Raw genomic sequence first — 57,671 nt, 5'->3', positions numbered from 1 at the left:
TCGTCGGAGACTGGCCGGCCGACCTCGGTGAGCGACCGGCGCTGTGGATTCCGGCCAGCTCGGTGTCAGCGGCGCGGCTGGTGGCCACCGCCGGGCAGCAAACCATCAGCGACAGCCGCTCGCTGGTCACCTCGCCGGTGCTGCTGGCTGTCCGACCCGAACTCCAACGTGCACTGGGCAACCAGAACTGGTCGACGCTGCCCGACTTGCAGACCAAACCCGACGCGTTGGCCGGCGTGAAACTGCCGGCTTGGGGCTCATTGCGACTGGCTCTGCCGATCGGCGGCAACAGCGACGCGGCGTATCTGGCGGCCGAGGCGGTGGCGGCCGCAGCCGCGCCAGCCGGCGCGCCGCCCACCGCGGGCGTCGGTGCCGTACGCACCCTGGTCGGCGGTCAGCCCAAACTCGCCGACAACTCGCTGACCGAGGCGATGAACTCGCTGCTCAAGCCCGGCGATCCGGCGACGGCCCCGGTGCATGCGGTGGTCACCACGGAGCAGCAATTGTTTCAGCGTGGGCAGTCGCTTTCCGACGCGGCCAGTGTGCTGGGTTCGTGGCTGCCGCCCGGACCGGCCGCCGTCGCCGACTATCCGACGGTGTTGCTGAGCGGTTCATGGTTGTCCCAGGAGCAGATGGCAGCAGCCAGTGCGTTCGCCCGGTTCATGCACAAACCCGACCAGCTGACCGAGTTGGCCAAGGCTGGCTTTCGCGCCGAGGGCGCCAAACCGCCGAGCAGCGACGTCACCAGTTTCACGGCGCTGCCGTCGACGCTGTCGGTGGGTGACGACGCGATGCGGGCCACCCTGGCCGGTGCGCTGACCACCCCGTCGAACGGACCGGCGGCCATCATCATGCTCGACCAGTCGATGGTCACCGACGAGGGTGGCAAATCGCGGCTGGCCAATGTTGTTGCCGCGCTGAACGACCGGATTCGGGGGCTGCCGCCGGCCTCGGTGGTCGGTTTGTGGACGTTCGACGGCAAGGAAGGCCGCGCCGAAGTGTCGCCGGGCCCGCTCGGCGACTCGGTGGACGGTCAGCCTCGGTCGGCAGCGCTGACGACGACCCTGGACAAGCAATATTCGTCGGCCGGTGGTGCCGTGTCGTTCACCACGCTGCGGTTGGTCTACCAGGCGGCGCAGGCGAATTTCCAGGATGGGCATACCAATTCGGTTTTGGTGATCACGGCCGGACCGCACACCGACCAAACGCTTGACGGCGCGGGTCTGCAGGACTTCATCCGGGCAAGCAGCGATCCGGCCAAGCCGGTTGCGGTCAACGTCATCGACTTCGGCGGCGACCCGGACCGGTCGACGTGGGAAGCCGTCGCGCAACTGTCCGGTGGCAGCTATCGCAATCTGGCGACCTCGGCATCGCCCGAATTGGCCAGCGCGGTCAGCACGTTACTGGGCTGAAATCGCTGTCGGTCAGGCGAATGCCTCCACCGGCGGGCAGGAGCAGACCAGGTTGCGGTCGCCGTAGGCGCCGTCGATGCGACGTACCGGCGGCCACACCTTGGGCCGGAATGCCTTGCCGAGCGGATAGGCGGCCTCTTCGCGGGTGTAGGGGTGATCCCACTCGGCCACCAGCAGGCATTCGGCGGTGTGCGGTGCGCCGCGCAGCGGGTTGTCGTCCACCGGCCACTCCCCTGCGCCGACCCGGTCGATCTCTGCGCGGATGGCGATCATCGCCTCGCAGAATGCATCCACCTCGGCCAGGCTTTCGCTTTCGGTGGGCTCGACCATCAGCGTGCCGGCCACCGGGAAACTCATGGTGGGTGCATGAAAACCATAGTCCGCCAAGCGTTTTGCGACATCGTCGACGGTGACGCCAGTGGCCTTGGTCAGCGGTCGCAAATCAAGGATGCATTCGTGGGCGACCATGCCGTTCTCGCCGGTGTAGAGCACCGGGTAGTACTCGTCGAGCCGGCGGGCGATGTAGTTGGCCGAGGCAGTCGCGGTGAGCGACGCCGCGCGCAGCCCCGCCGCGCCCATCATCCGGATATAGGCCCAGGTGATCGGCAGGATGGACGCCGACCCATAGGGCGCCGACGACACCGGCGGGCCTGGCGGTAGTTCCGGCGCCAGCGGATGGCCCGGCAGGAAGGGCGCCAGGTGTGAGCGGGCCACTACCGGTCCGACGCCGGGACCGCCGCCGCCGTGCGGGATGCAGAACGTCTTGTGCAGGTTCAGGTGGCTGACGTCGCCGCCGAATTGGCCGGGCCGCGCCAACCCCACCAGCGCGTTGAGGTTGGCGCCGTCGACGTACACCTGCCCGCCGGCGTCGTGCACAACCGCGCAGATGTCGGCGATGTCGTGCTCGTACACCCCGTGGGTGGACGGGTAGGTGATCATCAGCGTGGAGAGCCGCTCGGCGTGCTCGCTGACTTTGGCGCGCAGGTCGTCGAGGTCGACGTCACCGTTGGGCCGGCAGGCCACCACCGCCACCCGCAGTCCGGCCAGCGCGGCCGACGCGGCGTTGGTGCCGTGCGCGCTGGACGGAATCAGGCAGATGTCGCGGTGCGGTTCTCCGCGGCTGGCGTGGTAGGCGTGGATCGCCAACAGGCCCGCGTATTCGCCCTGCGAACCGGCGTTGGGTTGCAGCGAAGCTGCGTCGTAGCCGGTGAGCTGCACCAGCCAGGTCTCCAACTGGTCGATGAGTTGACGGATTCCGGCGGTGTCGGCGGGCGGGGCGAACGGATGCAGGCGCGCGAATTCCGGCCAGGTGATCGGCTCCATCTCGGCGGCGGCGTTGAGTTTCATCGTGCAGGAACCCAGCGGAATCATGCTGCGGTCCAAGGCCACATCCTTATCCGCCAGCGCGCGCAGATATCGCATCATCGACGTCTCGGTGCGGTACCGGGTGAAGGCCGGATGCGTCAAGAACTCCGAGGTGCGGGTCACGATGCCGGCGCAGACCGGCTCGGCGGCCTCGACGCCGAAGGCCTCGAGCACCGCGGCCACGTGGTCATCGGTGGTGACTTCGTCGCAGGACACCGAGACGTGGTCGTCGTCGACGCGCCACACGTTGATGCCGTTGGCCTTCGCCGCGGTGATCACATCGTCGGCGCGGCCTGGAACCCGCGCCAGCACGGTGTCGAAGTACTTGTCGTGCACCAACGCATCGCCCAGTGCGGCGGCGATCTTTTCGGCGTGGCCGTGCACGCGGCGGGCGATCCCGGTCAGCCCATCGGCGCCGTGGTAGCTGGCATACATCGCGGCCATCACCGCCAGCAGCACCTGGGCGGTGCAGATGTTGCTGGTCGCTTTGTCGCGGCGGATGTGTTGTTCGCGGGTCTGCAGCGCCAAGCGGTAGGCCGGCGCTCCGTCGGCGTCTTTCGACACGCCGACCAGTCGGCCGGGCAGCTGACGGGCATGCTGGCCATGCACGGCCAGATATCCGGCATGCGGGCCGCCGAAACCCATTGGCACACCGAAGCGTTGACTGCTGCCGAAGGCGACGTCGGCGCCGATATCGCCGGGCGGAGTGATCAGGGTCAAGGCCAGTAGGTCAGCGCCGACGGCGACCAGCGCGCCGCGCTCGTGCGCCTCGGTGATCAGCGCGGCCCAGTCGGTGACCCGGCCGCTGGCGCCCGGTAACTGGGCGATCACTCCGAAGAACTCACCTTCGGGCAACCCGTCGCGCAGGTCGGCCGTGACGATCTCGATGCCCAGCGGTTGGGCGCGGGTGGCCAGCACGGCGGCGGTCTGGCCGAACAGGTCGATGTCGACTGCCAACCGGTTGACGTTGCCTTTTGCCGCTCGGTGCATCAGCGTCATTGCCTCGGCGGCCGCGGTGCCTTCGTCGAGCATCGAGGCGTTGGCCAGTTCCAGGCCGGTCAGATCGGCGACCATGGTCTGGAAATTCAGCAGCGCCTCCAGCCGGCCCTGGCTGATCTCCGGCTGATAGGGCGTGTACGCGGTGTACCAGGCCGGGTTCTCCATGATGTTGCGCAGCAGCACCGGCGGGGTGTGCGTGTCGTAGTAGCCCTGGCCGATCATCGACACCGCGACGGTGTTGGCGTCGGCCATCGTGCGCAGCTCGGCCAACGCTTCGGCCTCGGTGGCCGGGGGCGGTAGCCGGTGCAGGCCCGGGGCGGCACCGGAGTCGGTGAGCGCGTCGAGAATGTCGGTCGGCACCGCTTTGGTGGCCAGCTCGTCGAGTGACCCGACGCCGATGACGTCGAGCATCGTGGCGATCGCCGCGCTGTCGGGACCGATGTGCCGGTCGGCGAAACGCGGATTCGTGTAGTCGGACACTCGGGACTCCTGACATGGGCAGAGGACGGTGTTCCTCTCCCTCTGTCGCTACCCGCATCGGGCGCCTGAGAGATTCAGCGCTGCCTGCTGGCGGCGCCTTTCCCCATCGGCGGGTGATCACCCGCTACGGGTCTTCACCGCTTTCCAGAGGCATCGTTGTCTCGCGCGGTCCGGGTGCCTGAGAGGTTGACGGAGAGGTATTGCTCCTTCGGCGTCCGTGGCTGGCCGTCACGGAACTCTCCCGCATGAGGGGCGATGCGGGGCCCAGTTTACCGGGGCGGTCACGCCCGGCGCGAGGGTGCGCAAACCCGGCTTTCGGCGCGGCGTGTCGACCGGGGACACGCACGGTCGCGAAGAAGGGGGGTGTTAGCCGATTTTGCGGTCGCGGTGTTTGCGCCGGGACGCCAACTCGTCCTCCGGCGCGGCGATGGACTCGCCGCCGTCGGCGCGCTCGCCGGGGAAGTCGGCGATAGCGCCGGTCAGCTCACGCATCGCACCGGACACGGCGATGCCGAACACGCCCTGGCCGCCCTGCAACAGGTCGACGACCTCTTCGGCCGACGTGCACTCGTAGACGGTGGTGCCGTCGGAGAACAGCGTGATGTTGGCCAGATCTTGGACACCACGCTGACGCAGATGGTCCACCGCGACGCGGATGTTGTGCAGCGAGATTCCGGTGTCGAGCAGTCGTTTGACGATCTTGAGAACCAGGATGTCCTTGAACGAGTAGAGCCGCTGGCTGCCGGATCCGGCCGCGCTGCGAATCGAGGGCACCACCAGCGAGGTGCGGGCCCAGTAGTCCAGCTGGCGGTAGGTGATGCCGGCGATCTGGCAGGCGCTCGGGCCGCGATAGCCCACTAGCTCGTCGGGCACCGAGTCATCGGGAAACAGGCCGCCTTGCACTGGTTCGCTCGGCGCGTCGGGATGCGTTGTGGCGTCGTCTCCGATCGTGAGGCCAGACCCGAGGTCCAACTGGTCCTGACGCGGTTGATCGCCCACGATGCTTCCTCTCGCCGATCGCGCTCGTTCGGTGGCTGCCTGGCAGCCGCGTTTGCTCAGGCCGAGTGCTTGTGAGCATACGCGTTTGGACGCGCTGTCGTCTTCGCCCTCGACATCAAAGTATGGCCGCCGCGACAGTCGCTCCCCGCTATCCACCGGGCGTGTCGACGTCGAACTCCCAGATGAGACGCATCCGTGATGTTGATGCGGCCGGCAACGGCCAGCGGCTAAGTCGCCTTGAAATCGTCGGGCGACACGCTGTCCAAAAATTCCTTGAACTTCTCCACCTCGTCCTCACGGACAGCAGTGGCGGGCTCGTCGTCGTTCTCGTCCGGTATCAGCAGACCCGCCTCGGCGAGCACCGCCTCCTCGACGTAGATCGGCACCCCGACCCGCAGCGCGATGGCCACCGAGTCGGACGGCCGCGCCGACACGGTGATGTTGCGGTCGAAAATCAGGTCGGCGTAAAAGGTGCCCTCCTGCAGGTCCACGATCCGCACTTCTTTGAGTGAATGCCCAAGCGCAGCAATCAGATCCCGGATCAGATCGTGAGTCAGTGGACGTGGCGGCTCGACACCCTGCTGCTCCAGGGCAATCGCGGCAGCTTCGGACTGGCCTATCCAGATCGGCAGGTAGCGGTCACCGCTGGCCTCCCGCAGCAACAGCACTGGCTGGTTCTGCGGCTGCTCGACGCGAATGCCGACGACGCGAACTTCACCCATCTGTGACTGCCCTCCGCAACCTACCGCCGTGTCCGACTCAGACCTGGCTCGACGCCGCGGTGGAAGACCAAGCCGCCGAACACAAGCTGTCGTGGAAAGTCTAGTCCTTCAGCGGTGCAGAACGTCGCGCACGGCCGACTTGATCAACGAGGTGTGCAAGGTGATCGCCAGGGCGGCGACCTCGCGCGCCAGGTCGTCGGCACGGTCCCGGGCGCCGGCCTTGCCGGCTTTCACCAGGGGGCCGGCGATCTGCGCGATCAGATCGGATTGGCGGTCTGCCGCCGAGCGGAACGCCCGCAAGTGACGAGGTTCGACACCGTAGTCGGAAAGCGCCCGGGCGCATTGCAGAATCACGACGGCGTGCTCATCGAAGAACCCGCCGGGGCCGGTCGTGACCACTCCCGCCTTGAGCAGCGCCGTCAACAGCTCCTCGTCCACGGCGGAGCGCTGCAGCAGGTCTTCCCTGCTCAGCCGAACGCTGGTCGGCCCGACCGCCGCCGGGTCTGCTCCGGTACCGGCCGCCCCGTTGCCGGCCACCGGCACCAATCGCGGTACGCCATAAGGCGATCCGGAGAGCGGCAACTCACCGTCCGGCTGAGCGTCCAGCTGCGCCTTGATCACCTTCAGCGGTAGATAGTGATCGCGCTGCGCGGTCAGGATGAAGCGCAACCGCGCGCAGTCGTAGGCGGTGAACCTGCGATACCCCGAGGCGGCCCGCTGCGGCGTGACCAGGCCCTCGGCCTCCAGGAAGCGAATCTTGGAGATCGTCACATCCGGAAAGTCCGGCCGGAGCAGATCCAGGACCGCCCCGATCGACATCCCGGCCAGGGCGGGGGTATCGGGTGCGGTCACTAGCTTCCCGGACTCCCGTCGTCGTCACCGGCCTTGGGGCCGGTCAAAAACACCAGGCGAAACTTGCCGATCTGGACTTCGTCGCCGTTTGCCAGCACGGCCGAGTCCACTGGTTCGCGGTTGACGTAGGTGCCGTTGAGGCTGCCGACGTCGACGACGTGGAACTCGTCGCTTTCCAACCGGAACTCGGCGTGCCGCCGGCTCACCGTGACGTCGTCGAGGAAGATGTCGCTGTCGGGATGCCGGCCCGCCGAAGTCGTTGCCTGGTCGAGCAGGAAGCGGGACCCGGCGTTGGGTCCGCGTTTGACGACCAGCAAGGCCGAGCCGACCGGCAGTCCTTCGACGCCGGAAACCGCGCTCTCGCCGCCCGCTTGTGCGGGAGCGTCCAGTTCATTGAGGAAGTCGGCGCGGAAGACCGATGTCGTCTCCACGGTGACTTCGTCAGAAGTCTGGTCGTTGTCCTTTTCCGTCACCCGCTGCTCCTCACTGGCCGCTGTGGCGTTGTCTGATCGGGCCCGTTCGACCGGTTTCCCGCCGGCATGACGGTCGATGTGTCGACCGTACCGCGCACGGGTCCGCAATGTGCCCACCACCGCCGGATCGGCGGCTGAGTCGGACGATAACAAGGCCTCATTCGGTCAGTGAGCCGCGGTAGGCCTCGGCGTCCAGCAGTTCGGCGAAACCCTGCTCGAGGGCCGCGCCGTCGAGCTCGAGGTCCAACAGCCAGCCGGCGCCGTACGGGTCGGAGTTCACCAGCTGCGGACTGGACTCCAGATCGCCGTTGACCGCAACGACTTTCGCTGAAACAGGCGCGTAGAGATCCGACACCGACTTGGTCGATTCCACCTCGCCGAATGATTCGCCCGCGGCCACATCCGTACCGACGTCGGGTAACTGCACGAACACCACGTCGCCAAGGGCCGACTGCGCGAAGTCGGTGATTCCCACCCGCACGGTGTTATCGCCGGTGCGGCGAATCCACTCGTGTTCGGCGGTGTAGTGCAGGTCGGGCGGGATTTCGCTCACGGTTGTCCTGTTCTTTCTCGGGTGCTCACTTGACAGGCTGAGCGTATTGGCGGGGTTTCGGCTGCCGCAAGGCGGTGACGTCCAGGTGGTCGGCCTGCTGCACCGACATGGTGCCGCCGACCCGTTTGACGCTGTCGACGGCGCCGCCCGGGATATTCATCGCCGCGGCCAGCGTCGGTGGATCACCAATGGCCAGAACGGAATACGGCGGCGTCAGGGTTTTTCCGTCGACGGTCAGCGCACCCGGGGCGCCGATCACCCAAGTGTCGACGCCGACCCGCACAGCCTGCGCAGCGTTGCGGATCTCGATGGCTTCAGCGCCGGCGGCGCGCAATTCGTTGATCACGTCGAGCATCGCTTCCGGAGCGACGCCCGGCCCGGGGTCGTCGATCGTCACTGTCACCCCGGGGCCGGTGGCGCCGACGGTGCCGATCAGGATCGACAACGCGGCCAGTCTGGCCTGCGCGTTTTCGATGGCGGCCTGGTCGCTGCTGCCCGAGGCTTGCAGTGCGCTCAGGGTGCGCTGGAGTTCGGCCACCTCGGTGTTCAGCGTGGCTTCGCGTTGCCGCAGCGAGTCCAGCAGCACGAGCAGATCGGCCGGTCGGGCGGTGTCCAGCGCGTCGCCGGATTCGTTCTGGCGCACCTGGGTGACGATGGCGACACCGAGCAGCAGGCACAGCAGCACCGCCAACGCGCCGAACACCGTACGGCCGCGCCGCAGCATCCCCGTCAGGCCGCGCGGCTGCAGGTTGCCGATCTCAGGGCGGGGACGATGCGGCGGCAGTTCGTGCCGGCCGTGCTGGGCCGCGTCGCCGGATTCGGCGTCGCTGCCCTGAGGTGCTGATTGGTCGCTCATCTCGGTCCGCTACCTATCAGGCTCCGAACAAGCGGCGTCGCAGCGCGGCGGCGTTACCGAAGATGCGGATGCCCAGCACCACGATGATCGCCGTGGATAACTGTGTCCCGACGCCCAATTGGTCGCCGACGTAGACAATCAGCGCGGCCACCAAGACGTTGAACACGAACGACACCACGAACACCTTCGGATCGAAGATTCGCTCCAGATAGGCGCGCAGCCCGCCGAACACGGCGTCCAGCGCGGCGACGACGGCGATCGGCAGATACGGCTGGATCACGTCGGGGACGCTGGGATGAAATACCAAACCCAGCGCGATGCCGACGATCAACGCCGCGATGCCGATCATCGCAGTCTCTCTTCGGTCCCGGAATCGTTCGTAACACGAAATTCTGCCACTAAGACCCAATCTGTTTGGCGAACTTGACATCTCGGACCGCCCCGGCGGGCAGCTTCAGCTCGTCGCGAGCACTCACGTCGACGCCAACGCGGTAGGAGGTCTCCAGCAACCGTAGGCGGTGCAGTCCGGGGCTGCGGCTGAAGACATCCTGCATCGCGCGCGGCGGCCCCACGGCGAGGATCGGGTACGGGCTGGCGATCGGATTGTTGTCAACCAAGATCGCGCCGCCGGCCTGCCGGATGGTCACGTTTGGCCCGATCCGGACGCCGCCGACCGCAATCGCCTCGGCGCCACTCGCCCACAACGAGTTGACCACGAGCTGTAAGTCGCGGTCGAGGATGATCTGCCGGCTGCCGGCCACCCGCTGCTTGGACACGTCGGAGAGATTCGGGCCGACGCCCGGGTCGGTCACCGTCACGCTCAGACCGGGGCCGGTGACCGCGGTGGTGGCGGCGGCCAGGCTGAGCGCGTCGAGGCTGGCCAGTAGGCGGCGGCCCTCGGCGTCGTCGACGAGCGCGCGGTGCTGAACGTCGTCGACTTGTGCCGCCAGCGCATTGCGGCGCGCGGCCAGCCCGTTGGTGGAGGCTTCTTCGGTACGCACGTTGCGCAACAGCACCTGCTGGGCGGCGCTGACACCGGGCGCGACCGATCGGGCTTGGGCGACCGCGGCGGCGAACACCAGCGCCACCAGCAACGCCGCCAACGCTTGCCACAGCCAGTCGGCGGCGCGGGCCCGGCCGCCGGAGCGTTCACGCGCGGCGGCCGCCGCGGCATAGCCAGGGTCCAGATGCTCCGAGAGCAGGGCACGCAGCAGCGACGGCACCGGAATGAGGCGCGGTCGGCCCGCCTCGTGGACGTTGCGACCGGCATTGGGGTCGTAGCCGCCGAGCGTCTGGTCAGCCACTGGCACCTCGAGACTCCACCCGGGGCATTCGGCGCATCACCACCACAATCTGGGCCGCGTACAACACGAACGACCACAGGTACATGTACAGGCCCCAGATCAAAAAGGCCCACCCGCACGCCAGTACGATCCGGCTCCACTGCGCGTCCCACTGGCCCAACAGGATCAGCGGAAAGGCGGACATCAGCGCAAATGTCGCGGCCTTGCCGACGTAAAGCACCGGGAGCGCGGTAAAGCCCCGGCTGCGCAGCAGAGGCAGTTCCAGCGCCAGCAGTACGTCGCGTGCCAATAGCGCGGCGATGATCCACCACGGCACCAGTCCACGCAGCCCGAACGCGATCGGAACCGTCACCATGTAGAGCCGATCGACCGCCGGATCCAGCAGCTCCCCCAACTTGGAGGACTGGTCCAGCAGCCGGGCGATTTTGCCGTCGGCCCAGTCAGACCCGCCGGTGAACATCAGGATGGCCACCGCCCAGGCGTCGGCGTGGGTAGCCAGCAGCAGATAGACGAAGACCGGCAGCAGCGCCAGCCGGATGGCGCTCAGTGCGTTGGGTACCGTCAGCACCCGGTCATGCGCCGGCCCGGGGGTCATGAGGGGTGACCTTAGCTCAGCGGCGATCGCAAGGGCGGCGAAGCCGGACGCCGCGGGTCGCCGCCATCCGACTCAGCGGAATATCCCGGGCAGGCTGAGTGCGGACAGTGTCTCGTCGGCCAACGGGTTGTCGTGGACCATGTAGGTCCAGGTCGAGGTGGGCCGCGCCAACTTCGACAGGTCGATTCCCGGCTCGTCCTCGATGGTCGGCGAGGTCTCCAAGGTCTGCTGGGCGGCTTCGATCGCATCGGCCGCCAGCGACGCGAACGCGTCGACGGCCATCCGGTGAAATTCGTCGAGCGGATTTTGCCGGCCCAGCGCCCGCAAGTGGATGCTCTCGCGGATGTCGGCCAGATACGCCAGATGGTCGGCCCAGCCGCGGTCCAGGTGATAGAGCATGATCAGCCGGCAGATCTTCTCCAAGCGCTCCTCGGAGAGCGTCTCGGACAACTCCTGGTAGCGCTTGGGCGCCAGCTCGGCCAGCTCCTCGCGCGCAGTTGCGGTGGACAGCAACGTGTTTCGGCGCTCGACGATGATGGCGCGCTGCTGGGCGGTCAACTGGTTGTAGCGCCAGGTGTTGGCGTGCACATCCAGCATCCGGCCCTCGGCAACCCGTTGGGCGTGGTCCAGCAAGCCGGCCGCCTTGGAGCTGGTGATGCGCCCGTCGTCGTCGGTATCCATCGGCAGCTTGTTGGACTCGAGGTTGGCGGCGACGACATCGTCCTCCCAGCTGGAGAAGAACACCGACGACCCCGGGTCGCCCTGCCGTCCGGCGCGACCACGCAGCTGATTGTCCAGACGTTGGGTGTTGTGCCGGCCGGTGCCGATCACGTGCAGCCCGCCCAGCTCGACGACCTTTTCGTGGTCGGACTCGTCGGAGCCGCCCAACCGGATGTCGGTGCCGCGCCCGGCCATCTGGGTGGACACCGTGACCGTGCCCAGCTTGCCGGCCTCGGCGATCACCCGGGCTTCCTCCGCGTCGTTTTTCGCGTTGAGCACCACCGCGGGCACGCCGCGACGCAGCAACCGCTCGTGCAGCTCCTCGGATTCGGCCACATCGCGGGTGCCGACCAGCACCGGCTGCCCGGTCTCGTGCACCTCGGTGATGTGCGCGATGACTGCGTCGTTCTTGGCCGCCGCGGTGATATAGACCCGATCAGCTTCGTCTTCGCGGATGTTCGGGGTGTTCGGTGGAATCGGTGAGACCCCGAGCTTGTAGAACTGGCGCAGCTGCTCACCGGCAGCCAGCGCGGTGCCGGTCATGCCGCACACCGTCGGATACCGGTTGATCAGCGCCTGCACGGTGATGGTGTCGAGCACCTCGCCGGTTTCGGTGGTCTCGATGCCCTCCTTGGCTTCCACCGCCGCCTGCAGGCCGTCCGGCCAGCGCTGCAGCTGCGCGATGCGCCCCCGGGAGGCGTTGATCAGGTGTACCGCGTTGTCGCGGACGATGTAGTGCACGTCGCGGTGCAGCAGCACGTGCGCGTGCAGTGCGACGTTGACCTCGGTGAGTGTGGTGCCGACATGTTCCTCGGAGTACAGGTCGATACCGCCGAGCGCCTTTTCGACTTTGCGCGCCCCGGCATCGGTCAAATGCACGTTGCGGCTGTCGGCGTCGGTGTCGAAGTCGTCGCCCGCCCGCAGTTCGCCAACCAGTTGGATGATCTCCACCCGCGGAGTTTCGCGGTGGGTGGTTCCGGCCAGCACCAGCGGTACCAGCGCCTCGTCGACCAGCACCGAGTCGGCCTCGTCGATCAGCGCAACGTCGGGGTTCGGCGACACCAGGTCGTCGACGTCGGTGACCAGCTGGTCGCGCAGCACGTCGAAGCCGATCTCGTTGACCGAGGCGTAGGTGATGTTGCAGGTATAGGCCGCCCGGCGTTGTTCGGCCGTCGATTCGGCGGTGACCCAGCCGACGGTCAAGCCCAGCGCATCGAGCAGCGGACCCATCCATTCGGCGTCGCGGCGAGCCAGGTAGTCGTTGATCGTGACGACGTGAACGTGCCGCCCGGCCAGCGCATATCCGGCTGCGGCGATCGCCCCGGCCAGGGTTTTGCCCTCACCGGTGGCCATTTCGATCACGTCACCGGCCAACATGCGCAGCGCGCCCAGCAACTGCACGTCGAAAGGCCGCAGCCCGGTGGACCGTTCGGCGGCTTCGCGGGCGATCGCCAGAAACTGCGGGATGTCGGCGGAGGCGGCGAGGTCGTCAAGCTTGAGCAGGCCGGCGGCTTTGCGCAGCTGCTCGTCGTCGAGATCGGCGGCCTTCTTGTCGTACTCCGAGGAGGCGGTGACCTCGGCAAGCGATCGGCTCTGGTTCTTTTCCGTGCTGGCACCCAGCAGCCGCCAGAATCGGCTGCTCAGGCGGCTCGGCTGGGCGCTGGTCGTCTTGGGCACAGATCAACGGTACGCGGACGACTCCCGCGCGGCGCGAGCGTGCGTGTTTGTCCGCGACACGCCGGTCGTTGGCGTACAAATGCGCACCTTCGCCGCCGGCGGTTAGGCCAAGTTGGAGCGGCGGGGGTAGGCGACGTCGGGGTCGGTGAGCACGTTGACGACGGCAGGTAGCCCGCAGGCGAACGCCCGCTCCAGTGCGGGCCGCAGCTCGCCGGGCGCCGACACCAGCTCACCGTGCCCGCCCAGCGCACGCACGACCTCGTCGTAGCGGGTTTCCGGGCGCAACTCGGCCACCACCGAATAGCCGTACAGCGCTTCCATCGGATGCTTCTCCAGAGCCCAGATCCCGTTGTTGCCGACGACTGACACCACCTGCACGCCGTGCCGGACCAGGGTGTCCCACTCCATGCCGGAAAACCCGAACGCGCCATCGCCCTGCAGCAGCACTACCTGGCGGTCGGGCCGGGCCAGCTTGGCCGCCAGTGCATAACCTGGACCCGAGCCGAGGCAGCCGAACGGGCCGCTGTCGAGCCAGGCGCCCGGAACATGGCTGTCGATCACCCGGCCCGCATAGGAACCGAAGTCACCGGCGTCGACGACGACAATCGCGTCGCGGTCCAGCAGCGGCGCCAGTTCGGCGTATACCCGCATCGGGTGCAGCGGGGCTCGGTCGTCGGCCAAGTCGGCTTGCTCCCGGCCGCGTGCCGCCGTCTCGGCCGCACGCAAATCGGTGATCCAGTCGTCGTCGCTCGCTGCGCCCTCGCTCAACGCCGACAACGTCGCCGTCAGGTCGCCGTACAGCGCGGCCGCGACGGGTCGGGGATGCTTGCGGTCCGGTGCGGCCCGGTCCGCCACGATCAGCTGCGTCTTCTCGCCGAACACCGCGCCGAAGCCCAACCGGAAATCCATCGGCACACCGACGACCAGGGCAACGTCGGCCTCCCCCAGGGCTTTTGAGCGCGCTCGCGAGAACGCCAGGTCATGGTCGGCCGGTACGGTGCCGCGGGCCATTCCGTTCATCAGCACCGGGATCCGCCGCTGCTCCACCAGCTGCAGCAACGCTTCTTCGGCGTGACCCCACCACACGTTGGTGCCGGCCATGATGACCGGACGCTGCGCTTCGGCCAGCAGGCCGACGGCCCGCTCGAGCGCGTCGCCGTCGGGCGGCGGTGAGGCCGGCAGGTCGGTCAGCGCGCCCGGCCGGGTGTCGTCGGCGGCTTCGGAAAACACGTGATCCATTGGGAAATCGAGGAACGCGACTCCCGACGGCGCCGCGACCGTAGCCCGCAGCGCGTCGTCGATGAGCCCGCATACCGTGTCGGCCGACTGTGCAGTGGCCGCGTACCGGGCCAACGGCGCGACGAACGGGACATGATCGATTTCCTGCAGAGATCCCATGCCCCACCGCAGCGCTGGTGCCCGACCGCCAAGAACCAACAGCGGGGATGCGTTTTGTTGCGCGGCGGCCATTGCGCTCATTCCGTTGGTCACGCCGGGACCTGCGGTCAGCGCGGCGACCCCGGGCTGCCGGGTCACCTTCGACCAGCCTTCGGCGGCAAAGGTCGCGGTCTGCTCGTGGCGGGTGTCGATCAGCCGGATGTCCTCGCTGCGGCAGCCGTCGTATATGGAGAACAGGTGGCCACCTGACAAGGTGAAGATCGTGTCGATCCCGCTGGCTTTCAGCCGGCGCGCGATGAGTCGGCCGGCAGGCAGGGTGGTGGCAGCGTCGATGCTCACCCGGCGAGCCTAGCGGCGAACGCAAGCTCGGCGGAGCCGAGTGCAGCGGGTCGTCGCCAACAGACCTGGCCGCGGCTGCGGTAGCTTCGCCGGGAAAGTTTCGTCAGGCCGGCGTTCGACGGACGCTGGGCAGGGATCCAAGAGACAGGCACACACCGTGGAGCTGTTCAAGCCGTCCATCGACTGGGGGCGTGCCCTGGTCGATTCGTTGTCATGGGTGGGGCTGGCGTGGGTGATCAGCGCGGCGTGCGTGGTCGTCGTGCTTGTGGCGCTGCGGTTTGTCACGCCGTGGGGCCACCAATTCTGGCGGATTACCGGCGGCTATTTCACCGGCCGCCACAGCATCCCCGTGTGGCTGATGCTGGGCATCCTGCTGCTCTCGGTGGTGATTGCCGTGCGGCTCAATGTGTTGTTCAGCTACCAGGCCAATGATCTGAACTCGTCCATACAAACCGCCGTGCAAGGCATGGCCACCCACGACGATGACGTGAAACAGTCTGGGGTGCATGGCTTTTGGATGTCGATCCTGATTTTCAGCATCATGGCGGTGCTACATGTGATGCGGGTGATGCTCGACATCTATCTAACCCAGCGCTTCATGGTCGCGTGGCGGATCTGGCTGACCGACCGGCTCTCCGGTGACTGGCTGAACGGGCGGTCTTACTACCGTGGCCGATTCATTGATGCCACGATCGACAATCCCGACCAGCGTATCCAGCAGGACATCGACGTATTCACGGCCGGGGTGGGAGCCACGCCTAACGTGCCGTCCAACAGCACCGGGAGCACGTTGCTGTTCGGCGGGGTCCAGTCGATGCTGTCGGTCGTTTCCTTTACGGCCATTCTGTGGAACCTGTCCGGCACGCTGACCGTGTTCGGTGTGAGCATGCCCAGGGCCATGTTCTGGATCGTCATCCTCTACGTGTTGGTGGTTAGCGTCATTGCGTTCTGGGTCGGCCGGCCGCTGATCTGGCTCAGTTTCCGCAACGAGCTCACCAACGCCGCCTTCCGCTACGCGCTGGTGCGCGTGCGCGATGCCGCCGAAGCCGTCGGCTTTTATCGCGGCGAGCGGGCCGAGCGCGGGCAGCTGTCCCACCGGTTCCGGCTGATCATCGACAACTACCTGCGATTCGTGAACCGGACGATCGGCTTCACGGGGTGGAATCTGTCGGTGAGCCAGGCCATCGTTCCATTGCCCTGGGTGCTCCAGGCGCCCCGGCTGTTCGCCGGACAGATCAAGTTCGGCGACGTCATCCAGACCGCAACAGCGTTCGGCAGCATTCACGACGGGCTGTCCTTCTTCCGCAACGCCTATGACCAGTTCGCCAGCTACCGGGCGGCGATCATTCGGTTGCACGGCCTGGTCGACGCCGACGAGAAAGCACGTGAGTTGCCTGAGATTCTCACCACACCGAGTGTCGATGCTTCGGTCGACATCGAGGGCGTCGAGGTGCGAACGCCGGACGGCAGCCAGCTCATCGATTCCCTCGACGTGCACCTGTCGGTGGGTGACGCGTTGGTGATCACCGGTCCGTCGGGCAGTGGGAAGACAACTCTGCTGCGCAGTCTTGCGGAGTTGTGGCCTTACGCATCCGGGACTTTGCGACGGCCGGATGGCGCGAACGACACGATGTTTCTGTCCCAGCTGCCGTATGTGCCGCTGGGCGATCTGCGGGCGGTGGTGTCCTACCCCGCCTCGGCAAACGAGATCCCGGACGACGCGCTGCGCGACGTGTTGGTCAAAGTGGTGCTGCCGCACCTGGTGGATCGCCTCGACGAGGACCAGGACTGGGCCAAGGTGCTCTCACCCGGCGAGCAGCAGCGGGTTGCATTCGCGCGCGTTCTGTTGACCAAGCCCAAGGCAGTGTTTCTCGACGAGGCCACGTCGGCGATGGACGAGGGGCTCGAGCTGGCAATGTATCAGTTGTTGCGTCAAGAGTTGCCGGACACCATCGTCGTCAGCGTCAGCCACCGCAGCACGGTTGAGCCGCATCACGATCAGCGCCTGCAACTGCTCGGCGAAGGCCAGTGGCGGCTGGGCCCGGTCGACGAAGAGCCGGCGCGCGTGTAGCGCGGCCCTGCCGCGAGGGTGCGCAAAAACGGGTTTCGACGCGGCGTGTCGACCTGGGACACGCACGCTCGCGCCCCAAAGATTTAGCTCGCCGCGTGCGCTCCGGCGCGGCGGCCGAAGAACGACCCCTCGCCCAACTGGGTGCCGCTGGCATAGCCTTTGCCGTCCTGGGCGATATTGGACGCGCAGGCTCCGGCCGCATACAAGCCGGCCACGACCGTGCCGTCCTCCCGCAGCACCTGGCCGTCGGCTGAGGTCGCCAGCCCGCCGATGGTGAAGCCGGCATACATGGCTTTGCCCAGCGACAGGTCGAACGCGCCCCACGGCCCGTTGTCTTGCGGCGCAAGGAATTCCGGCTGCTTGTGAAAGTCGGGATCTTCGCCGCGGGCGGCGAACTCGTTGTAGCGATCCAGCGTCGCGACCAGATTGCCCTGCGGAATACCCAGCGCCGCTTCCATTTCCGATACCGTCTCCCAGCCGTCGATCAACGGGACCAGGGGCACCTGGGGATGCCGTAGGTGGGCCTCGTCGACGATCAAAAACGCAGCGCTGTCGGGTTGGTCCATGACGAAACCCGATGTGCGCGAATGGTAGGAGTCTTCGGCAACAAACCGCTTGCCGAGCTTGTTGACGATGAGTCCGGTAAGCAGGATCGACGGCGGATACGCCGGAGCGGTGATGAAAATCTGGTCCATGTGCTGAGTGGCGCCACCGGCCGAGACCCCCAACCGGATGCCCAACCCGTCGTCGTAGGTGTTGCCCAGCACGAACGGCTTCTCGGCCAACTTGGGCGTGTAGGTGGCCACCATCTCCGGATTCATCACGAAGCCACCGGCGGCCAGGATCACCGACTTGGCCCGGATGGCACCGGTTTCGGCGAACTGCTTCCACAGCACCCCGGACACCGCGCCCGATTCGTCTACCGCTAACGCCGTGGCGCCGGTTTCGTAACGGATTTGCACACCGAGGTTTTCGGCCCGCTTGAGCAGCAGGTCGATCACCAGCTTGGCGCCTTCGGTGTCGCCGGGCACTGGCACCTTGTGTCCGCGCGGCGCGGGTACGGCCTGATTCTTGAACGGCCAGACCTTTTCGTTGCCGGTGTACATCAAGCCTTCGGTGTTGGGCTGAATCACCGCTTTTTCCGGGTAATAACTGCGCTCGAACTGAAAACCCAAGTCCTCCAGCCAGTTGAAGTGCTCGACACTGCCATCGCAGTAGCAGCGGATCTTGGCGTGGTCGGGCTGACGTGACACCGAGACCAGATACTTGAACATCTCGTCGGCCGAGTCGGGGTGTCCGGTTGCTTGCTGAACCGCGGTTCCGCCGCCGAGGTAGAAGTGTCCGCCGGCCATTGCGGTGGTGCCGCCCGCCGCTGCGGCGCGCTCCAGCACCAGCACCCGGGCACCGGCGGCCGCCGCGCTGACTGCCGCACAGCCGCCGGCGATCCCGAAACCCACCACCACGACGTCGACGTCATCCGACCAGGAGGTCACGTCGTTCGTGTTGACCGTTGCTGGTATCTGCGTGCTCACTGCTGCTCCTGTTTCATGTAGTCAAAGAACTGCCGGATCTCGTCACTGATGTACGCGATCTCCACGAACGGCACTCCGGACTGCGGTGCGGACAGGTACGCGAACCGCATGCCGCCCGGCATCGTGCCCTGTTGAACGACGGACACGCCCTGCGCGTCGGCTTCGGCGATCATCGCGGTAAAGCTTTCCGTGCTGTCGGCCTCGACGCAGATGTGGTGCAGGCCTGGCCCGCACTCCCGCAAAAAGTCACTATAGATATTCGGTCCGCGGACCGGCGCGATCAGCTCCAGCTGCATGTCGCCGAGGTAGCTCAACGAGATGCTGGCGACGAAATCGGCGGGCTCGCCGTGGTAGCTGCAGGTGTCCGGGGCGAAATGCACCTCGGGCATCCGGAACCACTTCTTGACGCCTAATAGGCCGGTGAGAGCTGTTTCGGTGGCGTCCAGGTCGTGGGTCACCCAAGCGATCTGGACCGGCGATTGCACGGGAAAGCTCATCGCTTCGCAGAATAGCCCAGCGTCGCCGCTCGCAAGAAAGATGTTGCCACCGCCCGCGCTGCCACGGCTGGGCAAGCGCGTGTGAACGCGTTCTAATTCTGCTGTTTCAGCAGACCGGCCAGCAGCCGGACCTGGGAGTCGAACACCGCCTCGGGATCGGTGAGCGTGTCCGAGCCGTACTGTCCGAACACTTCAAGGCTGATCGCGCCCACCAGGCCGGCCCAGATCGCGAAGCATTTGGCGACGACGGGATCGTCGCCGGGAAAACCGAACTCGTGCCGGAGACGGTCAAAGTCAGCCGATACAGGTTGCGGTGCAGCGCCATTCCTCAAAACGATGTCGCCGGTCGTTATCCCTGCGGCGACCGCGTCGAACAACGCGCCGACCACCCGGGTACCTGGACCAACCGTTCGCTCGGCCGGGGCGTGATAGCCGGGCACCGGACTGCCGTACAGCAGCGCCCAGCTGGCAGGGTGAGCGATCGCCCATCGGCGGGCGGCGTGCGCGATCGCCAGCACATCGTCGCTCCACACCTCGGGGTCGGCGACGCGGGCGCGGTCGACGGCATCGGCCAACGTGGAATAGGCGTCGACGAGCAGCCGCGTCAGTAGCTCGTCGCGACTGGACACATATCGGTACACCGCCGAGGACACCATGCCCAGGTCACGCGCGATGGCGCGCAGCGACAAACCGGCCGCGCCGTAATCCACCAGATGTCGGCGGCCCAGTTCGAGGATTTGCGCCTCGATACGTTCGCGCGCTTCGCGCCTTTTGCCCATTCGGGCAAGTCTGACACAACAGAGATCACCGCTCTTGCTTTTTCAGACCCGGTACGGCAAAGTCAGCTAAGAGAGCGGTGCTCTCAAAGTAAATCGAGGCAGGAGGACAGGTCATGTCGGTGCGCTACGACGAACCGAACCGGGCGGCCCGCGCCGCCAACGGGCTTATTCGCGGACTGGCTGACCTGGGCGTCAGCATTGCCGGCACCCGTGCCCTACGGGTCCGGGGACGCACAAGCGGAAAACCCCGCAGCGTGGTGGTCAATGTGCTGACCGTCGATGGAGTCGACTATCTGGTGTCGCCGCGCGGCAACACCCAGTGGGTCCGTAACGTGCGCGCCGCGGGCGCACTCGACATCGGGCCGCGCTGGCATCGGCGGCGCGCCCGGGCAACCGAGCTGGCCGACGTCGACAAGCCCGAGCTCCTGCGGCGCTATCTGGACAGGTGGTACTGGGAGGTCAAGGGGCACATGGCCGGGCTCACTCCGGAGTCCGATGAACAGCAGTTACGCGCCGCGGCGCCGGAGATCCCGGTCTTCGCCCTGGCGCGTCACTGACTGGCGAGCTTGGCAAGCGCTGCCGCCGCCGGGTGTCCCTTGACGTCCTCGAGGACCTGCTGCGAGGTGGCCCGCCAGGACACCGCAGTGGGAAAGTCGCCCCAGGTGCTGTTGAAGATCCCGGCGATCCGGGCCGGCCCGGCGGCATTGTTCACATACACCGGCCCGCCGGAGTCGCCCTTCTGGCTGACCACACCATGCGCCATGGTGAACCATCCGTTGTTGACGCTTTCGACCGTCCCGCAGCTCTCGCCGGTGACGACACCGAAATGGCACACCGCGTCACCGGGCTTGATGGCCAATCCCGGATCCGACTCCAGCGGGCGCCCGCTCGGCAGGACATTGTTCGCCATGACGTCGGGGGCCAACACGATCGATTCGTAGTCGGTGATCGGCTGATCGGTGGCGACCGTCGCGCCGTTGGGGGTGTTGTCCCGGAACGTCGCCAGGCTGCCGATGACACGGTTGTCCTTATCGGTCACCGGGCCATCGCCGCGGCAATGACCGGCGGTAAAGGCGACCCGCAGCGCGGGGTCGACGTAGCCCAACGTGCAGAGCTGACCGCCCTGGTGAATCTCCATGCCCGGAAAAACCGGCACAGGGTCGGCGTGGACCACCGTCGACGGCAGCCCGGCCGCCAGCGCTGTGGCAGCGACGGCCGCGGTGAACACGCGGGTGGCTTGGCGGCGCACCATAGACTCCGATCCGTCAGGGCCCGCTTGGTGCTGGCCGCTGGTGAGGTTATCGGCGTAGTGCTGTCAAACGTTAGCGCAGTCGAATCGCCTCTGACGGCGGTATCGTCAACCAGCCTGATATCAGGGAATCGTCAGCACCTGGCCGGGTTGAATCAGGTCGGGATTGGAGATACCGCTGGCGTCGGCGATGACCTGGTATTTGCTGCCGTCGCCGTAGAAGCGCTCCGCGATGGCCCACAGGGTGTCCCCGGCCACGACGGTGTAGGTCTGCGGCTCGGGTTGCGGCGCCGGCGGCGTCGGCTCGGGTTCCGGTGCGGGAACCGGTTCTTCAGGAGCGGTCGTCACCTCCGGTGCGGGCGGCTCATCCGCCGGCGATGGTGTCGGCTGCTCGGCGGTTTCGGTTTTGGTCGACCACGCCGGGCCGTCGGCAGCATAGAGCACCAGATTGCGGTCGTCTTGCAGCACCAGCCGGACGTTCTTCTTGCCCTTGGTGTCGCTGTGCCACACGGGCTTGTCGGCGGTGTAGAGGACAAAGTTGCCATCGCGTTGCACCTCGGCGCGCACGGCGTCCTGGCCGCTGGTACCCGTCGACCACAGTGCCTCGCCGCCAGCCACCAGCACCAAATTGCCGTCGTCTTGCAACGTCAGGGTGTAGGCCCCATTCCGGGAAGTGAGCGACTCCCCTTTGACCAGCTTTTGCCCCTCGGTCAGCGTGTCTCCCACTGCATTTCCCTTCTCGCCGGGCCAGGGCCGGCTCCCGGTCAGGTGAGCGCCGGCGACCCGACATCGCTTGGGCGCGCGGTGCGCGGTGCCCACCCAGGCGGCCCGAACAGGTAGCCCAACCGGTCACGCACCCCTGTCGCGGAGCGCAGATCGCGGACGATCGCCAAATATTCGTGGGCCTGCAACGTCCAGATGTTGTAGGTGTCGACTTGTTTGGTGAGCCCGTAATGCGGACGGAACGTTTCCTGCCGGAACGTGCCGAACAGCCGGTCCCAGATGATCAGGATCCCGCCGTAGTTCTTGTCGAGGTATTCGGGGTCCATGCCGTGGTGCACCCGGTGATGTGACGGCGTGTTGAAGAGGAATTCGATAGGCCGCCACATCGTGTGGATCCGCTCGGTGTGCACCCAGAACTGGTAGATCAGGCTGACCGAAAAGCTGACGAAAACCATCCACGGTGGAATTCCCAACAGCGGCAACGGTATCCACATCAGAATCTCGCCGCTGTTGTTCCACTTCTGGCGCAGGGCGGTCGCGAAATTGAAATACTGGCTGGAGTGGTGGGCCTGGTGGGTGGCCCAGATCAGCCGGACCCGGTGGGCGACGCGGTGATAGCAGTAATACAGCAGATCAACACCGAGGATCGCGATGACCCAGGTGTACCACCGGGTCGCGGGCAGGTGCCATGGCGCCAGGTAGGCATAGATCGCCGCATAGCCCAGCAGAGCCAGGAACTTCCAGCCGGCGGTGGTGGCGACCGAGACGAGCCCCATCGAGATGCTGGCCCACGAATCGCGGGCCAGGTAGGCCCCGGATGCCGGCCGAGCGGACCGCTCGATGTGTTCGAGCTTGCGCGCCGCCGTCCATTCCAGGATCAACAGCAACAGGAAAAACGGGATGGCGAACAACACCGGGTCGCGCATTTGCTCCGGCAGCATGGCCAGGAAATCCGCGATCGCATCCACAGCAGACACCATATGCCTTGCCGCCGGCACCGCGCGGCTGGTCTAACCTGCGCGCAGCGTTCAGACTGTCGCTGATGAAGGCGATCGACCGTACGACGCTCACCCCCGGCCTGGCTCAGCGGCTGCTGCGCTCCACCGGCGTCCGCAACCGGCTGTTTCCCGCCGCGAAGCTCGACCAGTGGGCTGCTCACCCGAGACCGCCGTACGCCGGTCAGCCGTCCAAGCGGGTGCTCAAGCGGATCCGGGTCGAGCGGGTGGACCTCGGCGGCCGCCCGGTGTACGAGGTCAGCCCGCGGCTGGTCGACCAAGACGCGCTGGCCGGTCATCTGTTGTATCTGCACGGGGGCGCCTACGTGCTCGACCTGCTCCCCCATTTCCACTGGCCGGCCATCGCCAAGCTGGCCAACACCTTGCGGCGCACGATAACCGTGCCGATCTACCCGATCGCTCCCGAACACAGCTACCGCGAGGTGTTTCCATTTCTGTTGCAGACCTACCGGCGCCTGCTCGACGGCCGTGAGCCGAATTCAATTGCCTTCATGGGTGATTCGGCCGGCGGCGGGATGGCGTTCGCGCTGTGTCACGCAGTACGCGACGCGGGGCTGGCGCAGCCGAGCGACGCGGTGCTGCTTTCGCCCTGGATGCACGTCGCGCTGCCCGACCCTGGTGTGACCGCCGTAGCCAAGATCGACCCGTTGCTGAATCTGGACGATCTGCGTGCCGCGGGAATCCGCTATGCGGGCGGCGATCCGCTGGACACCTCGTTGGTCAGCCCGAGTGTCGGCCCGCTGACCGGACTCCCGCGGCTGACGGTGTTCACCGGAACCCACGATGTGCTCAACCCGGACGCCCGCGCCTTCCATGAGCGCGCGACGGCGCACGGACTCGACATCGGCTGGTACGAACGGCCGGGCGGGATGCACGTGTGGATGCTGCTGCCCGGTCGGCACGGCGGTGAGGCGCTCACCCAGATCCAGCAGGTGCTGAGCCCTTGAGCGACATCCTCGTCATTGGTTCGGGTTTTGCGGGCTTGTGGGCCGCGCTGGGCGCGGGTCGCCGCCTCGATGAACTAGGCGTGCCCGACGGTGATGTCGGCATTACAGTGTTGAGCCGCGAGCCCTTCCACGATATCCGGGTCCGTAACTACGAGGCGGACCTGAGCGCGTGCCGTATCCCGCTCGCCGACGTGCTCGACCCCGCCGGTATCACCCATCTCGCCGCCGAAGTGACCGCGATCGACACCGATGCACGGGTCGTCACTACCTCGACGGGAACAGCACACCGCTACGACGGACTGGTGTTGGCCTCGGGTAGTCAGGTCGTCAAGCCCGGTATCCCTGGCTTGCGAGACTTCGGGTTTGACGTCGACACCTACGACGGCGCCATGGCGTTGGCGCAACATCTATGCACGCTGGCGAGCGGTCCGTCGACGCGCGCAGCGGCCACCGCCGTCGTGGTCGGCGGCGGGCTGACCGGCATCGAAACCGCCTGTGAGCTACCCGGGCGGCTGGCCGAAGTGACCGACGCAATCGCGCCGCGAGTGCTACTCGTCGACCGGAATCCGTGGGTGGGGTCCGATATGGGCCCGTCGGCGCGCCCGGTGATCGAACAGGCTTTGTCCGAAAACGGTGTTGAGACCAGGTTGGGGACGGGAGTCACCGAAGTAACCCGGCGGGGCGTGTCCTTCTCGTCGGGAGAGCAGATCGACGCGGCGACAGTGGTCTGGTGCGCCGGCATGCGGGCCAGCCCGTTGACCGCGCAGCTGCCGGTCGCGGGTGATCGCCTCGGGCGGGTGCGGGTCGACGACTATCTTCAGGTGATCGGAGTCCCGGCGCTGTTCGCGGCCGGTGATGTCGCCGCCGCCACGATGGACGACGACCACCTGTCGGTGATGTCATGCCAGCACGGTCGACCAATGGGCCGCTACGCCGGTTACAACGTCGTCAGCGATCTGCTCGGCGAACCGATGCTGCCCCTTCGAATCCCTTGGTATGTCACAGTTCTCGACCTCGGCGCGGCCGGTGCCGTGTACACCGAAGGTTGGGACCGCCAGGTGGTGGCCTGTGGCAGTGAGGCCAAGTCGACGAAGCGGACCATCAATACCCAGCGGATCTATCCGCCCACAAGCGGTGGCCGCGCGGCATTGCTGGCCGCTGCCGCACCAGATTTGCAGGGCCGGCCTGAAATCGGCGGCTAATCGGACTGCGGAGCGGGCGGCATTGGGCTGGCCTGGTCGCCGGCATACCAGTGCACCGCGTGCACACCCGGCTGCAACGACAGTTCGGCGACGAGCCGCTCGAGCCGGGCCGGGGCGTGGCCGTCGCTGAGTAGATACGCGGTCAAGGCGACGTTGTCGTCGGGGGCCCGCCCGGTGTGGATGCCGCGCAGCACGAAGTCGTTCCCGCTGGTGCGCTGCACGATCTGGGCGCGAGCGTATTTCTCGGACTTGGGGCGACAGATCAGCTGCAGTTGATAGGGCTGCTGGTCTTCGTCCTCCTCGACGATGTTGTCGTGGTCGATGAGGTGTCCCAGTGGGCGTCCCAAAAGGTGGGTGGCCACGACCGTTCCGGTGGCGATCAGCGCGAACAGCAAGTGTCCGGCGGCGGCCAACACCCCAACCGCCGCCGAACACCATAGGGTGGCAGCGGTGTTGAGCCCGCGCACGTTGAAACCCTCGCGCAGGATGACCCCGCCACCGAGGAAACCCACACCGGAGACCACATAGGACGCGACCCTGGTAGGGCTGGTGTCGTTGGCGGCGACGGCGTAGAGCACGAACAAGGTGGCGCCGGCTGCCACCAGGGCGTTGGTGCGCAGCCCGGCCATCCGTGCCCGCCATTGGCGCTCCAGCCCGATCATTGCTCCACAGCCCAAGCCCACGGCCAACCGCAGCGCGAAGTCGGCGGTGCTCAGCGTCTGCATCACACTCCCCTGTCGTCCCAACGTGTCGTTCTCAGTGTGGACGACGTTGATGACCACCGCGCGCCAGGGCGACTACGACTAGAGCGACTGCGGTTTGGCGGGCTTGTCCTTGTTGGACACGTGCACGGCGTGGACGCCCGGCTTCTTCGACAATTGCGCGAGCAAGCTCTCGAGCTGAGCGTGGTCAGTGTGCCAGTGCTGCACCGATTCCGGATTCTGCGACATCTCCGCGAGCACACGCTTGAGCTTGTCCGGCGTCTGGGCGTCGTTGCCGGCAGTGGGCCGGCCGACCTTGGCGGCTGGTCCGCCCAGAACCCTGGCGGGAGCAGCGCTCCCCAGCGCGCTGCCGGCCATGCCGGCCAGGGCCAGCGAGCCGAACAAACCGGCCGGGCCCTCCGCGATCACCGTTGGGGCGGCGCCCACACCGGTGCCCTGTAAAACGCTGGCCGCCAGACGGATTGTCGGGGTGGCCGCGGCCCAGCTGGGTGGCACGGTCAGTGCTCCGACCATGCCCGCGTTGCCCATCCCCGCCGAGACCGCCGACGCTGCTGAGCCCGCGACGCCGGCAACGCCGGCGACATGTGTTGCCGTTCCGAGTCCCGCTGCCAGCGCTCCGGTTCCGGCGCTGGCGGATGCCGAGGTGATCGCCCGCACCGCTGCGGCGAGCCCGAATATCACGGTGATCAACACGTCGTTAGCCGGCAGGATCAGCTTCGGAATTGCTTCGATGTACGCGCTGATTTGGGACAGCGTGGGCGGATCGGCCAGCGGTGCTTGCAGGGCTTGCAGGGCTTGCGGTGTCGTGGACATCAGCTGCGACAGCGTGGTGTGCGTGCTGGCGCCGGTCGATTGCGCGGTCCCAGCGAGTTGGGTCAGCGCGCCGCCGGATTTCGCGACTTCCGGCGCCGCGGCAAACGGGGTCACTCTCGAGGCGGCCGCCGACTGACCGGCGTAGCTGTACATCGCCGCGGCGTCTTGGGCCCACATTTCGCCGTACTGGCCCTCGGTGGCCGCGATCGCCACCGTGTTCTGCCCCAAAATGTTTGTCGCTACCAGCGACGCGAGTTGGCTACGGTTGGCCGCGATCACGGGCGGAGGCACCATTGCGGCGAACGCGGTCTCGTAGGCGACCGCGGCCATCCGGGCCTGGATGGCGGTCTGCTCGGCTTGGGCCGCCGTGCTGTTCATCCACGCCGCATAAGGGGCTGCCGCGGTCATCATTGCGGCCGAGGACGGGCCTTGCCATGATTCTGCCGTCAGCCCGGAGACCGTGGCGCTGTATGCGGCCGCCGATGAACGCAGCTCTGCGGCCAGCCCGTCCCAGGCCGCTGCTGCGGTGACCATCGATCCCGAACCCGGGCCGGCGTAGATGCGAGCGGAATTGATCTCCGGTGGGAATGCCCCGAAATCCATTGCTAGTCCCCTTGCTTTGTGACGAGCATTGTCATTCGTCCGCCGGTATCACGATGATGGTTGCCGTCGTGGCGACATCAGCTCCGCCCATGGAGGCCGCAGCGGTGCCCCCCACCGAGCGGGCAACGCTGCCACCGGTGCCGGCGACGGCACGGCCGGCCAGACTCGACAACGCCATCTGGCTGAAGAGACCTTCCGAGCCCTCGGCCATGACAGCCGGGGCGGCTGAAAGGCCACTGCCCGGCAGTACAAAGGCCGCCGGTCTGATCGCCGGCGCGGCGGCGGCCCAGCTTTGCGGCACCGACAGCTTGCCGACCATGCTGGCGTTGCCCATCCCGGCCGATACCGCCGACCCGACGCCCGTGGCCCCGAGTGCATGCGTCCACGAACCGAGCTCGCCGCCCAGCAACGCGCCGGTGGCCACGGGTGACCCGAGCGCGGTCGCCAAATTCTGCCCCACCATCGGCAGCAGGACGTTCTGAAACGCCAACAGGTAGGGAACGCCGGCGACCGGGAAGTAGGAGATCGGCGATGTGGGGCCGGTGATGAAATCCAAGAACGAGGTGAGCGGTGATGCGGCAGGGTCCGCGGCAGGCGCCAACGGTGAGGCGAAGTTCTGCAGCGTATTGGGTACCGCAGTGACCAGCTGCGACAGGCTCGTCTGGGTGTTTGCGCCCGCTGACCTGCCGACCGCTTGGGCGACCGTCGCACCCTGTGTGCTCAACCCGTCTGCCCTGGTGGTTTCCGGCGGTGGGGTGAACGGTGTCAACTCGGTGGCGCTTGCCGAAGCAGCGGCATAGCCGTACATCATGGCCGCGTCCTGCGCCCACATTTCGGAATAGTGGAATTCAGTGGCTGCAATCGCCGCAGTGTTCTGTCCCAGCAGGTTGGTGGCGATCAGCGTCATCAGCAGGCTGCGGTTGGCGGCAATCACCTGCGGCGGAACGGTGGCCGCGAATGCGGTCTCATATGCGGCCGCCGCCGCTTTGGCCTGACTGGCGGTCTGCTCGGCCTGCGCCGCACTGGCACTCATCCACGCCACATATGGCGCTGCGGCCGCTGCCATCGCCAGCGCGGTCGGGCCCTGCCACGCTCCGCCGGTGAGACCTTCGATCACCGATTGATAGGAGGAGGCCGTGGTGCCCAACTCGGTGGCCAGCCCGTCCCAGGCGGCCGCGGCGGCGATCATCGGCCCCGCTCCGGGACCGAGGTACATGCGGCCGGAGATGATTTCCGGCGGTAACGCTCCGAAGTACATGTCTACTACCTTTCGGCCTTAGCTGGCGCAATCCCGGCCGGTGGTTGCGTGTCTCTGGTGAAACGTTGGCGGTCCTGTCGTTGAAGTATGTGCCGAGTCGATTGCTGCGGCTGGCTTTTCGTAGCCGGGGCCGTCGCTCTGCTTTATCGCCGATGATCAGCGATCATTGTTCGGTTGAGGTTGCGGCAAAGTGACCGAACAATAAACCTATTGGCAGGCGCCGGGTTGTGTGACGATGGCACGCCGAAACCGTTGTGTAAATGTCTGCATTAGGAAAAGCGTCGCCGGTCAACTTCCCCGGAATCCGCCCCGGAACGGCTATGAGCCTCTGGTGCGCCATTGCCGATGCATGCGCCGTTGAAGATACCCGTCGACGTAGCTGTTTCGGCGAAGTACGCCGAGTTCCCAAGTACGCCAGGGAATTTCGGCTGAGACAGGCAGCGCTGACTTCACCGGAGGCGCATAGCCGCCGCCGAAGCGGAATTCGAATTCATCGGCAGGGCATGCCATCTGCCGCACCCTCCGTGGTGCAGCAGTGGACGTTTTCGTCGCAGGCGTCCCGGACACGACGCGACGATCGGGACCTGCCATGAGCCGGTGTCAGACCCAGCTGGAGCCGACGGCGGAGTCGGTGGAGGCCATGTTGTTGCCGGCCGTTTGGACTTTTTGGCCGTGAGCGTTGGCCTGTTCGTAGATCACTTGGAAGTTGCGGCCCAACTGGGTGATGAATTCCTGGCAGGCCACTGAGCCCGCGCCGCCCCAAAAGTCGCCGGCGGCAAGCACATCGCGGATGATGGCCTGGTGTTCGGCTTCTAGGGAGGCGGCTTGGGCGCGGATCAGCGCGCCGTGGGCATCCACGTCCCCGAATTGGTAGTTAATAGTCATCTACGTCTCCTAACGTGAGGAAAAGCGTACGCAGCCGTCGCTGGCATGTGGCTGGTTAGCTGCTGAGGATTTGCTGTGAGGTCTGCTCTTGTTGTTCGTAGTTGTTGGCGTCGCGGATCAGCCCGTCGCGCACGCCGTGGAGCATGTTGACGATGTTGCGAAACGCGGTGTTCATCTGGCCCATGGTGTCGTGCGAGGTCAGCTGGGCGGTCCCGGTCCAGCCGGCTCCGGCGATGTTTTGGGACGAGGCCCACATCTTGCGGGCCTCGTCTTCGACGGTCTGAGCGTGCACGTCGAAACGGCCCGCCATATCCCGCATCGCGTGCGGGTCAGTCATAAAACGCGTAGGCATCTCAATGTCTCCTTTATGTGCGTATCTGGCAGTGTGAATTTGGTCGCCGCTGTGTCAACCGGCGATCACCGGTCGAGCCATCACCGTCGGCTTGAAGCCGTACCGGGGTGCGGCAAAGCCGTAGCCGCGTGCGCCTGCACCCGCCATCGGCATGCCAGGCATGCCAGGCATGCCGCCCGGCTCGGCCGCCGGAACGGCGCCGGTCCAGCCGCTGGCCGGGAACCGCGCAAGGGCTGAGTTGGCCACCGGGGTAGCGGCAGTCCAGCCTTGCGGCACCGACAAGGAGCCGACCATCTTCGCCTGACCGATCCCCGCCGAAACGGCGCCGCCGCCCAAGCCGGCTGGTCCGATCGCCGATATCCCGGCACCCGGTGCCACGGCTGGGAGTCCGTCCAGCCCGCCCAGAGCCAGCGGGTCGAAGGGCGCTATCGCCGCGCCGCGGATGACGGCGGCATCCGCCCCGATCTGGGTGATACCAGCTATGCCCATCGGGCTGAAAGAACTGCTCATGAGGTTTGTCCCGGCGTTCAGGAAATCTCCGGGCTGGATACCCGTCCCGCCGAGAAGGCCCCCGAGCCCGGACCCGGACCCGGTGCCTGCCATCGGTGATGCCAGCCCCTGCAGCGTCGTCGGCATCGCGGTCACCAGCTGGGACAGCTGGGACTGCGTGCTGGCACCGGCGGCTTGAGCACTTGCTGCCTGTTGCGCGACCAAGCCCGCAGGGTTGGTGTTGTGCCGCGGCGCGCGGAAGGGGGTGACCTTCGAGGCGGCTGCCGACGATCCGGCATACCCGTACATCGCGGTCGCGTCCTGAGCCCACATTTCGCCGTAGTGGGCCTCGGTGGCCGCGATCGCGGGGGTGTTCTGCCCCAAAACGTTGGTCGCAACCAGCGAAGCCAGTTGTGTCCGGTTGGCCGCGACCACTGGCGGCGGCACCGTCATCGCGAATGCCGCCTCGTAGGCGCCGGCCGCTGCCTTGGCTTGCGCGGCGGTCTGTTCCGCTTGCGCGGCAGTCGTGCTCATCCACGTCGCGTACGGCGCGGCGGCGGCCGCCATCGATGCGGACGCCGGCCCCATCCACCCTTCGCTCGTCAGCCCGGCGATCACCGACTCATAGGCGGCGGCCGTCGAACGCAATTCGGCGGCCAGTCCTTGCCACGCCGATGCCGCGGCAAGCAGCGGGGCCGAGCCAGCCCCTGCATACATGCGCGCAGAGTTGAATTCTGGTGGGAATGCTCCGAAATCCATTGCTACACCCCTCCTTAACCGGCCGCGATCGCGTTGGCGGCTTCAGTGACCGCGTATGACCCGGCGCTGGCGCGCATGGTGGACACAAACATTTCGTGAATCGCCGCAGCCTGTGCGCTGACGACTTGGTACAGCTGTGCGTGCGCAGCGAACTGCGCCGCGGTCAGCGCCGAGACCTCGTCAGCGGCGGCGGGAAACACCGCGCTTGTCGGGCCGGCCACGGCCGCGTTCTGCGCCGACATCGCAGAACCAATGCCCTGCAGGTTGCCGGCGGCCGCCGTCAACATCTCGGGCTGTGTGGTCAAAAAAGTCATCGGACTTCTCCTTCGGGGAGCAGGCCGAATCCAGCCGCCACGGTGGCATCAGGGCATGCCGAAACCACCCACGCCTAACGCGAAGACGTGCCTATCAGCTCATTCAGGGCGAGCCGAATCAGATGGAGTAAACCGTGCCGGGGACGGATTCGAACGAAACGGTCATCGATCTCGGATAGGGACTATCACTGGGACTCAATCTCGCTCTCACCTCCTCGCGGCCAGGGCACACGGGGGTGCCGACACGGATGCACACAGGGATGAGGCGACCCGGCAATCGATACCGGACGCGGCACCCCTCTCGTCAGAGCTTTGGCACTACACGGCGTATCCGGTTGTCCCGGAAGCCACTTGGGCTCAACCCTTAAGCCGGGAGGAGCTGTCCTGACCCTGGGCGTCTTTCGACGTTCGAGGTCAGTGGCCTATATCCGTGCAGACGCCTCACCTAGCGAGGTGCTTGCAGAGGCCATGGTGGCACCGGAATCGAGGCACGTCAACTTGCCTCGCCTGGAACCGCATGCAATAACGTCGGCGGTGGCTCGGTCAGAAGTTGCTGTGCAGTACCGATACCGGGTGCGGTGTTGAGTCGGTGCTCGCCCCGGTGGTGGCGCTGAGCACCGCGTTCACCGTGCCGTCGACGACGGTGGTTACTCGTCAGGCTTGCCGTGAGCCGCTAGAAGTGTTTGCGAGCTGCTGAATAGCTGGGAGCGCTCCCGGGCCATGTCGCCGGCTTGCCTGGCCCACGACACCCGCGGCGGCGGGATACAACCGGCTCCGGCCAGCTCAACGGCGGCAATCGCCGGGCAGCGCGATCAGCTCTGCCTGCGCAGCAGAAACTCGTTCGGGCACTAGTGTTTTCGATCAGCCTCCACTATCCGGCAGCCGGTGGATGTGCCATCACCACGGGACGGAACCCGTACCGGGGCGCCGCGAAACCGAACCCGCGTCCGGACGACCCCACCATCGGCATCCCCGGCATGCCCGGCGTCCCGGCCATCTCCCCCGCTACGGCCTGGGGGGCGGCAGTCCAGTTAGAAACCAACGAGGCCGTCGCCAAGGGGGTCGTCGCCGGGGCGCCGGCCCAGCTCTGCGGGACCGATAACGCCCCGACGAAGCTCGCCCGGCCCAGACCGGCGGCCACTGCGCCGGTCCCGCCTACCGGCGTGATCGCAGCTACGCCGGAACCCGGCACCACGGGCAAGAGTCCCGGTCCGAGCTCACTTAAACCGTCGATGCCGAGCCCGCCGGATGCGGCAGCGTGCATCACGGCGATGTCCGCGCCGGCCTGGGTGATACCGGCCAGCCCCATCGGGCTAAGCGAGCTGCTCATCAGGTTTGTCCCAGCGTTCATGAAATCCCCGGGGCCTAGGCCCCCCGAAACTCCCGGTACACCGGCGCCGGCGCCAGCGGTTGCCATCGGCGAGGAGAGGCTCTGCAGAGCGTGAGGCGTCATCGAAACCACTTGGGACAGCGACGATTGCACGCCGGAGCCGGATGCAGATCCAATGGATTGACCGACGGCCACGCCCTGTGCGGCCAGGCCCGCCTGGTTTGTATTCTGCTGCGGCGGCGTGAACGGGTCCACCTTCGTGGCAACGGCCGAGGCGGCGGCATAGCCGTACATTGCTCCAGCGTCCTGGGCCCACATTTCGCCGTAATGTGCTTCGGTCGCTGCAATGGCCGGGGTGTTTTGGCCCAGCACGTTGGTCGCGACCAGCGACATCAACAAGCTGCGGTTGGCGGCGATCACCGGCGGCGGAACCGTCATCGCAAATGCCGCTTCATAAGCGGCCGCGGCCGCCCTGGCTTGGCCGGCCGTGGACTCGGCCTGCGCGGCAGTGGTACTCATCCATGCCGCATACGGCGCGGCAGCCGCCGCCATCGACGCCGAGCCGGCGCCCAGCCAGGCGTTGCCGGCAAGGCCGGAAATCACCGACGAGTAGGAAGCCGCGGCCGAACTGAGTTCGGTGGCCAAGCCATCCCAGGCCGATGCTGCCGCCATCAACGACCCGACACCACCGCCGGCATACATGCGGGCGGAGTTGAATTCTGGTGGGAATGCTCCGTAATCCATGGTGCCGCCCCCCTAACCCGCAGCGACCGCGTTGGCGGCCTCGGTCGCGGCATACGAGCCGGCGCTGACGCACAGCGTGCTCACGAACATCTCGTGAACCGCCGCTGCCTGGGAACTGACGGCTTGGTACAACTGGGCGTGCGTCGCGAATTGCGCTGCGGTCAGCGCTGATACCTCGTCGGCCGCCGCGGGCACCACTGCCGTCGTCGGTCCGGCTGCAGCCGCGTTCTGCGCGGCGAGGCCCGTACCGATCCCCTGCAAATTGCCGGCCGCTGCAGACAGCATTTCCGGCTGTGTCGTCACGAAAGACATTTGGACTTCTCCTTACGGATAAGTCCGACCCGGTTGCGGGCTTCGGTCGCTGTGCTGCTGGCGGTCTGCGTCAACGCCGATGTGCTCCGAAGACGGAGAGATGGCCTGGCGCAAGCAGATTCAGCCGGCGAATACGGTGCCGTGACCGGATCGGAGCGAAACGGTCATCGATTTCTGATGGTTGCGACAAGGACTATCAAGAGAATTGACTCTCGCCCACCTCCTCACCCCCAACGCACAGCAGTGCCACCACAGCTGCACAAGAGTGAGTGAGCCCTCCGACGACATCGTGCGCCGGAGGGCACCCCTCTCGTCAGAGCTTTGGCACCACACGGCGTATCCGGTTGTCCCGGAAGCCACTTGGGCTCAACCCTTAAGCCGGGAAGAGCTGTCCTGACCCTGGGCGTCTTTCGACGTTCGAGGTCAGTGGCCTATATCCGTGCAGACGCCTCACCTAGCGAGGTGCATGCAGCGTCATGGTGACACCGCGGCGGGAAGGGGTCAATCGGTTTGGCAACCGCTGTGCAGCGCCGGGAGGACTCATCAGCCTGGATTGCTGCAGCCAGCCACGGCGCGGTACTGCAGGTAGTGCAGACCGCGAGGAGAAAATCGCGTTGTCCTGCGGATATCTTCCTGAGAGCATACTTTAGCGACGTGCAGCGGAGACCGTCTGCCAGTTGCGTCACAGTTAGCTGTCGACTTGCTGTGTGACAGCCGAACGTCAGCGACTATGTGCTCTTCTTCTCGGCCACGGCGGCACCGAGTCCCTCGGCGAGATCGTCGCGGGTCAACTCCTTGAACCGGCGCAGCTGGTCCTCGCTGAACTCGTCGAGCTCACTTGACAGCACCGCGTCCAGGTCTTCGTCGTCGAGGCGGAAACTGCGGTGATCGCGAGCCTTTTCCACCACATTCCGTACGAAGCCCGCATTGCCGAGGACGTCAATACCCCGGATCAGATCGCCGTCCTCGGAGAGGTTTTCGTCGTCGTAGAACTTTGTGTACGACGGCAACAACACCTCGACCGCGTCGTCGGTGATCACGTCCTCGTTTTCCCGGCCCATCAGCTGGGTGAGCGCGATCAACTCCGGCGGTGTGTAACTGTAGAACTCGATCACCGTCGAAAACCGCCGCCGCAGACCCTGGTTCACCTCCAGCATCCGCTCCATCGCTTTGGCGTAGCCAGCCCCGAACACCACCAGCTCGTCGCGGTGATTCTCCATGTAAAGCAGCAATGTGTTGATGATCGCGTTGCCGTAAGCGTCACCCTGCGAGTAGCCACGCTCATGCAGGTTATGCATCTCATCGAAGAAGACGGCCCCGCCCAACGCCTCTTCGAGCATCTCCTCGGTGTTCTTCTCAGCGTCGGCCATATAGCGACCGAGCAGCTTGGAGCGGCTCGTCTCCACCACCAACGGCTTACGCAGCACGGTCAGCCCGCACAGCTGCTTGGTGAACGCTCGCGCCACCGTGGTTTTGCCGGTGCCGGGCGGACCTAAAAGCAACGTGTGCCGCGACGAGATAGGCACGGGCAGACCCATTTTCGCGCGCGCCAGATTCACTTTGGTCGTCGACTTGATCAGTTTGATTTCGCGTTTGGCCTGTCCCATGCCCAACATCGCATTGAGCTCCGCATCGCCTTCAGCCAAGTACTTCTTGGCCATCTCGGCGTGTCGGGCCGCTTCGGCCTGCTCGCGGGTCGGCGCGCTGTCGGGATCCCACGGGTCTGTCCGCGCCTCGATGGTTTCCGGGTCGGTCAGCACCAGCCGATAGTTGGGGTTGTCCAATGCTTCACGGGCCGGGGCGAACTTGGCGTCACGCGAATAGACGCGCCGCAGCATCTCGACGGCCTCGTCCTCGCGGCCCAAGTGCCGCAGGCACATTCCCTTGGTGTACATGGCGACGTTGGCCGCGTTGGGCACCCGGTCGCCCTCGATCGCTTCTTGGGCACGGTGGGTGGCTTCCTCGAAGACCCCCAGCGACGCCAACGCCGTCGTAGCCATCGCCGCTCCGGCGGCCTTCAACTCGGGATGACGCCACTGCCTGGACGGCGGAAACTGAGTCAGCACATCGGGCCAACGGCCGGTGCGGAAAAACAGCACGCCACGGACATAGGCGATCAGCTCGGCGTCGAAGGCATGCCGTGGTTCCGTCTGATCGAGCAGCCGTGCTGCGTCCGCATAGCGTTTCGCATCGACCAGGGCGGCGGCATAGGCAGCCGCCAGTGATTCCACGCTGGTGACGGCCAGTCGCAGAAACAGCCCGTCGGACACCTCGGGGCGAAACTCCAAGTCCGACAGACCCAGGCGGCGGATCTCCCAGCCGAACGTCTTCGCGGTTTCCCAGGCATTGGTGAGCACTTCGAGATCCTGTTCACCGGCCAGTACCCGGGCCAGCCAGGCATCGCACATGTCGGGGTCGAGGCGGCTGGCGGTGGTGAACATCTGCAGCGCCACCTGCGGATTGTTGCTGGGCTGTAGGCCGTTTACGGAGACGCCAGACGCCAGCAGGCCAGCGACCATCGCGTTACGGGCATCCGTCGCGGCGGCCTGCGGCCTGGTCATTGCGGCGTCCCGGCGCCGCTCACCGGGTACGGCGGAGCGACCGAGTCAATCGCGACCGTGACGGATTCGTCGTCGCTCAGCACCCGGCTTGACATCATCAGCGCCGCACCTGCCATAGGGGCCGGCAAGCTGGCGCGCACCGCGTGCAATTGACGTCCGGTGAGTCGATTCAGCCCGCTCCACATACTTTTTGGTAGGCGTTTGTCGCTGTGATAGCGCACGAATGCCGACACGTCGATGCCGCCGCGTCGCGGGGTGAGCCGGACCGTCACCACGGTGACGTCGGTGTCGGTGAGCCACAGCTCGTCCAGCATGGTCTCGGTGATGTCGGCCGGCGACACCCAAAAGCTCGTCACATACACGTCAGCGCACTTGAGGAAGCGCCAGTACGGCCGAATCTGGCCGGGGTCCAGGCCCGCCAACACCGCGTCGTCGACATCGGCGATCTCGGCGGCGGTAAGGATGCGGGCCATGCAGCGCCGCCCGTCGAGATCTTGAGTGAGCCGCTCGGTGGCAGCCGCGAGCGTCGAGGCCAGCGAATCGCGCGCGGCCACCGCCGCCACGTTGTGCTGCGGGTCCATCCGCAGCACGATCCAGGTCCTGCGATCCTCCAGCGGGCGTTGGTTCTCCCCGGCCTCGAGATCGTCTTGACTGGCCGACGCCCATTCGCCGGGGCCCGTGGGTCCCTGCCGTTCGCCCACCGAGACGATGTCGACGCCGTCCAACCGAACGTCGAACTGCCGCAAGGCCGAAGCGACGGCCTCCACCGGTAGCGCGCCGGGTGAGCCGGCCCGCTGGCGATGCCGGCCCGATGGTGCGTCGGCGGGCCCTTCCACCGCGATCACCGTCACCAGCCGGCCGTCGTATTCACGAATTCCGACCACGTCCCGGCCAAACCGGCGCTGGTGATCGATTGCCGGCGTGCATCCAGCCACCAGGGCTTCCGGATCGGCATACCAATTACGCACCCGCGCAACAGGTGCCGCGGCGAGCGGGATGCCCCGGTACGTCACGATCGCGACGATTGTGACCAGCACCGCGACACCGACGCCCACCCACCACGCGACATGGTTTTTCTGCCAAGCGTCCGGGCAATGACTGGCGATCGCCAGCACCGCGACGTCGATGAGAAACACCGCGGTGATCCGCGCCCACGACAGGGCCAGCCCGAACCGTCGCTCCGCCTTCATCGCTCCCTCGCCGACCGTCGCATCAATTTCGCACTCCCGAATATCGCTCCCACCAGCAGCACCGCCGCAGCCAATCCGCCAGCGGCCACCCAAACCGGCGTCATGTTGCGCTCGGGGGGCGGTGGCGGCAGTTTCAGCGGCGACGACAACTCCTTGGGCTTCACCGGACCATCTGGAACGTCCCAGGTCAGTGCCGCGACCGGGTCCACCACACCATGTCCGATCTGATTGTCGACGCCCCGCGCCGGCGCCCTGGCCGTGCGGACCAACCGGTTGATGATCTGATGCGACGACAGCTCGGGATACTTGGCCCGGACCAGCGCGGCCACTCCGGAGACGATCGCGGTCGAAAAGCTGGTGCCGGTCGGCACCAACAGCGTGTTATCCGGACCGTCGATCGCATTGACCAAGCTGTCCTGACGCGGCGAGAGCCCGACGATGTCGGTGCCGGGTGCTGCGATGGACACCCACGGCCCGGCCACGCTCGTTTTGTCCAGCGGCGCGCCGGCCGCATCGACGGCGCCGACGGTCAGGACATACTCGTCGAACCAGGCCGGCGTCACTACGGTTGTCACGCCGTTCCAATCCCGGGGATCCTTGGGCTGCAAGGGATCATAGAGCGGATTCTGTTTGCAGTCCTTCTGACTGGTGTCGCCGGCGGCAGCGACGATGACCGCATCCTTGTCAACCGCCGCATAGCGCACAGCGGCGCCCAGGTCGGCCTGATCGAGGACGCTGCGCGCGCTCATGCACAGCACCTGAGAGATGTTGATCACCGAGGCACCCATGTCGGCCGCATGCACGATCGCTCGGGCCATGGTCCGGATGTTGTCCATCTTCTGCCGGGTCTGCGGATCCTCATCCCCGGTAAACGCATCCTTGAGACCGAACGCCTGGCTGGACTGCCGGATCGAGATCAAGTCGACGTCGGGAGCGATGCCGCTGAACGCGTCGGTCGGTTGACCCGGCGGCGGTTGGTTGGGGGCAGCCGGGCGCGGCCGGTCGATGGCGCGGAAACGCCCGCCGCCGGTATAGCCCGGCGCGACGAACTTTCCGTGCTGCCGGTTGACCGCCGGAGCTTTCGGGGGTGCCGGCATCCACGGGAATGCGGGCTGCGCGGGCTCCTCGGGCGGCGGCGGAACCATAGTCACCGTCTGAGGCGGTGGAGGCGGCACCGACAACGTGATGGTTTGTGGCGGCGGCGCCGGGGGCGGCGGTTCGTTGGTGGGCACCGGAAGCGGCTTGCGCTCCGGCGGAGGTGCCGGGGCTACGCCGCTGGCCGGGGTGGCGGCGATCATCGACGCCACGAGTGTTCCGTGCGCGTCGCAGTCCGACAGCCCGTCGCCGCCGGCCATCACGTAGTCGCCACCGCCCGCTAGGCGCGGCAGTCTGGGGTGCGGCGTCACCCCGGTGTCGATGACGGCGACCTTCACCCCGCCGCCACGGCCGAACCGCCAGGCTTCGGGCAGGTTCAGCATGTCCATGTACTTCGGCTGGATCCGAAAGTCGGTGCCGGGCAACACGCCAACCTCAGTGCAGTACGCGGTTTGCCGCATCGGCTGTTCGGGGCCGGGTGGACTGTCGGGCGGCACTGCCGCGGGGTCGATCACCGGCGGAGCGATCGCGTACGCCGCTGGCGAACCTGCCAGAGCCGCCGAGGCCACGATGAGCGTGGTGGCAGCCAGCGCTGCCGTGCGGCTACCGATACCGGATCGCTGCATAGACATTCATCAACCACAATGCCAGCGGGAATATCGGCATCAGGCACAGGTACTCGATCCACTCCACGAATTTGCGGAACAGCGGGCTGTAGATCGTGTTGGGTACAACCGCCGCGGCGGTCAAGCCGGCGGCCGGCAGCAGCACCAAGATTCCCGCGCCTACCGACACCGACAGTGGTGAAGACAGCACCAGCACATACCGCCCCACCACGGCCGCCACGATGATGACGGCGGTCAAAGCCAGCGTGATCGCCTGCCAGCGGTCCACATAGGAGCGTCCACGCAACAGCAGGAAACCGGCAGTGGAGGCGGCCAGCAGTACCGGCAGCCACCGCTGCCCGGTGTGCGGGTCGCACAGTCCGGCCAGGCACACCACGACCAGCACACCCAACCCCACCAGCAGCCCGGTCAAAAACGCCCGGGCGCGCTGAGCGCGCAACACCACGTCGCGCACGGAGGACGGGCCTTCCAGGGTCGGACGTCCACTGCCGGAGAGGACCACCGTGGTCGGCAGATCGGGCCGAGCCTCGAACACCCAGCGACTGGTGGCCGAAGGAAAAACCGGCAGCCGGATACCGGACAGCCAGCGTGACAGCGATGGCGCAGCGTGATAGCCGATCACACAGGCAAGCAGCAGACACGACATCAGCGTCACCGCACCGGTCAACAGCAGCATGCGTGCCAGGCTGGCCACCGTGGCGGCAACACAGATGGTGATGATCGCGGTGTAGAGGCCCAGCCGCCGACCGGTGAACCGCAGCGCAAGCACCGACCCGACGCCGACAACCGCGAAACCCAGCACCGCATGCGGTGCCCCTACCGGTCCCGGTGGCGCCGCCGCGGCCGCCACCGCCAGCGGCGCCAGCCCGCTGACCAGGATCATGTCGCCCACCCGGCGTTCGGGCACCGACGTCGAACGCATCAGCACCAGCGTCGCCACCGTCAGCACCAGCACCGCAATCACCGCGGCGTAGCTGGCTGTCAGCCAGGAATCATCCCGCCACCGCCACCACCCCAGCGCGGCCGCGGCGAGCAGCACCCCCACCGACAACATCGCGGCGCCGACTTGCACCGCGACAACCGGATCGATGGCTGCGAACCGTTTGGACAGGTTCACCGACACCGCCGTCGAGATGTGCTCGATCACCTGCGATCGATGCTCGGTGTCCTCGATGAACCGCAGCCATAGCCGGTCGCCGTCGAAGACGTCCTGCTCGGTCAGGGATTGCGCGGACCGCAACGGGGTCCCGTCGATCAGGCACAACATCCAGCGGCCGCGTCCGGTGGCCTCCAGCGGTGCCACATCCAGCTCGCGCAGCCGGTTGTTGACGACCTTCAGCAATGGGTCGACCATGACCGACACCGGAGCATTGGCGTCCAGCAGGACGCCGATCTGCACATCGGCGGCCATGATGGCGATCACCGCCGCTTGAGGTGAGGAAACCGCCTCAGCGCCCGATTGCTGCGCTTCGGCCACCACCGCGGTCATAGTGCTGCCCCTTTGTCGACGAATTCTGAGTTCATGTGCCTTGCCTCGCTATTAAATTGCGACGCCCGTCCCAATTGTTGAGCCAATTCTAGAGCATTTCCCCGAATCTGCATCTCGAGTGATTGCTTACCCGAAAACGCTTGGTGTAGGTAGGTTTTCTGCGGGATTGTTAAACTCTGCGATGCGTTTTCCACTCGCCATACGGCAGCGTTTCTAAAACGGTCTTGACGCCGACTTGCACCAACTGCGGGGTGGCCGGACAGATCGCCAGCCACGCCTCGCCCGACCCGGCTGTGCGGGCTTGCTGGTACATCGCGATGCGCCCGCCCGATCCGTCCTTCAGCGACAGCACCGACGCGCTCGGCGCCCGGGCGTCGTCGCGGTATTGCCGCGCGTAGACCGCGGCCTCGGCCGCCGGGTCCGACAGCGCCTGTCCAAGGGCGGCCACAGTGGCCGCGCTGATGCCCAGTCGACGCAGGTCTCCGCCCGAGAAGACGTTGAACCCTGCGCCCTGCCATGCCTTCGTCGCTTCCAGCATTTCCTCGAGCGGTACGTTGACCGCGTTGATCGCCGCGGGGTCGGCATGGTGAATCGACTCCAGGCCGTCAAAGACCAGTGCGGCGATCGAGGCGGTATCGGCGATCGCCACATCGTCGACGGTGATGTCATTGGCGACACGTACCGCCGAGACCCAATGCTGGCCGCGGCGGGCCAGCACCACCCGGAATTCGTTGTCCGGGATGTCCCGGGATCCGACCGGCTGCTCTTCGCCTTCCTCGGTCGGCTCGTTGACGCCGTAGAGCAGTTTGCCCCGGGACAGCAGCACGACGATTTCCAAGTCGGGTGCGGCCAGCACCCGCAACCGGGCGGCGACCTGCTCGTCAACCGTCTCGCCGGTGACGATGCCCTCTTGGCGCATCACCGCCATCCCGGGGTGCTCGTTGAGCCAATCGTTGGAATCGGTGGAGACGTAGGGCCGGCAGCGCAGCTCGGGCGCGACGTGCCGGATGTCCAGCAGCGCCTGAAGCATCCAGAAACCCTCGACGTTGACGGTGATGTCGGTGCGGGTGCCCTGTTGGTCCATCGTTACTTTCGGGTCGCTGTGGTCGGAGACCGCAGGACGCGGCAGCACACACCGACTCGGGTGTGCTGCCGCGCCTGGGGTTGAGTACTTAGGCCCAGCTGGAGCCGACGGCGCTGTCGGTGCTGGCCATGTTGTTGCCGGCGGTTTGCACCTTTTGGCCGTGGGCGTTGGCCTGTTCGTAGATCACCTGGAAGTTGCGGCCCAACTGGGTGATGAACTCCTGGCAGGCCACCGAGCCCGCGCCGCCCCAAAAGTCGCCGGCAGCAAGCACATCGCGGATGATGGCCTGGTGCTCGGCTTCCAGGGAGGCGGCCTGGGCGCGGATCAGCGCGCCGTGGGCATCCACATCGCCGAACTGGTAATTGATCGTCATGACAAGTGTTCTCCTAACGTGTGAAAGCTTACGCAGCCACGGCTGTCGCCGCAGCGGGTCAACTGCTCAGAATCTGCTGCGACGCCTGCTCTTGCTGCTCGTAGTTGTTGGCGTCGCGGATCAGCCCGTCGCGCACGCCGTGGAGCATGTTGACGATGTTGCGGAACGCGGTGTTCATCTGGCCCATGGTGTCGTAGGACGTGGCCTGGGCCGTTCCAGTCCAGCCCGCTCCGGCGATGTTCTGCGAGGACGCCCACATCTTGCGGGCCTCGTCCTCAACGGTCTGGGCGTGCACGTCGAAACGGCCCGCCATGTCCCGCATCGCGTGCGGGTCAGTCATAAAGCGCGTGGTCACCTGAAGGTCTCCTTAGTAAGTAGTGATCTGCGATGGACGTTGTGGTAGCCGGGGCCGGCTGCGCGGTGGCGCAACCGCCGGCCTGAAACACACGGATCAGCCCCCCTTTCCCGCTAGCCGGCCGCCGGCGAGTGTGGCACGACGACAGGACGCATATCGAACCGCGGAGTAGTACCCGCGGGGGTCGCGCCGCGCGCCGCGTTGGCAAGCATCGGCATCCCACCGAGCATGCTCGGATTACCTGATCCGACCGAGGAGGCGCCGAGGCCCGCGCCCGGCAACGCGGAAGTGCCCGCGCCGATGTTGGGGGCTGCGGCGGCCCAGGTCTGGGGTACCGACAATGGCCCGATCGTGCCGGCGCGGCCCAACCCGGCCGACACCGCCGATCCGGCGTTACCAAGGCCGCTGAGGCCGCTCAGACCGCCGGTGCCCGAGCTGAGCGCCGGCGCCATGGCCGCAGCCGCACCGCTGGCGGCACTGGTCGACCCGCTGAAAGCCTTGGAGAGCCCATTCATCGAATTGCCCAGCGAGAGCAGGTAACTACTGTTCTGCGGAACCATCGTGGCGTACCCGAGCATGTCTTTGAGGGACATCGACGAGCCCGATGACGACGCAAGGTGTCCCAGGGCGTTGGCGGGCGTCGTAGCCATCGACGCCACCGTCTGCGCATTGGTGCCGGCCGAGACCGCGGAGGCATTGCCGACCGCCGCGGCTTGAGCAGCGCCCGCTCCCGGGTTGGTGTTCTGCGCCGGCGCAACGAACGGGCTGAACTTCCAGGTCGCCGCCGACGCGCCCGCGTAGACGTGCATGGCGGTGGCGTCCTGCGCCCACATTTCGGCGTAGTGCGCTTCGGTTGCCGCGATCGCCGGGGTGTTCTGCCCGAGGATGTTCGTCGCGATCAGTGACATCAACTGAGCACGGTTGGCCGCAATCACCGGCGGTGGCACGGTCGCCGCGAAGGCGGTCTCATACGCGACGGCTGCCGCCCTGGCCTGGTTGGCGGTCTGCTCAGCCTGGGTAGCGGTGGCCGTCAGCCATGTGACGTACGGTGCGGCCGCCGCCGACATCGACGTCGCGGCCGGACCGGTCCAGGGCCCGGCTGTCAACCCGGAGATCACCGAGCCGTAGGACGCTGCGCTGGAATGCAGCTCGGCCGCGACCCCGTCCCATGCCGACGCGGCGGTCAGCAGCGGTGCAGGACCCGGACCGGCGTACATCCGACCGGAGTTGATCTCCGGCGGCAGCACCCCGAAATCGAAGAACATCTCGAAACCTCGGGACGCCTAACCCGCCGCGACCGCGTTGGCCGCCTCGGTGGCCGCATACGACCCGGCGCTAGTGCCCAGCGTGTTGACGAACATCTCGTGGATCGCCTGCGCCTGAGCGCTCACCGCCTGGTACATCTGGGCGTGTGCGGCGAACTGCGCAGCCGTCAGGGCCGAGACCTCATCGGCTGCTGCGGGAATCACACCCGTTGTTGGGGCCGCTGCGGCCGCATTTTGCGCGCTCATAGCCGAACCGATGCCCGTCAGGTTGCCGGCCGCCGCTGTGAGCGCCTCCGGCTGTGTCGTCACGAACGACATTTCCTATCTCCTTCTCAGCAAGCGTCAGCAATCGCTTCCGTGCCTGAGCGTAGATGGCGTTAACCCCCGACGCCGCCCCCGACGGCCGGTGTTGGCAAGTGTTTACCTGACAGCACCAAATGTTCATCTTCAGTAACGGTCCAGTAACAGCCTGCGCTTGGAAATAGCTGGTTCACCAACCAAACGGCGGGCCGACCTGCGCGAACGCTTTGGCCCGAGTTAGCCAGCAGCTCCGGTGGCAATCGCGGCGCGTCGGCACGACGGGCCCCTGGGAAGCCGCAGCACGGCTGTCCGCCATAAAAATCTGGCCGCGAAAAAGGCGCCATCGCGAACTTCGTTGTACATGAGCCCAGCAACCAATGCGGCTCGGAAGCGAGGGGCCGCCGGGCGGGCCGCACTACCGACGCAGCCAACCCGCGTTGGACGAAGCCTCACCCCTACCGCGCAACTGATTACCGGACTGCCGCGCGCGCTGCCCGCCGCAGGACGTCATCGGCATCGTGATCGCTGTCGTCGAACACGGACCAAATCCGCAGAAAGCCGCACTTCAACGGACTAACCGTCGACTCGTGCGCTCGAGAACGGCCGGTGCGTCAGCACACGAAACTAAGCGGCGCCCTTCTGGCGCAGGATGGGCAGCACGCCCTCGGCGAACCAGTACGCCTCTTCCAAGTGGGGATAGCCCGACAGGATGAACTCGTCGAAGCCCAGCGAATGGTACTCCCAAATCAGGTTGGCGACCTCTTCGTGGCTGCCGACCAGCGCAGTCCCAGCGCCACCGCGTACCAGTCCGACCCCGGCCCACAGATTCGGGTAGATCTCCAACTGGTCGATGCGGCCGCCGTGCAGCGCGGTCATCCGGCGCTGGCCTTCCGATTCGGAGCGGGAATGCAGCGCTGTCGCGTTGGCGATCTGTTCGGGTGTGAGTTCCTTGACTAGTTCGTCAGCCACCGCCCACGCCGCCGCCGAGGTGTCGCGGCTGATGGTGTGCAGCCGGATCCCGAATCGGACGCTGCGGCCGCGGGCTTCGGCCAATGCCCGCACCTTCGCGACCTTCTCGGCAGCGGACTGCGGTGGTTCACCCCAGGTCAGGTACACGTCGACGAACTCCGCGGCGACCGGCAGCGCAGCCGCCGAAGAGCCACCGAAGTAGATCTGCGGCAGTGGATCCGGCGGCGCCGACACCCGCGCGTCTTGAACCTTGTAATAGCTGCCAGTGAAGTCAACGGACTCCTGCCGCCACATCGCGTTCACAATATGAAGGAATTCGGCGGTCCGGGCATAGCGCTCGTCGTGGCCGAGCCAGTCGCCGAAGCGGCGCTGCTCGCGGTCGTCGCCGCCGCTGACGACGTTGAGCAGCACGCGTCCCTCGGACAGCCGTTGCAGCGTCGCGGTCTGCTGCGCGGCCAAGGTGGGCGGCACCAACCCCGGACGGAACGCGACAAGAAACTTCAGCCGCTCGGTTTCGGATAGCAGCGCCGAAGCCGCCAACCAGGCGTCCTCGCACCAGGTGCCGGTCGGGGTCAGCACCCCTTCATAACCGAGCCGATCGGCCGCCCGCGCCACCTGGGCCAGATACCGACGGCTGGGCTCGCGATAGCCCTCCGGAACAGTGTGGTGTGACGAGGCGTGCGATGCCCCCACAATGGAGCGGCCGTCGCCGTTGGTGGGCAGGAACCAAAAGAATTTTGCCGGCATCTGTCTTTAACTCCTCAGTTTGTGATGGCCAGGTTTGGCCGCAGCGCCTCGTTGAATCGGCGATCTACCCAGTCGGCGAATTTCGGCGACGACTGGAGCTGACCCGACGCCGCGAAAAGGTCAGCCAGTCGCTGTTGGGAGGCGATCACGTCATCGCCGAGTTCGGTCGGCAGCTGCAGGCTGCGGCCTTGCGCTATCGCCGCAACATGCAAGTCCAGCCCGACGTCGGTGGCATAGCTGGCGGCCCATTGCTGCGGGTGGGCCCTCGCCCACTGGGCGGCTTTCTCGAAGCGGATCAACAGGTCCGTCAGCGCGGTGTTGCGCTTCGGATCGGCCAGCGCCGCATCGGAGGCGATCCCGAACCAGTCACCGTTGGTGACGCCTTGGGCCTCGGCGATACTGCGCACCGGAATCTGCTGCTCAGCCTGAGCCGTGTAGGGATCCCAAATCGCCCACGCATCGCCCTGCTTCTGCGTGAACGCGGTCAACGCGTCGGCGGGTTGCAGGAACACGAGTTTCACGTCGGTTGCCTGCAAGCGGGCCTTGTCGAGTTGGGCGAGCACGTTGCCGTGGGCTGAGCTGCCCTTGGCGACGAGGATGGTCTTACCGCGCAAGCCGGCCACCGCGGTGATCGGTGAATCGGCATGTACCAGAATGCGGTTGCCGGCTCCGCCGCCGCGGTACGCGGAGACTATTTTGATCTTGGCCTTGCTCGCGGCACCGAAAATCGGCGGCATATTGCCGCAGATCGCGAAGTCGATCTTCCCTGCGGTGGCTGCCTCGACCTGCGGCGGCCCGGATGTAAATATCGGAAACGCCACTTTGTACGGCACGTTGTCGAGCTGCCCGGCGGCGCGCAGCAGCGATTCCGTACGGCCCTTCTGATCGCCGACTTGCAATGTCAGGTCAGCCAGCTCGGACAGCGGCACGCTGGCGGGCGCCTGCCTTGACCTTGAATGGTCTTGCCGCGATACACATCCGGTAACCAGCAGGCTCAGCACTGCGGTGAGCGCGACCAACGCGCGCCACATTCTCGGCATCATGATCACGAGATCCGCACGCCGAGACGCTCGAGGAGCTCGGCGCGGTAGTGCTCGGTGTGGGCGGCTGGCCGGCTGACCGAGCGGCGCGGGCCGTTGATTGCCAACGTGTGGATGATGCGGCCCTGCTCGAGGACCAGCACGCGGTCGGCCAGTGCGACGGCCTCGTCGACGTCGTGGGTCACCAGCACAACACCAAAGCCGTGCTGACGCCACAGGTCGAGCAGCAGAGTGTGCATCGTCAACCGAGTCAATGCGTCGAGTGCGCCGAACGGCTCGTCGAGGAGCAACAGCGCAGGCTCGCCGACCAGCGCCCGGGCCAGCGAAACGCGTTGCGCCTGACCGCCCGACAACGTCAGCGGCCACGCGGAGGCGCGATCGCCCAGCCCGACGTCGGCCAGCGCCCGCTCTGCACGTTGCCGGATCTGCGTCGCGGGCAGCCGGCTGCGGGTCAGTCCGTAGCCGACATTGCTGCGCACATCGCGCCACGGAAACAGGCGGGGCTCCTGGAAGGCCAGCGCCGGCGACCCGGCCGTCCACCGATCGCCGGTGTGGTCGCTCGACAGCCCGGCCAGCACACGCAGCACCGTCGATTTGCCTGAGCCGCTACGGCCGACCAGCGCGACGATCTCGCCGCGTCCCACCTGCATCGAGACGTCGACGAGCACATGATTGCTGCCATACCACTTGTCGACGTGATACAGCGCTCCGGCGGCTTCGCTGTCTACCGACGCCTGCGGGCCGGATTCCACGATGACTGTCACACTTGACCTTTCACTGTCTGTAGCGCAGCGCGCGTCGTTCCAGGATCCGGACCATGGCGTCGGTGACAATGCCCAGCAGCGCGTAAATAATCAGGCCAAAGATGATGATGTCGATACGCAAGAAGTCACGGGCGTTGTTGATCAAGAACCCGATGCCCTTGTCGGCGTTGATCTGCTCGGCGACGATCAACGACAGCCAGGCGATCGCCAGTGATTGGCGCAGACCGACCAGCACCTGCGGCGCCGCGCTCGGCACCATAATCCGGACAAACCGCTGCCAGAATGAAAAGCCAAGTACCTGAGCTGTTTCGAGGAGTTTCGGGTCGACCTGGCGGATTGCCGAATAGCTGTTGAGGTACAGCGGGAAAATCACTCCCAAGGCAACGAGGAGCACCTTGGGCAGTTCGCCGATTCCGAACCACAAGATAAACAGCGGGATCAGACCTAGGTGTGGCAAAGCACGGATCATCTGCATCGGCGGGTCGAGGATCGATTCGACCCAGCGGGACAAGCCGATTGCGGTGCCCAGCACGACGCCGATCACTCCACCCAGCAGCAGTCCTTCGATTACCCGCGACCCGGATACCTGCAGCGCAGCGGCGAGCTGGCCGGTGCGAGTCAGCTCCACTCCGGCCTCGAGGATGAGCGACGGGGCCGGCAACACGTCTTGGGGTATCAACCCGAGAGCGCTGCCCAGTTGCCACATCGCGAGCAAAACCACGGGCGAGGTGATGCGCAGAATTTCCCACTTGCGTTGCGACCATGCGCCGGTCGCGTTGCCCACCCGGGAACTGCCTGGGTACGTGGACGCGGTGGGCAGCGAACTGGCGATGCTCACAGTGTCGGCGTCCTCACGGTTGGGGTCAGGAGAATTCGGCGCAGCGCGTCCTTGTGACTTCACACGGTAAGTGGCGCTGGCCCGCTCGGGTAAGGGTTTCGCTCCGCCTGAGGCAATGTGTGCCGTGCATGGCAGCGGATCCTCCTTAGCCGCTGATGGATTGGGCATCCAAAGAACGGCTGGGCTCTTATCGACAGCCCGCATTCAGCTCTGCATGCCATCGGAACGCTGTCGAGAGCCGGATGGTCCTTTCCGCCTTCGGATACCAGCCTTGCGATGCATGCTGGCTGGTGTGCAGATAGCACTGGACGCGTACGTCGGGGCTACCTGGAGTGAACGTCAGCAGACGGCTCATCGGTAGCGTCGTCAGGGGCATGTGATGGCGACTCAGCGATGCCGCGTTGATGAACGTGGTGCCCCAACGTTGCTCGATATGGGTCCTGTTGCCGAAGGAGTCGTCCGGGTTGGTGTGGGTGTGGCCAGCGAGCCACATCTGCACGCGGCCCGGATGCTGCTCGAGGAAGGTTTCGAATACACCCGAATCCGGCTTGCTATCAACCCAATAGAGATACGACGCGCCTTGTGGCGTTCCTCGCTGGAAGTAGCGATGGTAGTACTCCGACCACTGACCGTCGCTGCCGCGACGCAGTCCTTCCCACTCCCCCGATGCCACTGTGGTGTTCTTCAGGACGTAGTGATGCACCGAGATGATGACCGCGTCAGGGTTGCCGAGCACCATCGCCTTCCACCAATCGAAGGTTTCGCCGCTGACCACTCCGCCCGGGTTACCACCGAGTGTTCCCCTGCCGACAGCCTGTGTCGGTTCGTTTCTATCGCTCATCATCAGAAACAGCAGGTTGCCCACCTGGAATGAATACCGCTGCCATGTTCCCTCAACGGGATACCGGCGGGCATCGGGGTTGACGCCGGACGTCGCGGTGTTTTCGCCAAGCGGATCCACCCACCGTCGCCACCACCAAGCCTCTGGCTCGGCGAGACCGCTCCGGTCGTGGTTTCCGCAGACGCTGTACACGTCTTCGCGCCGGTGAGCACGAAGCGCTGAAAATTGCCTTGTGACTTCGTGGCCTTCGGCGTCGTCGGGCAGATCGTGGTGGGCGCCGGACATGTCGCCTACGTCGATGGCGATATCCCATTCGAATGGTGGGCCGCCCTCAGCGCCGCCGACCTCGGAATGCGAAATAGCCTCGGCGAGGCTGTGCCTGCCAAACCTCAGATCCGTTCCGACATGCGCATCGCCAAAGGCCCACAACCGGAAAGGCTTCAACGTTGGTTCGGTGTGCATCACGGGGTCGAAAGGACAGGCGGCCTGCACCGCACTATCCGGCAAACGGTGGTCGCGCCATCACGGTGGGACGAAAGCCATACCGAGGCCCGCTACCGGCTGCACCGGGTCCCGCGCCCGCTAATGGCATGCCGCCCAACAGGTTACCAGCTCCCGCGACCTCAGGTTCGGCGCTCACACTGCTGATCGGGAGCGGCGACGCGGGGGTCAACGTCGGGCTGGCGCCGGTCCAGATCGGCGGCACCGACAACCTGCCGACGGAGGCGGCGTTGCCCAGGCCCGCCGATATCGGCGCACCCCCGCCCAGCAGGCCACTCAGTCCCGGTAGTCCCGCGGCGGCTTTGGCTCCATCGCCGGCGGCTTTGGCGGCAGCCGGCGCCAGGGCTTTCGACAACGCGACGGAGCTGTTGATGAAACCAGTTGCGAAGTGCGGTATCGCGAAACTGCTTTGGATCGGGCCGACGTATGTCGTCCACGGCGCCAGCAAGTTCGCGATCGGAGCCCCTTCCGTGTACTTGATGCCGAACAAGCCATACAAACCGCTCAGGAAGCCATCGAGCCCCGACGTAGATGAGGCCGATGAAGATGACGATGCAGGTGATGCCAGGCTCTGCAACACGTTGGGCACCGAGGAGATCAGTCGTGATGACTGGGATTCGCCGGCACTGCTGGTGGCATGGGCAACCGCCGCAGCCTGCCCGGCCTGGCCGGCTGGATTTGTGGTCTGCTGCGGCGAGGTGAACGGTGTCACCTTTGCGGCGGCCGCCGAGTGGCCGGAATAGCCGTACATCGCAGCGGCGTCCTGAGCCCACATCTCGCCGTATTGCGCCTCGGTGGCGGCGATCACGGGCGTGTTCTGCCCCAGAACATTCGACGCCACCAGCGAGGTCAATTGACTGCGGTTCTCCGCGACCAGAGAGGGCGGCACGGTGGTGGCGAAGGCAGTCTCGTAGGCGGCCGCCGCTGCTCTGGCATGGCCGGCCGCTTGTTCGGCGTTGGCGGCGACGGAGTTCAGCCACGTCACATAGGAGGACGCCGCATTGGCCATCGACACCGATGCTGGGCCTATCCAGTCGTCACCCGCGAGCCTCGCCGCAACTCTGTCGTAGGCCGTTGCCGCCGAATTGAACTCGGCTGCGAGCCGGCTCCACGCCGACGCCGCTGCGGTCAGTGGGGCCGCACCCGCACCCGCGTACATCCGGGCGGAGTTGATTTCCGGCGGCAACGCCCCGAAATCCATTGTTACCGCCCTTAGCCCGCTGCAGCCGCGTTCGCGGCTTCGGTCGCCGCATACGATCCCGCGCTGAGCCCCAGCGTTGCTACGAATTGCTCATGTATTGCCGCAGCTTGCGCGCTGACCGCTTGAAACATCTGGCCATGGGCCGCGAATTGTGCGGCTGTCAACGCCGACACTTCGTCAGCGGCCGCCGGAACAACTCCCGTGGTCGGAGTTGCCGCAGCAGCACTCCCGGAAGTTATCGCCGAACCGATCGCCGCGAACTCGCCAGCCGCCGACGACAGTGCCTCCGGCTGTGTAATCACGAACGACATAGGTTGCCTCCTCAATAGCTTTCCGCTTCAACACCGTTCAGCAGTCACTCAGAGGCTAAAGCGCGAACTGTCACTCGGCGCCAACGCCGAGATGTTGTTTCTAGGACGACTGGTGTTCATTTACTGGCTGCAACGAGTTCAACGTGAGAGCGCTGGCGGCTCGCTCGATAGCTCCTACCTGCGGCGGTGCTCCCACCTCCCTGGTGATCGCCCGTCGATAGCAACCAGGCCACGGTTGCCGTGGCGGATAAAAATCCTGCCGCGGATAATCCCTGCGGGGCGGTGTGCCCGGCGGATTCGGTCAGGTTCTGCTGGCGCTGAATAGCTTTGGCACGGGTGCGGCTGTTTACCCGGCTGCGGGCGGGCGTGGCATCACGGTGTGACGAAACCCGTATCGGTTCATGAAGCCTGAGCTGCGCCGGCCAGCACCGGTCAGCGGTACCCCTCGGAGCAGGCCTCGCGGCTCGTCGGACGCGGTGCTTACGGCGCCGGTCTCCAAATGTGCGGCGCCGGGGCTGGCCGGTGGCGCTCCGGTCGCCCAACTCGGCGGCACCGACAGCCTGCCGATGCTGCCGGCTTTGCCCACAGCCGCCGACGCCGGCCCGCCGCCGCTCAGTCCCTTGAAACCGGCGAACCCTGGTGCCGCCCGCGCCGCGGCACCCGGCGCCGCTACTCCGGCGCTCGAAGCGGCTGGCGTTAGGGATTTCATAATGCCTGCAGTGTTCGACGGGGTCGAAAACAAGCGCTGCACAATCTGCTCGCTGGTAGCGGCAGCCTTCTGGATTTGCTGCATATAGGTCTTAAAGTCATCCCATGTTTTGGACGGCGCCGAGGATGAGGACGACGAGAGTTGTTGCAGTGCTTGCGGCATCGTGGAGGTCAGCTTCGAGCCGGCCTCCGCGTCGGTCGTTTGCGGCGGTGCGTCGAATGGCGTCACGGTGGAAGCCGTCGATGACGCGTCCGCATAGCCATACATGGCCGCCGCGTCCTGCGCCCACATCTCACCGTACTGGGCCTCAACGGCCGCGATCGCTGCCGAGTTTTGCCCCAAAATGTTCGTCGCCACCAGCAACAGCAGCTGGCCGCGGTTGGCGGCGATCACCGGCGGTGGCACCGTCATCGCGCGTGCCGCCTCATAGGCACTGGCTGCGGCTCCGGCCTGGGTAGCCGCCAATTCGGCTTGCTCGGCCGTGCCATAGAGCCACACCACATAGGGCGCAACCGCCGCCGACATCGCTGCCGAGGCGGGACCCGACCATGGCCCGCCGGTCAGCTGCGCGACCGCGGAGGCGTAAGAGACCGCGGCTGAATGGAAGTCAATGGCTAGTCCATCCCACGCCGCGGCAGCAGCCAGCAACGGCGCCGAGCCCGGCCCCGCATACATTCGCCCGGAATTGATCTCCGGTGGCAACGCGCCAAAATCCATCGCTACCTGCCTTCGCCGGCTAACGCGCTACTCGATAGCCCATCGCGTCAACGACATTGAGCAGCGGCCGGTGACCGTCGCTTGTTCGGCGACGTTAGATGACCATCCGCGGATGCGCTTCCGCGCGGACCCAATTACCGATCCCGGTAGCTGCTGCTCATGCGGGGCGGCGGTTACTGACCACACCTTCGGGAAAGGTCAGTCGAAGAGGACGACCTGCACGAACGCTCAGGATGCTGCCGTCACAGCATCGGCGCTGGCACCGCCAGCAGCCACTTTCAACTCCGATCCGCGAGTAAGAATCTCGCCGCGGATAACTCCGGGCCTCGGGGGCTGGACCGCCCTATCCGGCGAACGGGGGCCGCACCATGACCGTGGGGCGGAAGCCGTACCGCGGGCCGGCCCCAGCTGCACCACCCCCGGCACCCGCTAATGGCATGCCGCCCAACAGGTTACCGGCACCGGCCATGTCCGGTGCGGCACTGACGCTGCTCAGTGGCAGCGGCGCGGCGGCAGCGCCGTTGAGTGCTGGCGCCGCACCCGCCCACGACGAGGGCACGGACAGGCCACCGACCGAGGCTGCGTTGCCCAATCCGGCAGATACCGGGGCTCCTCCGCCGATGCCGCCCAGCAGGCCGCCCAGGCCCGGGAGCCCGGCCGCTGCCTTGGCCCCATCAGTGGCGGCCTTGGCCGCTGATGCGGCCGGCGCAAGCGCCTTGCCCACCGACAGCATCGAGTTGGCGATACCGGTGCCGAAGTACGGCAAACCCAGCGTGTTGTAGATGGGGCCAATGTATTTCGCCCACAAGTCCAAAATGTTTGACGATCCGGATCCGCCGAGCAACCCGCCCAGGATGCCACCGGCCCCGGAGGTGGACGAGCCCGACGACGCCGCGGCCTGCAGCGGCGACGCGAGTCCCTGCAGCGCCTTGGGCGTCGTGGAGATCATCTGGGACATCTGAGTTCCGGCAGCGGTGCCGGTGGCATGGGCGACCGCGGCGGCTTGCGTCGCTTGGCCGGCCGGGTTCGCGGTGGGCGGCGGCGCCATGAACGGTGTCACCTCCGCGGCGACCGCCGAGTGGCCTGCATAGCCGTACATCGCGGCGGCGTCCTGGGCCCACATCTCCCCGTACTGAGCCTCGGTGGTCGCTATCGCGGGCGTGTTCTGGCCCAAGAGGTTGGTCGAGACCAGCGACGCCAGTTGAGCGCGGTTGGCGGCGATGACCGGTGGGGGCACCGTCATCGCGTACGCGGTTTCATACGCAGCCGCCGCCGAGCTGGCCTGGGTGGCCGCCTGCTCGGCTTGGACGGCGGTCGCGCTCATCCACTGCACGTAGGGAGTGGCTGCTGTTGCCATCGACGTCGACGCGAGGCCCGTCCACTCTTCGGTGGACAGCCTGGTGATCACGCTCTCGTATCCGGTGGCGGCCGAGTTCAGCTCAGCGGCAAGCGCATTCCATGCCGAGGCGGCCGCCACCATCGGCGTCGACCCGGCACCGGCATACATCCGCGCCGAGTTGATCTCTGGCGGTAAGGCCCCAAAATCCATGTCTGTACCCCTCAGCCGGCCGCGACCGCATTGGCGGCCTCGGTCGCCGCGTAGGACCCGGCGCTGACGCCCAGGGTGTTGACGAACATCTCGTGGATCGCCTGAGCCTGGTTGCTGACGGCCTGGTACATCTGGGCGTGCGCTGCGAACTGCGCCGCCGTCAGCGCTGACACCTCGTCGGCGGCGGCGGGAATCACTCCGGTGGTGGGCATTGCCGCGGCCGCATTCTGGGCGGCCAACGCCGAGCCGATGCCCTGCAAGTTGCCGGCCGCCGCCGACAGCATCTCGGGCTGCGTCGTCACGAACGACATGAGTGGCGTCCTCCTCAAATAGCCTTCTGCGTCAACGGGCTTCATCGCTCGCTACTCGAGATTATGTGGTTGTCACCGGCGCTGTCCGCGTCGACGCGAAGTGTTCATTCCTCGACAGCCACTGTTCATCCGCGGGCATCACGAGTTCACCCAACGGTCGAATTCGCGACGCATGACAGCCATCTGGCCCACCGCCGTGCTACCCGGCCGCCGGCGGGCGCGGCACGACGGGATAGCGGAATCCGTATCGATGAATGAAACCTTCGGTCCGCCGGCCGGTGCCGGTCATCGGCAACCCCCGCAGTAGACCGGCGGGGGTGGCGTCGGGCCTCGCGGTGAGGCTGCTGATCGGTGTTGCCGCAGCGGCCGGGCTTGTTCCTGGAGCCGCTCCGGCCCAAGCCGGTGGCACCGACAACTTTCCGATCGAGCCGGCCTGACCGACGCTGGCCGACACGGGCGAGCCCCCGCCGAGGCCGGCGAAGCCCCCGAAGCTCGACACCCCGGGAGATCCCAACGTCGTCGCGGCGGCACTGGCGGCTTGAGCGGCGGGCATCATCCCCTTCGTCAGCCCACTGAGCTTTTCTCCCAACCCGCCAAAGAAATAGGGGGTGCTGATCGTGCGGAGAAACGCGTCCTGATACTTGCTCCCCTGGCCCGCCAGTATCGGCGCCGGCGACGAGGATGACGAGGTCGTCCCGGTCAGGCCCTGCAGCGTCTGCGGTACCGAGGACGTCGCCTGCGCTGTCGGCTGACCGCCGGCAGACGTGCTGGTGGCTTTGGTGACTGCGGCGGCTTGGCCGGCGAGCCCGGCCGGCTTGGTCGTCGATGGCGGCTGGGTGAACGGGTTCACCTTCGCTGCGGCCGCCGACGAACCGGCGTAGCCGTACATCGCTGTCGCATCCTGAGCCCACATTTCGGCGTAATGGGCCTCGTTGGCGGCGATCGCCGGGGTGTTTTGACCGAGAAAGTTGGTGGCGATCAGGACCAGCAATTCAGCGCGGTTGGCCGCGATCACCGGCGGCGGCACCGTCATCGCAAACGCTGTTTCATAGGCGACCACAGCCGCTTTCGCCTGCGCCGCCGCTTGTTCAGCTTGGACGGCCGTAGCACTGAGCCACGCCACGTAGGGAGCAGCCGCCGCCGACATCGAGATCGACGTCGGGCCGCGCCACACCTGGCTCGCCAGTTCGGAGACCACTGACCCGTAGCCGCTGGCCGCCGAGCTCAGCCCGGCGGCCAGTTCATCCCAGGCCACCGCAGCGGCCAACAGCGGACCCGCTCCGGGCCCGGCGTACATTCGGCCCGAGTTGATTTCGGGTGGTAAGGCCCCGAATTCAATCACTAAACCGGTTCCGCTTCCTCGTCGATAGTGCTCGGCGTCAACAACTTTGAGCGTTCGTTTAGAACTGAACAGGCGCTCGAAAGCGAGATTAGGCGGCTATGCCGAGGTTCGCCGCCTGGGACGCGAAATATTCATCACCCGACAGCTAATGTTCACTCCCGGCCGGCAGCTGTTAATGCGCAGTTGGGTTACGCCCCCGCTATCCGCCCGCTGGCGAGCGCGGCGCCGCGCAGGGCCGGGAGGTGGCTATCGGTTCAGGTCGGTGGCTGCGACCTGAACGAAGACACCGGTGTCTTCGGCCATCAGCAGGCCGCGACCACGCGGCAGCGGACCGCCCTTCATCTTGCCCCGGATGAAGCCCTCGTCGGGGTCGGCGTCCATCACCAGCAACGGCGCATTGGCCTGGTGCAGCGCTCGCAGCATCGGGTCGCTGCCCGCCGAGGACCAGCCGCCGAAGGTGCGGGTGACGATGACGTGTAGGCCGACGTCGGCCGCTCGGGTGACCCAGGGTGCGGCTTTGTGCAGCGGCGAATCGAACCCCGGCGGCAGCTGTTGCACGTCGTCGATGATCAAGAAGATCTCCGGCCCGCTCCACCACGACCGCGACAGCAGCTCCTCGGCCGATAGGCCCGGTGGCGGCTCGCGGCCCGCCAGGGTGGCCGCCAGCTGATCCATCATCGTCGCGACGCCGTCGAGGTTGTAAGCGAAATGCTCCACGTAGTCGGGACCCAGCGTGGTCAGCAGCTGGCGGCGCGGGTCCACCAGCCACACCTGAGCGGAGGGCTCTGTTGTCGGCGGGGCGGTGCTGGCGCCGGGCGCGTAGATCCGGCCGATCTCGCACATGATGGTCGCCAATGTCGTGGTGCGCCCACACTCACGCCGACCGGTCACCATCAGATGAGCGTTCTCGGCAAAGTTGAGGTAGACCGGCTGCAAATCCAATTCCGAGATCGCCCAGGCGATCCCGCCTGCGCCGACTCCGCCGCGGCGGTCAGCTGCGGCCAACGCCTGCACCTGCTCCAGCCCGAACTTCGCCGGGAGCCTGCGCACCGGGCGGGCCCGGCCGGCGGCGACCTGGCTGACGGCCGCGGCCACGCTGTCGGACTCGAATACGGCGTCCGGTGTGGTCTCCAACGCGGGTCTGGCCACCAGGGTGTGCAGACCCGACTGCGGGTCGCTGTCGAGGCGCACGTAGTTGACTGCGAGCATGCCGCGACCGGGCTTGACCGGAACGTCCTTGGCGAATCGGGACCGCACCAGTTTGGCGTCCTCCACCGCGGCCAGCCGCAGCTCCACCCGGGACCCGAAGCCGCTGCGCACCGGTGGCCGCAGCTCTGATTCCCGGTCGGCGGTGACCACCACGTGCACCCCGAACGAGGGCCCCTGGTTGATGATCAGGTTCACCTGCTCGATGAGGACCTCGTTCTCCTCGGCCAGCGCCCGGTAGTTGTCCACCACAAGGTAAACATCGCCGTAGCCGTCGTCGGGCACGCCGCCGGGCTCACCACCGAACTTGCGCCGCCTGAACATCTCCATCGACGCGATTTCGTACTCGAGGAAACTGCGTTTGCGTTCGCGCACCAATGCCAGCAACTCGGCGACTGTGCGGCGCACGCCGTAGGGATCGGTGGGGCCGACGACCTCGCCCACGTGCGGGACACGGGCCACCGTCGTCAACGCGGTGCTGCTGTAGGCCAGGCAGTAGAACTGCACCTGTTCGGGCGTGTGCGTCAGGGCTGCTGAGCAGATCAACGTCTGCAGCGCGGTGGTCTTACCGGACCCGCCCGCGCCCAGGATCAGCACGTTGGAGCCGGCCCCGGACGTGTCCACCGTCCACGGCGGCTGGTCGTGCTTGTATGGGCGGTCGATGATGCCGATCGGGAAGACGAGGTTTCTGGCGGTGCCATAGTCCTGCTGCCACGGCCGGCCCAAGAAGCGGTTCACCAGTTCGTCGATGGGCACCGGCTGGTCCAGCGGCGGTTGCCACAAGCGGTAGGGCTCGAAGGGAATCCGGCGCAGCTGATCGATGATCACCGTGCCGACTTTCGGTGTCCGGATCGCTTCCTCTTCTTCCTCCTCGTCCTCGACAACCTCGACCTCGTCGCTGTCGATAATCACCTCGCCGTTGGCGATCTCGGGCAGCGCGTCCATG

At 66.5% G+C, this 57,671-nt stretch carries 53 protein-coding genes and 4 riboswitches (2 of these 57 only partly in view); of the genes, 5 read left to right on the top strand and 48 right to left on the bottom strand.

Annotated elements, in window-relative coordinates:
- On the top strand, positions 1–1,412 hold the 3' portion of the coding sequence (locus AC5Y49_RS00545; protein ID WP_499883898.1) for a substrate-binding domain-containing protein. The gene continues 577 nt to the left of window position 1, outside the view; 1,412 of the gene's 1,989 nt are visible here — the last part of the coding sequence; its start codon lies off the left edge, out of view; it ends in the stop codon at positions 1,410–1,412.
- Positions 1,413–1,424: 12 nt separating this feature from the next.
- Here the strand turns inward: AC5Y49_RS00545 and gcvP are convergent, their stop codons facing one another.
- From gcvP to AC5Y49_RS00485, 12 genes are all read right to left on the bottom strand, one after another.
- Positions 1,425–4,256, bottom strand: a complete 2,832-nt coding sequence (gcvP, locus tag AC5Y49_RS00540; protein WP_499883897.1) for an aminomethyl-transferring glycine dehydrogenase — start codon at positions 4,254–4,256, stop codon at positions 1,425–1,427.
- Positions 4,257–4,288: 32 nt separating this feature from the next.
- Positions 4,289–4,412: riboswitch (glycine riboswitch) on the bottom strand.
- Positions 4,413–4,510, bottom strand: a riboswitch (glycine riboswitch). It lies immediately after the preceding riboswitch.
- A 112-nt stretch (positions 4,511–4,622) separates the two neighbouring features.
- Positions 4,623–5,255, bottom strand: coding sequence for a MerR family transcriptional regulator (locus AC5Y49_RS00535; RefSeq protein WP_499883896.1), 633 nt, complete (start codon positions 5,253–5,255; stop codon positions 4,623–4,625).
- A gap of 227 nt (positions 5,256–5,482) precedes the next feature.
- Positions 5,483–5,977 carry a bifunctional nuclease family protein gene (locus tag AC5Y49_RS00530; protein ID WP_499883895.1) on the bottom strand — a complete coding sequence of 165 codons (495 nt, stop codon included), beginning with the start codon at positions 5,975–5,977 and terminating at the stop codon, positions 5,483–5,485.
- A gap of 108 nt (positions 5,978–6,085) precedes the next feature.
- Positions 6,086–6,829, bottom strand: a complete 744-nt coding sequence (gene ftsR, locus AC5Y49_RS00525; RefSeq protein WP_499883894.1) for a transcriptional regulator FtsR — start codon at positions 6,827–6,829, stop codon at positions 6,086–6,088.
- Positions 6,829–7,302, bottom strand: a complete 474-nt coding sequence (gene garA, locus AC5Y49_RS00520) for a glycogen accumulation regulator GarA (RefSeq protein ID WP_065012869.1) — start codon at positions 7,300–7,302, stop codon at positions 6,829–6,831. The genes ftsR and garA overlap by 1 nt, the downstream gene beginning before the upstream one ends.
- Before the next feature lie 157 nt (positions 7,303–7,459).
- Complete coding sequence (gene gcvH / locus AC5Y49_RS00515) at positions 7,460–7,855, bottom strand: glycine cleavage system protein GcvH (protein WP_499883893.1); 396 nt, start codon at positions 7,853–7,855, stop codon at positions 7,460–7,462.
- 25 nt (positions 7,856–7,880) lie between these two features.
- Positions 7,881–8,711: a DUF881 domain-containing protein gene (locus tag AC5Y49_RS00510; RefSeq protein WP_499883892.1), complete on the bottom strand. Its 831-nt coding sequence runs from the start codon at positions 8,709–8,711 to the stop codon at positions 7,881–7,883.
- A gap of 16 nt (positions 8,712–8,727) precedes the next feature.
- Positions 8,728–9,060: a small basic family protein gene (locus AC5Y49_RS00505; RefSeq protein ID WP_065012866.1), complete on the bottom strand. Its 333-nt coding sequence runs from the start codon at positions 9,058–9,060 to the stop codon at positions 8,728–8,730.
- Between the two features lie 49 nt (positions 9,061–9,109).
- The gene (locus AC5Y49_RS00500; protein ID WP_499883891.1) at positions 9,110–10,021 is read right to left on the bottom strand and encodes a DUF881 domain-containing protein; all 912 of its coding nucleotides are present in this window, start codon (positions 10,019–10,021) and stop codon (positions 9,110–9,112) included.
- The gene (locus AC5Y49_RS00495) at positions 10,008–10,610 is read right to left on the bottom strand and encodes a CDP-alcohol phosphatidyltransferase family protein (RefSeq protein WP_499883890.1); all 603 of its coding nucleotides are present in this window, start codon (positions 10,608–10,610) and stop codon (positions 10,008–10,010) included. Before AC5Y49_RS00495 ends, AC5Y49_RS00500 begins: the two co-directional genes overlap by 14 nt.
- A 72-nt stretch (positions 10,611–10,682) precedes the next feature.
- Complete coding sequence (secA2, locus tag AC5Y49_RS00490) at positions 10,683–13,007, bottom strand: accessory Sec system translocase SecA2 (protein WP_499883889.1); 2,325 nt, start codon at positions 13,005–13,007, stop codon at positions 10,683–10,685.
- A gap of 102 nt (positions 13,008–13,109) precedes the next feature.
- Positions 13,110–14,744 (bottom strand): acetolactate synthase, encoded by a 1,635-nt coding sequence (locus AC5Y49_RS00485; RefSeq protein ID WP_499883888.1) that lies wholly within the window; start codon positions 14,742–14,744, stop codon positions 13,110–13,112.
- A 157-nt stretch (positions 14,745–14,901) separates the two neighbouring features.
- On the opposite strand from AC5Y49_RS00485, the gene AC5Y49_RS00480 reads away from it, so the two are divergent.
- Complete coding sequence (locus tag AC5Y49_RS00480) at positions 14,902–16,815, top strand: ABC transporter ATP-binding protein/permease (protein WP_499883887.1); 1,914 nt, start codon at positions 14,902–14,904, stop codon at positions 16,813–16,815.
- An 83-nt stretch (positions 16,816–16,898) separates the two neighbouring features.
- Here the strand turns inward: AC5Y49_RS00480 and AC5Y49_RS00475 are convergent, their stop codons facing one another.
- The 3 genes from AC5Y49_RS00475 to AC5Y49_RS00465 all read right to left on the bottom strand — a co-directional run bounded on the left by AC5Y49_RS00475 (position 16,899) and on the right by AC5Y49_RS00465 (position 19,623).
- Positions 16,899–18,347: an FAD-binding protein gene (locus tag AC5Y49_RS00475; protein ID WP_499883886.1), complete on the bottom strand. Its 1,449-nt coding sequence runs from the start codon at positions 18,345–18,347 to the stop codon at positions 16,899–16,901.
- The gene (locus tag AC5Y49_RS00470; protein ID WP_499883885.1) at positions 18,344–18,844 is read right to left on the bottom strand and encodes a VOC family protein; all 501 of its coding nucleotides are present in this window, start codon (positions 18,842–18,844) and stop codon (positions 18,344–18,346) included. Before AC5Y49_RS00470 ends, AC5Y49_RS00475 begins: the two co-directional genes overlap by 4 nt.
- Before the next feature lie 92 nt (positions 18,845–18,936).
- On the bottom strand, positions 18,937–19,623 hold the full coding sequence (locus AC5Y49_RS00465) for a TetR/AcrR family transcriptional regulator (RefSeq protein ID WP_499883884.1): 687 nt from the start codon (positions 19,621–19,623) through the stop codon (positions 18,937–18,939).
- Positions 19,624–19,736: 113 nt separating this feature from the next.
- On the opposite strand from AC5Y49_RS00465, the gene AC5Y49_RS00460 reads away from it, so the two are divergent.
- Positions 19,737–20,180, top strand: a complete 444-nt coding sequence (locus AC5Y49_RS00460; protein WP_499883883.1) for a nitroreductase/quinone reductase family protein — start codon at positions 19,737–19,739, stop codon at positions 20,178–20,180.
- Here AC5Y49_RS00460 and AC5Y49_RS00455 read toward each other — a convergent pair.
- The 3 genes from AC5Y49_RS00455 to AC5Y49_RS00445 all read right to left on the bottom strand — a co-directional run bounded on the left by AC5Y49_RS00455 (position 20,174) and on the right by AC5Y49_RS00445 (position 22,563).
- Positions 20,174–20,875 (bottom strand): Rv1815 family serine proteinase, encoded by a 702-nt coding sequence (locus tag AC5Y49_RS00455; protein ID WP_499883882.1) that lies wholly within the window; start codon positions 20,873–20,875, stop codon positions 20,174–20,176. The two genes, AC5Y49_RS00460 and AC5Y49_RS00455, sit on opposite strands and share 7 nt — an antisense overlap.
- Before the next feature lie 120 nt (positions 20,876–20,995).
- Entirely contained in the window at positions 20,996–21,598 is a 603-nt protein-coding gene (locus AC5Y49_RS00450) for a LysM peptidoglycan-binding domain-containing protein (RefSeq protein WP_499883881.1), read from the bottom strand.
- A 38-nt stretch (positions 21,599–21,636) separates the two neighbouring features.
- A complete protein-coding gene (locus AC5Y49_RS00445; protein ID WP_499883880.1) occupies positions 21,637–22,563 on the bottom strand; it encodes a sterol desaturase family protein in 927 nt (308 codons plus the stop codon).
- Between the two features lie 74 nt (positions 22,564–22,637).
- On the opposite strand from AC5Y49_RS00445, the gene AC5Y49_RS00440 reads away from it, so the two are divergent.
- Both AC5Y49_RS00440 and AC5Y49_RS00435 read left to right on the top strand, forming a co-directional pair.
- Entirely contained in the window at positions 22,638–23,558 is a 921-nt protein-coding gene (locus tag AC5Y49_RS00440) for an alpha/beta hydrolase fold domain-containing protein (protein WP_499883879.1), read from the top strand.
- Positions 23,555–24,760 (top strand): NAD(P)/FAD-dependent oxidoreductase, encoded by a 1,206-nt coding sequence (locus AC5Y49_RS00435; RefSeq protein WP_499883878.1) that lies wholly within the window; start codon positions 23,555–23,557, stop codon positions 24,758–24,760. The genes AC5Y49_RS00440 and AC5Y49_RS00435 overlap by 4 nt, the downstream gene beginning before the upstream one ends.
- Here the strand turns inward: AC5Y49_RS00435 and AC5Y49_RS00430 are convergent.
- The 30 genes from AC5Y49_RS00430 to eccCa all read right to left on the bottom strand — a co-directional run.
- Positions 24,757–25,485: an MgtC/SapB family protein gene (locus tag AC5Y49_RS00430; protein ID WP_499883877.1), complete on the bottom strand. Its 729-nt coding sequence runs from the start codon at positions 25,483–25,485 to the stop codon at positions 24,757–24,759. The two genes, AC5Y49_RS00435 and AC5Y49_RS00430, sit on opposite strands and share 4 nt — an antisense overlap.
- A 78-nt stretch (positions 25,486–25,563) precedes the next feature.
- Positions 25,564–26,898, bottom strand: coding sequence for a PPE family protein (locus AC5Y49_RS00425; RefSeq protein WP_499883876.1), 1,335 nt, complete (start codon positions 26,896–26,898; stop codon positions 25,564–25,566).
- A gap of 31 nt (positions 26,899–26,929) precedes the next feature.
- Positions 26,930–28,156: a PPE family protein gene (locus AC5Y49_RS00420; protein WP_499883875.1), complete on the bottom strand. Its 1,227-nt coding sequence runs from the start codon at positions 28,154–28,156 to the stop codon at positions 26,930–26,932.
- Positions 28,157–28,756: 600 nt separating this feature from the next.
- Positions 28,757–29,041 (bottom strand): WXG100 family type VII secretion target, encoded by a 285-nt coding sequence (locus AC5Y49_RS00415; protein ID WP_499883874.1) that lies wholly within the window; start codon positions 29,039–29,041, stop codon positions 28,757–28,759.
- Positions 29,042–29,096: 55 nt separating this feature from the next.
- Complete coding sequence (locus AC5Y49_RS00410; RefSeq protein WP_499883873.1) at positions 29,097–29,393, bottom strand: WXG100 family type VII secretion target; 297 nt, start codon at positions 29,391–29,393, stop codon at positions 29,097–29,099.
- A 54-nt stretch (positions 29,394–29,447) separates the two neighbouring features.
- The gene (locus AC5Y49_RS00405; protein WP_499883872.1) at positions 29,448–30,641 is read right to left on the bottom strand and encodes a PPE family protein; all 1,194 of its coding nucleotides are present in this window, start codon (positions 30,639–30,641) and stop codon (positions 29,448–29,450) included.
- A 14-nt stretch (positions 30,642–30,655) separates the two neighbouring features.
- Positions 30,656–30,955, bottom strand: a complete 300-nt coding sequence (locus tag AC5Y49_RS00400; protein ID WP_499883871.1) for a PE family protein — start codon at positions 30,953–30,955, stop codon at positions 30,656–30,658.
- A 289-nt stretch (positions 30,956–31,244) separates the two neighbouring features.
- Positions 31,245–31,415, bottom strand: a riboswitch (M-box (ykoK) riboswitch).
- A 411-nt stretch (positions 31,416–31,826) separates the two neighbouring features.
- Positions 31,827–33,029 (bottom strand): PPE family protein, encoded by a 1,203-nt coding sequence (locus AC5Y49_RS00395; RefSeq protein ID WP_499883870.1) that lies wholly within the window; start codon positions 33,027–33,029, stop codon positions 31,827–31,829.
- A 12-nt stretch (positions 33,030–33,041) separates the two neighbouring features.
- The gene (locus AC5Y49_RS00390) at positions 33,042–33,341 is read right to left on the bottom strand and encodes a PE family protein (protein WP_499883869.1); all 300 of its coding nucleotides are present in this window, start codon (positions 33,339–33,341) and stop codon (positions 33,042–33,044) included.
- 298 nt (positions 33,342–33,639) lie between these two features.
- A riboswitch (M-box (ykoK) riboswitch) is annotated at positions 33,640–33,810 on the bottom strand.
- Positions 33,811–34,069: 259 nt separating this feature from the next.
- On the bottom strand, positions 34,070–35,902 hold the full coding sequence (gene eccA, locus AC5Y49_RS00385) for a type VII secretion AAA-ATPase EccA (protein ID WP_499883868.1): 1,833 nt from the start codon (positions 35,900–35,902) through the stop codon (positions 34,070–34,072).
- Positions 35,899–37,092, bottom strand: a complete 1,194-nt coding sequence (gene eccE / locus AC5Y49_RS00380; RefSeq protein WP_499883867.1) for a type VII secretion protein EccE — start codon at positions 37,090–37,092, stop codon at positions 35,899–35,901. Before eccE ends, eccA begins: the two co-directional genes overlap by 4 nt.
- A complete protein-coding gene (gene mycP / locus AC5Y49_RS00375; protein WP_499884596.1) occupies positions 37,089–38,813 on the bottom strand; it encodes a type VII secretion-associated serine protease mycosin in 1,725 nt (574 codons plus the stop codon). The genes eccE and mycP overlap by 4 nt, the downstream gene beginning before the upstream one ends.
- Positions 38,791–40,302: a type VII secretion integral membrane protein EccD gene (gene eccD / locus AC5Y49_RS00370; protein WP_499883866.1), complete on the bottom strand. Its 1,512-nt coding sequence runs from the start codon at positions 40,300–40,302 to the stop codon at positions 38,791–38,793. The genes mycP and eccD overlap by 23 nt, the downstream gene beginning before the upstream one ends.
- Before the next feature lie 169 nt (positions 40,303–40,471).
- Complete coding sequence (locus AC5Y49_RS00365; protein WP_499884595.1) at positions 40,472–41,386, bottom strand: ESX secretion-associated protein EspG; 915 nt, start codon at positions 41,384–41,386, stop codon at positions 40,472–40,474.
- Positions 41,387–41,474: 88 nt separating this feature from the next.
- Positions 41,475–41,759 (bottom strand): WXG100 family type VII secretion target, encoded by a 285-nt coding sequence (locus tag AC5Y49_RS00360; RefSeq protein ID WP_065013049.1) that lies wholly within the window; start codon positions 41,757–41,759, stop codon positions 41,475–41,477.
- A 58-nt stretch (positions 41,760–41,817) separates the two neighbouring features.
- A complete protein-coding gene (locus AC5Y49_RS00355) occupies positions 41,818–42,114 on the bottom strand; it encodes a WXG100 family type VII secretion target (protein WP_065013050.1) in 297 nt (98 codons plus the stop codon).
- Between the two features lie 113 nt (positions 42,115–42,227).
- Positions 42,228–43,379, bottom strand: coding sequence for a PPE family protein (locus AC5Y49_RS00350; RefSeq protein WP_499883865.1), 1,152 nt, complete (start codon positions 43,377–43,379; stop codon positions 42,228–42,230).
- A gap of 18 nt (positions 43,380–43,397) precedes the next feature.
- Positions 43,398–43,697: a PE family protein gene (locus AC5Y49_RS00345; RefSeq protein WP_499883864.1), complete on the bottom strand. Its 300-nt coding sequence runs from the start codon at positions 43,695–43,697 to the stop codon at positions 43,398–43,400.
- 606 nt (positions 43,698–44,303) lie between these two features.
- Positions 44,304–45,395, bottom strand: a complete 1,092-nt coding sequence (locus tag AC5Y49_RS00340) for an LLM class flavin-dependent oxidoreductase (RefSeq protein WP_499883863.1) — start codon at positions 45,393–45,395, stop codon at positions 44,304–44,306.
- A 14-nt stretch (positions 45,396–45,409) separates the two neighbouring features.
- Entirely contained in the window at positions 45,410–46,426 is a 1,017-nt protein-coding gene (locus tag AC5Y49_RS00335; RefSeq protein WP_499883862.1) for an ABC transporter substrate-binding protein, read from the bottom strand.
- Between the two features lie 14 nt (positions 46,427–46,440).
- On the bottom strand, positions 46,441–47,199 hold the full coding sequence (locus AC5Y49_RS00330; RefSeq protein WP_499883861.1) for an ABC transporter ATP-binding protein: 759 nt from the start codon (positions 47,197–47,199) through the stop codon (positions 46,441–46,443).
- Positions 47,200–47,209: 10 nt separating this feature from the next.
- A complete protein-coding gene (locus AC5Y49_RS00325; RefSeq protein ID WP_499883860.1) occupies positions 47,210–48,037 on the bottom strand; it encodes an ABC transporter permease in 828 nt (275 codons plus the stop codon).
- 187 nt (positions 48,038–48,224) lie between these two features.
- A complete protein-coding gene (locus AC5Y49_RS00320; protein WP_499883859.1) occupies positions 48,225–49,340 on the bottom strand; it encodes a hypothetical protein in 1,116 nt (371 codons plus the stop codon).
- 34 nt (positions 49,341–49,374) lie between these two features.
- Positions 49,375–50,580, bottom strand: a complete 1,206-nt coding sequence (locus AC5Y49_RS00315) for a PPE family protein (RefSeq protein ID WP_499883858.1) — start codon at positions 50,578–50,580, stop codon at positions 49,375–49,377.
- 11 nt (positions 50,581–50,591) lie between these two features.
- Positions 50,592–50,891, bottom strand: a complete 300-nt coding sequence (locus tag AC5Y49_RS00310) for a PE family protein (protein WP_499883857.1) — start codon at positions 50,889–50,891, stop codon at positions 50,592–50,594.
- Between the two features lie 346 nt (positions 50,892–51,237).
- Positions 51,238–52,317 carry a PPE family protein gene (locus AC5Y49_RS00305; RefSeq protein WP_499883856.1) on the bottom strand — a complete coding sequence of 360 codons (1,080 nt, stop codon included), beginning with the start codon at positions 52,315–52,317 and terminating at the stop codon, positions 51,238–51,240.
- Positions 52,318–52,660: 343 nt separating this feature from the next.
- Entirely contained in the window at positions 52,661–53,866 is a 1,206-nt protein-coding gene (locus AC5Y49_RS00300) for a PPE family protein (protein WP_499883855.1), read from the bottom strand.
- Positions 53,867–53,877: 11 nt separating this feature from the next.
- Positions 53,878–54,177, bottom strand: coding sequence for a PE family protein (locus AC5Y49_RS00295; protein ID WP_499883854.1), 300 nt, complete (start codon positions 54,175–54,177; stop codon positions 53,878–53,880).
- A gap of 199 nt (positions 54,178–54,376) precedes the next feature.
- Positions 54,377–55,516 (bottom strand): PPE family protein, encoded by a 1,140-nt coding sequence (locus AC5Y49_RS00290; RefSeq protein WP_499884594.1) that lies wholly within the window; start codon positions 55,514–55,516, stop codon positions 54,377–54,379.
- A 249-nt stretch (positions 55,517–55,765) separates the two neighbouring features.
- Positions 55,766–57,671, bottom strand: partial view of a type VII secretion protein EccCa gene (eccCa, locus tag AC5Y49_RS00285; protein WP_499883853.1) — the 3' end only. Its footprint extends 2,276 nt past the window's final position; only the last 1,906 of its 4,182 coding nucleotides appear in the window; the start codon falls outside the window, past its right edge — the gene reads right to left on this strand; the stop codon is at positions 55,766–55,768.

The sequence above is a fragment of the Mycobacterium sp. NGS62 genome, assembly GCF_059812285.1.
Note: the sequence above shows the minus strand (reverse complement) of the source record. Positions and strands in the feature narration are given on the sequence as shown.

Excerpts from the sequence above, each read along its gene's own strand:
- AC5Y49_RS00530 (WP_499883895.1), bottom strand. The coding sequence starts at position 5,977 with ATGGGTGAAGTTCGCGTCGTCGGCATTCGCGTCGAGCAGCCGCAGAAC.
- AC5Y49_RS00510 (WP_499883892.1), bottom strand. The coding sequence starts at position 8,711 with ATGAGCGACCAATCAGCACCTCAGGGCAGCGACGCCGAATCCGGCGAC.
- AC5Y49_RS00505 (WP_065012866.1), bottom strand. The coding sequence starts at position 9,060 with ATGATCGGCATCGCGGCGTTGATCGTCGGCATCGCGCTGGGTTTGGTA.
- AC5Y49_RS00495 (WP_499883890.1), bottom strand. The coding sequence starts at position 10,610 with ATGACCCCCGGGCCGGCGCATGACCGGGTGCTGACGGTACCCAACGCA.
- AC5Y49_RS00470 (WP_499883885.1), bottom strand. The coding sequence starts at position 18,844 with ATGAGCTTTCCCGTGCAATCGCCGGTCCAGATCGCTTGGGTGACCCAC.
- AC5Y49_RS00465 (WP_499883884.1), bottom strand. The coding sequence starts at position 19,623 with ATGGGCAAAAGGCGCGAAGCGCGCGAACGTATCGAGGCGCAAATCCTC.
- AC5Y49_RS00460 (WP_499883883.1), top strand. The coding sequence starts at position 19,737 with ATGTCGGTGCGCTACGACGAACCGAACCGGGCGGCCCGCGCCGCCAAC.
- AC5Y49_RS00455 (WP_499883882.1), bottom strand. The coding sequence starts at position 20,875 with ATGGTGCGCCGCCAAGCCACCCGCGTGTTCACCGCGGCCGTCGCTGCC.
- AC5Y49_RS00440 (WP_499883879.1), top strand. The coding sequence starts at position 22,638 with ATGAAGGCGATCGACCGTACGACGCTCACCCCCGGCCTGGCTCAGCGG.
- AC5Y49_RS00430 (WP_499883877.1), bottom strand. The coding sequence starts at position 25,485 with ATGCAGACGCTGAGCACCGCCGACTTCGCGCTGCGGTTGGCCGTGGGC.
- AC5Y49_RS00425 (WP_499883876.1), bottom strand. The coding sequence starts at position 26,898 with ATGGATTTCGGGGCATTCCCACCGGAGATCAATTCCGCTCGCATCTAC.
- AC5Y49_RS00420 (WP_499883875.1), bottom strand. The coding sequence starts at position 28,156 with ATGTACTTCGGAGCGTTACCGCCGGAAATCATCTCCGGCCGCATGTAC.
- AC5Y49_RS00415 (WP_499883874.1), bottom strand. The coding sequence starts at position 29,041 with ATGACTATTAACTACCAATTCGGGGACGTGGATGCCCACGGCGCGCTG.
- AC5Y49_RS00410 (WP_499883873.1), bottom strand. The coding sequence starts at position 29,393 with ATGCCTACGCGTTTTATGACTGACCCGCACGCGATGCGGGATATGGCG.
- AC5Y49_RS00405 (WP_499883872.1), bottom strand. The coding sequence starts at position 30,641 with ATGGATTTCGGAGCATTCCCACCAGAATTCAACTCTGCGCGCATGTAT.
- AC5Y49_RS00400 (WP_499883871.1), bottom strand. The coding sequence starts at position 30,955 with ATGACTTTTTTGACCACACAGCCCGAGATGTTGACGGCGGCCGCCGGC.
- AC5Y49_RS00395 (WP_499883870.1), bottom strand. The coding sequence starts at position 33,029 with ATGGATTACGGAGCATTCCCACCAGAATTCAACTCCGCCCGCATGTAT.
- AC5Y49_RS00390 (WP_499883869.1), bottom strand. The coding sequence starts at position 33,341 with ATGTCTTTCGTGACGACACAGCCGGAAATGCTGTCTGCAGCGGCCGGC.
- eccA (WP_499883868.1), bottom strand. The coding sequence starts at position 35,902 with ATGACCAGGCCGCAGGCCGCCGCGACGGATGCCCGTAACGCGATGGTC.
- eccE (WP_499883867.1), bottom strand. The coding sequence starts at position 37,092 with ATGAAGGCGGAGCGACGGTTCGGGCTGGCCCTGTCGTGGGCGCGGATC.
- mycP (WP_499884596.1), bottom strand. The coding sequence starts at position 38,813 with ATGCAGCGATCCGGTATCGGTAGCCGCACGGCAGCGCTGGCTGCCACC.
- eccD (WP_499883866.1), bottom strand. The coding sequence starts at position 40,302 with ATGACCGCGGTGGTGGCCGAAGCGCAGCAATCGGGCGCTGAGGCGGTT.
- AC5Y49_RS00365 (WP_499884595.1), bottom strand. The coding sequence starts at position 41,386 with ATGGACCAACAGGGCACCCGCACCGACATCACCGTCAACGTCGAGGGT.
- AC5Y49_RS00360 (WP_065013049.1), bottom strand. The coding sequence starts at position 41,759 with ATGACGATCAATTACCAGTTCGGCGATGTGGATGCCCACGGCGCGCTG.
- AC5Y49_RS00350 (WP_499883865.1), bottom strand. The coding sequence starts at position 43,379 with ATGTTCTTCGATTTCGGGGTGCTGCCGCCGGAGATCAACTCCGGTCGG.
- AC5Y49_RS00345 (WP_499883864.1), bottom strand. The coding sequence starts at position 43,697 with ATGTCGTTCGTGACGACACAGCCGGAGGCGCTCACAGCGGCGGCCGGC.
- AC5Y49_RS00340 (WP_499883863.1), bottom strand. The coding sequence starts at position 45,395 with ATGCCGGCAAAATTCTTTTGGTTCCTGCCCACCAACGGCGACGGCCGC.
- AC5Y49_RS00335 (WP_499883862.1), bottom strand. The coding sequence starts at position 46,426 with ATGTGGCGCGCGTTGGTCGCGCTCACCGCAGTGCTGAGCCTGCTGGTT.
- AC5Y49_RS00320 (WP_499883859.1), bottom strand. The coding sequence starts at position 49,340 with ATGCACACCGAACCAACGTTGAAGCCTTTCCGGTTGTGGGCCTTTGGC.
- AC5Y49_RS00315 (WP_499883858.1), bottom strand. The coding sequence starts at position 50,580 with ATGGATTTCGGGGCGTTGCCGCCGGAAATCAACTCCGCCCGGATGTAC.
- AC5Y49_RS00310 (WP_499883857.1), bottom strand. The coding sequence starts at position 50,891 with ATGTCGTTCGTGATTACACAGCCGGAGGCACTGTCGTCGGCGGCTGGC.
- AC5Y49_RS00305 (WP_499883856.1), bottom strand. The coding sequence starts at position 52,317 with ATGGATTTTGGCGCGTTGCCACCGGAGATCAATTCCGGGCGAATGTAT.
- AC5Y49_RS00300 (WP_499883855.1), bottom strand. The coding sequence starts at position 53,866 with ATGGATTTTGGGGCCTTACCGCCAGAGATCAACTCGGCGCGGATGTAT.
- AC5Y49_RS00295 (WP_499883854.1), bottom strand. The coding sequence starts at position 54,177 with ATGTCGTTCGTGACGACGCAGCCCGAGATGCTGTCGGCGGCGGCCGGC.